Below are 57,671 nucleotides of genomic sequence, written 5' to 3' on the forward strand. Positions count from 1 at the left end.
CAACTTTGACAGTGACATTCCTGACGATGCCCAGTGCTACTACCGACTGTACACACGCCACACTATGAACAAGTTCCTGCATGCCCTGCAAGATATGATATGCAAACACGGTTCGATAGAAAACTTCGTGCGCAGCAATGCCTCTGACGGTTATTCTGCCGTGGAGGCCATCTGCAGATTCTTTGCATCAAGAGGAATCGAAGTCATAATACCCAAAGACACACGGTCGGCATGCAAGCGTGTATGTATGTTTCTGAGATGGATGGTGCGCGACGATTCACCCGTGGACCTCGGGCTATGGAGTGATTTCATAGACAAGCGCACACTTATAATGCCGATGGACACACACGTTGTACAACAGGCCTGTCGCCTCGGACTGCTCAACGGCAGGCAGGCAACGATGGCCTCGGCCCGCAGACTGACGGCCCGCATGGCGGAAGTGTTCCCCGACGACCCTCTGAAAGGCGACTTCGCACTGTTCGGATATGGTGTGAATAATGACTGAAAGATGTATTCAGTAGCTAAAATATTTTGATATTCACACGTTTTGCAATATCTTTGCATGCTCAAACATGAACACATTCATCAATATGAACGACTACATAGAGATAAAGGGAGCAAGGGTAAACAATCTGAAGAATATCGACATCAAGATTCCACGAGACAAATTTGTCGCGATAACCGGAGTCAGTGGCTCAGGAAAATCGTCATTGGCTTTCGACACACTGTATGCCGAAGGACAACGGCGTTATGTGGAAAGCCTGTCGGCATATGCACGCCAATTTCTCGGACGTAAGAACAAGCCGGAATGTGATTTCATAAAAGGTATTCCGCCTGCTATCGCCATAGAACAGAAAGTGATAAGCCGCAATCCACGGTCTACAGTAGGCACGACAACAGAGATTTACGAATATCTCAGACTATTGTTCGCACGCATAGGACGCACTTATTCGCCTATAAGCGGAGAAGAGGTGAAGAAACACAGCACAGAAGACGTTGTGGAATGTACACGCAAATACTCGGAAGGCACAAGGTTTGTCGTGATGACACCGATACGTCCCGTTGAAGGCCGGACATTGGAACAGCAACTGAAAATGTATATCCTGCAAGGCTATGCCAGACTGTTCTGTGACGGGGAGTTCGCGAGGATTGAAGATTTTCTGTCTGACGGGAAACACATTGGATGCAAAGCGGAAGAAATATATCTGGTAATAGACCGAATGTCAGTAGATTGGTCTAAAGATTCTGTATCACGGTTGATTGATTCTGCCGAGACGGCATTCTATGAGGGCAACGGTATATGCCGGCTGACGTTCTTGCCGTCAATGCTCAGCTATGATTTCTCTACACGATTCGAGTCCGACGGAATGACATTTGAGGAGCCCAACGACAATATGTTTTCATTCAACTCGCCCGCCGGTGCTTGTCCGGAATGTCAAGGATTCGGCAGAATAATAGGCATAGACGAGAAACTTGTGGTTCCGAACACTACGCTTAGCGTATACGACGGATGCGTTGTATGCTGGCATGGCGAGAAGATGGGACAATGGAAAGATGAGTTTTGCAGGCGTGCCGTGAAAGACGACTTCCCTATTTTCGAGCCATACTACAATCTGACACAGAAACAGAAAGACTGGTTATGGCACGGACTACCATGCGACAAGCACAAGGACATACAAGACAAAGTGTGCATAGACGCTTTCTTCCAGATGGTGAAAGACAATCAATACAAGATACAGTATCGTGTAATGATGGCACGCTATCGCGGCAAGACCGTATGCCCCGTATGTCACGGGACAAGGTTGAAGAAAGAAGCTGACTATGTCAAGGTAGGCGGACGAAGCATATCAAACCTTGTGGAAATGCCGGTGGCAAGACTAAAAGAATGGTTCGACAATCTGCAGCTTACCGAAAACGAAGTTTCCATAAGCCGGCGGCTGATCACAGAAATCAGAAACCGGCTGCAATTTCTTCTCGACGTCGGTCTCGGATATCTCACCCTTAACCGCATGTCAAACACGCTGAGCGGTGGGGAGAGCCAACGAATAAATCTTACAACATCGTTAGGAAGCAGCCTCGTCGGTTCGCTATACATACTTGATGAGCCAAGCATCGGCCTGCACAGCCGGGACACGGACCGTCTGATAAAGGTTTTGAAAGACTTGCAATCGCTCGGAAACACGGTCGTGATAGTGGAACATGACGAGGAGATAATGCGTGCGGCCGACTATCTGATAGATGTGGGCCCCGATGCAGGACGACATGGAGGAGAAATTGTCTTCGAAGGCAATGCCACAGATATAAACGACAAGACAACGGAGAAATTTCCCCATAGTCATACCGTAAAATACCTTACGGGAAAAGACACTCTCGATATTCCGGCCGGACGACGCAAATGGAACATGAGTATTATGGTAAAAGGAGCACGTATGAACAACCTTAAGGGGATAGACGTGCGGATACCGCTCAATGTCCTGACCGTTGTGACAGGTGTGAGCGGCTCGGGCAAGTCCAGTCTGATAAAAGGAATACTCTACCCTGCCGTCAAACGACTGCTCGGTGACGTATGTGACGCACCAGGAGAGCATATAGGCATAGAAGGAGACTTGAAGGCTGTCAAGCGCATAGAGTTTGTCGACCAGAATCCTATCGGGAAGAGTACACGCTCCAATCCGGCAACTTATGTAAAGGCATACGATGCCATACGCGATCTGTTCGCACAGCAACCCCTTGCACGGCAAATGGGATTTACATCGCAATATTTCTCGTTCAATGCCGACGGAGGCCGCTGTGAAGAATGTAAAGGGGCCGGAGTTATAACCGTTGAAATGCAGTTTATGGCAGATCTTGTCATGGAATGTGAATGCTGTCATGGCCGTCGATTCAAAAAAGACATACTCGAAGTGAAATTTGCGGAAAAAAACATTGACGATGTTCTCAACATGACGATAAGTGAGGCTGTACAGTTCTTCTCAAAAAACAATCAGAACACGATCGTAAAAAGACTCAAGACACTCGAAAGTGTCGGGCTGGGATACATCAAACTCGGTCAGAACTCATCATCGCTATCCGGTGGAGAGAACCAGCGAGTGAAACTGGCCTATTTCATAGGACAGGAAAAACAAGAACCTACAATGTTCATTTTCGACGAGCCTACAACAGGTTTGCATTTCCATGACATAAAGCGATTGCTTGCTACTTTCGATGCATTGATTGAACGAGGACATTCGATAGTTGTAATCGAGCACAATCTTGATGTCATAAAATGCGCGGACTATGTCATTGACATGGGACCGGACGGTGGAGATCGCGGCGGAAATCTTGTCACATCGGGTACCCCAGAAGAGATATGTACATGCAAGGAAAGCATTACCGGTAAATATTTAAAGACAAAACTTTCTTAAAAATTTTGTGAATTAAAATAATTATATTACCTTTGCATTCGCAAAACAAAAAAGAGGTCATTGAAAAGCCGACATGGCTCAGTTGGTAGAGCAATTCATTCGTAATGAATAGGTCCCCGGTTCGAGTCCGGGTGTCGGCTCTCTTTTTTATTATTTCGAAAGACATTCCATAAGCATTTCATTCTAATGCGGTAATAGCTCAGTTGGTAGAGCATTGGCTTCCCAAGCCGAGGGTCGCGGGTTCGAGTCCCGTTTACCGCTCTTAACAGCAAGTCCATATTGTCAAATACAACAATATGGAAAGAAAAATAACGAGATGTCTTGTATTCGTCAGTTTTATAAAATGTCGATATTCAATATTTATTTGACGGACAAATACAAGACACATGTTGTTGGGCGCAACTGAAGATATGTCCACACAAGTATAATAAGCCGAATCTTAACACAGCTCCACGGACAACCTCATATTATAGACACTATATTCTCTCCACCTGTTTCACTCCTTTGACTGTGCGCAACTTACGTATCAAGGCTTCCATACGTGAGGTGTCGTCTATCATCACTACAAGATTGCCACGGAAAAGCCCGTCGTTGCTGTCTATGCTTATACTGCGCAAAGTCAGTTTCTCATCCTTGCTGATAATACTCGTAAGATTGTTCACAATGCCGATGTCATCGTTTCCTATGATACGCAAAGTTATAGAATATTGCGACGTTCCCTTTCCGCTCCACTTTGCACGCACCACACGGTAACCGAAACGCTTACGCATCTCTGGGGCATTCGGGCAATCCGTGCGATGGATCTTTATACCGCCATTGATGGTCACAAAACCGAAAACGTCATCACCATAGATGGGATTACAGCAACGGGCCAACTGATAATCAATACCTTTGAGATTGCGGTCGATGACAAGCACATCATCATTACCACGTGAAACACCAGTATTAATATTCTGAAAGCAAAACTCTTCCGCACTTCTCGCCGGACCGTCCGCTCCGTGTCCCGACTCACGATTCTGCAAATCCACATAAGTATCTATCACTACATTCACATCAAGCGAACCGTCGACTATCTGCTTATAGAAATCGCTGACTTCCTTAAAACCCAACTTCTTGACAAGACGGGCCATGAGCGACTCGTCCTGTTCTATCTTCCGGTTCTTGAACTTACGCTCAAGCATTTCCTTGGCAAACAGGCCTTCCTTGACCTGAGTTTCCTTCAAGGCCAGACGAATCTTTGATTTGGCACGCGATGTCTTGACTATATTGAGCCAATCACGTTTGGGCTTTTGCGTGGTAGATGTCATCACTTCTATCTGATCACCGCTACGCAACGGTTCACGAAATGTGACCACCTTATTGTTGATACGTGCACCCGTGCATCCGTTACCAATCTTAGAATGGATATGATATGCAAAGTCAAGTACCGTAGCTCCTTTAGGGAACTTCAGCAAATCTCCTTTGGGAGTGAATACAAATACCTCGTCTTCATAAAGGTCCATCTTAAACTGGTCCATCACCTGCAAATCGTCACTGGTTTCCAATATATTACGTATGCTGGTGAGCCATTCGTCAAGGTTTGTCTCACCCTTCACACCCTTATACCGCCAATGAGCAGCCACACCGCGTTCGGCAATTTCGTCCATACGCTCTGTACGTATCTGTACTTCCACCCACTTTTTCTCCGGACCGAGCACCGTGATATGCAGACTCTCATAACCATTCGACTTTGGCACCGAAAGCCAGTCACGCAAACGTTTGGGATTGGGCTGATACATGTCGGTAATGATGGAATAGGCTTGCCAACATTGCATCTTCTCCTTCTCCAACGGAGAATCTATGATAATGCGGATTGCAAAAAGGTCATATATGCCCTCAAAGCCACACTTCTGCTTCTTCATCTTCTGCCATATGGAGTGTATGCTCTTGGTCCGGCCCTTCATATGGAATCGCAGACCGGCTTCTTGCAATTTATCTTTTATAGGCCCGATGAATCCATCAATATAAGCATCACGTGCCTGCTTGGTGGCATTGAGCTTGTCCTTTATCATGTAATAGGCATCATGCTCAAGATATTTCAAAGACAAGTCTTCCAGCTCGCTCTTCAGCTTATAAAGTCCCAGCTTATGGGCAAGAGGAGCATAAAGATACGCTGCTTCCTCAGATACTTTGCGCTTGGTTTCATAATTTTCACTGTCTCGAATCTGACGCATCAGATTGACACGATATGCTATCATGATAAGAATAACACGCATATCTTCAGCAAACGACAAAAGCAGATTACGGAAATTCTCACTCTCCACAACCGGATTCTTTGCATAAAGCTCAGATATACGTATCAGGCCATGCAGTATGCGGGCTACAGATTCACCAAACTCCGTGCGCACTTCATCGACAGTCATAAATCCTCCGTCAACACTCGGATGAAGCAATATAGCCAGAACGGCATCACGCTTCAGACCGATTTCCTCTACTACAATCAGAGCTGTCTGAAAACCAAAAAGTATCGGATTATGCCCGAAAGCATCACGATGCACCTGGCCTTTCTCCACCGACTCTTCCAAATGGCGGCACATACGGCTCTCATCATCAGGCAGGAGTGAAACTTCTATCTGCCTTTTTAATTTGGCATAAAGCAAATAAAGACTTTCCTTCTCTTCTACTGTAAACTCAAATCTTTCAGTCATAATCGTTTTTGTATGTCAATATAACTATGCAAAGATACAATTTTTCTACGATTTATTCGGTTTTTACAGAAAAAGTTATTATTTTTGTTGCATTATTTTTATAAATTACATAAATATGTTATCACAGGAAGACCTTAAACAGATTGCTCTCAAAGGAATAACAGAAGAGCAGATTAACACTCAGTTAGAACAATTCAAAACCGGTTTCCCATTTCTGAAACTGGAAGCTGCCGCAGCTATCGGCCACGGCATCATGGCTCCCGACGAAACAGAGCGTACAGAATACGTGAAGAAATGGAACGACTATAAGGCCCAAGGCAAACGCGTAGTAAAATTCGTACCCGCCTCAGGAGCTGCAAGCCGTATGTTCAAGGATATTTTCGCTTTCCTTGATGCTGACTATACTGTGCCTACTACCGACTTTGAAAAATACTATTTCAACAATCTGGAACATTTTGCATTCTATGATGCACTGAGCATTCAATGTCAAAAGAATGAGGGCAAAAGCATAAAAGAACTTATTGATGAAGGAAAATATAAAGCCGTTGCAGAAAATATGCTTGAAGAAAAAGGGCTTAACTACGGACAATTGCCCAAAGGCATGTTGCTATTCCACAATTACAATGAGGGGCCACGCACTCCCATGGAAGAACATCTTGTCGAAGGAGCACTGTACGCAGCAAGCAACGGTGAGGCACATGTACACTTCACAGTAAGCCATGAACACATGCCACTGTTTAAACAGAAAGTGGCTGATAAAACAGAAAACTATGCCAAAAAATACGGTATAAAGTATGATATAACATTTTCCGAACAGAAACCAAGTACCGACACCGTGGCTGTCAACACCGACAACACACCGTTCCGAACAGCCGATGGCAAGTTGCTTTTCCGTCCGGGAGGCCACGGGGCTCTGATTGAAAATCTCAACGAGATTGAGGCTGACGTTATATTTATAAAGAATATAGACAACGTTGTGCCGGACAGTATGAAAGCCGATACAGTTGAATATAAACAAGTGATAGCAGGAATACTGGTCACCCTGCAAGAAAAGGCATTCGAATATCTGCGACTGCTTGACACAGGCTCATACAGTCATGAGAAACTTGAAGAAATAATCAGATTTGTACAACACGACCTATGCTGTCGCAAGTCAGACATCAAACATCTGGAAGATGCCGAACTCGTAATCTATCTAAGAAATAAACTCAACCGCCCGATGCGTGTATGCGGAGTTGTTAAAAATGTAGGAGAACCAGGAGGCGGCCCATTCCTCACATACAATCAAGACGGCACAGTGAGCCTTCAGATTCTCGAAAGCAGTCAAATAGACAAAAGCAACAAGGAATATATGGAAATGTTTACCAAAGGTACACACTTCAACCCTGTAGATCTTGTATGTGCTGTGAAGGACTACAAAGGACAACCTTTCTCTCTTCCAGAATATGTAGACAAGTCAACAGGATTCATAAGTAGCAAAAGCAAGAACGGAAAAGAACTGAAAGCCCTCGAACTTCCGGGACTGTGGAACGGAGCCATGAGCAATTGGAACACAATATTTGTCGAGGTTCCGCTATCTACATTCAATCCTGTGAAGACTGTCAATGATCTTCTGCGTGAAGAACACCAATAAAAAAACAGAAGTTTATATCAAACCAAGTTAGTCAACAAAAAGAAAACGCACGGCATTTAAAGCCAAAAAACAGATTATACGTATTAATTTTGTTGACTTACTTATAATAAATAAAGTGTGTCATAAAGCAGAATACTCAAACACAAAGGATTGTTGAGATTCAAACTTTGTAACACACTTTATTGTTTATCTTCCAAAAAACGATCGAGAATATCCGCACCTCTCTGCGTACAGATTCCACGTAACGACACAAACACTATATTAGACATTATCTCTTCCATTGTATAATGCTGATATAACATCCTCGACATTATGAACTTACCCAATACATCAAACATACAGGCAACAATCTCATAGTTGACATCATCACGAAAAAATCCTTCTGCAACACCACGATGCAGGAAGTCGACAAACTGGGCGTGGGCATCTTCATTTTCTTGATCGAAATACTTCAGAATCTTAGGATATTTCTCCATATCCGAATAGAACATCGGATTGGTATGCCTGAACGACTCCACATGCTGCTTGTATGCATAAAGTATAACATCCATCACATTGCTGCTATTGATAGAAACTTCCTTTATCTGCTCATTTTTTATGTTATGAAACTTCTTAACCCCTTCAAAAAGCAGCCTTTCTTTATCATCATAAATTTCATACAACGTACGCTTCGATATGGATAACCTGTTTGCTATATCATCCATTTTTACTGCACGTATCCCTTTCTCTTGAAACATTTTCATCGATGTTTCAAGTATCTTGTCCTTCAGCGATTGTCTGTATGTTGAAATATTCTTTATTTCTTGCATATATAAACCATATTATAATGCAAAGTTACTAAATTTCTAAAAAAAAATATCATTTTAATTTTGTTTTTGCTAACTTTGCTTCCCGAAAACTGAAAAGTCGAAAGTGATGAAAATAAAATAATCAAGACGACACAATAATAACAAAACAATACAACTATGGTAAAAATATCAAAAGAGGCTGCACTCGAATACCACGAGAATAGCAGGCCTGGAAAGATTGAGGTGATACCAACCAAACCTTACCGCACACAAACAGACTTGAGCTTGGCTTATTCGCCCGGTGTGGCTTATCCCTGTCTTGAAATACAGCAGAATCCTGACGACGCATACAAATATACGGACAAGGGAAATCTCGTTGCTGTCATCAGCAACGGAACTGCAGTGCTCGGACTCGGAGACATAGGCGCGCTGAGCGGAAAACCAGTTATGGAAGGTAAGGGACTGCTGTTCAAGATATACGGCGGTATCGACGTTTTCGACATTGAAGTGGCAGAGAAAGATCCGGAAAAATTCTGTGAGGCAGTGGAAAAGATAGCTCCCACTTTCGGAGGTATCAATCTTGAAGATATCAAGGCACCGGAGTGCTTCTATATAGAGGAAAGACTGAAGAAGAGTCTGGACATCCCGGTGATGCATGACGACCAGCACGGTACAGCCATAATATCTGCGGCAGGACTCAAAAACGCTCTTGAAGTAAACGGCAAAGATATAAAGAAAGTAAAGATTGTGGTCAACGGCGCCGGTGCAGCTGCCATATCATGCACAAAACTGTATATGGCATTAGGTGCACAACGTGAGAATATCGTAATGCTTGACTCCAAAGGTGTCATAACCAGTGACCGCCCCAACCTGACGGAACAGAAGAAATTCTTTGCCACAGACAGACGTGACATCCACACTCTTGAAGAGGCGATAAAGGGTGCCGACGTCTTCGTAGGACTGTCGAAGGGCAACATCCTTTCGCAGGATATGATACGTTCCATGGCCGACCAGCCCATCGTCTTCGCTCTGGCCAACCCCGTGCCCGAGATTAGTTACGAGGAGGCTATGGCCAGCCGACCCGATGTGCTCATGGCCACCGGACGCTCTGACTATCCCAACCAGATAAACAACGTTATCGGCTTCCCCTACATCTTCCGAGGCGCTCTTGACGTACATGCCACAGCCATCAACGAAGAGATGAAAATGGCGGCCGTGCATGCCATTGCCGAACTGGCAAAACAGCCGGTGCCCGATGTTGTCAACGATATATATCAGGTGAACAACCTCACGTTCGGCCCACTCTATTTCATCCCGAAACCCGTCGACCCCCGTCTTATCACCGAAGTGTCGGCCGCAGTGGCCAAGGCTGCTATTGACAGCGGCGTGGCCCGCAAGACTATTACCGACTGGGCAGCCTACAAGAACCAGTTGCGCGAACTGCTCGGACAGGAGACCAAGCTCACACAGAAGCTCCACGACACGGCACGTTCGCATCCGCAGAGAGTCGTATTTGCCGAAGGCATACACCCTACCATGCTGAAGGCTGCCGTACAGGCCAAGGCCGAAGGCATCTGTCAGCCGATACTTCTCGGCAATGATGAGCGCATAGAGAAGCTAGCCAAAGAGCTCGACCTCAATCTCGACGGCATAGAGATTGTCAATCTGCGTCACGACAATCAGGCCGAACGCCGCGAGCGCTATGCCCGTGTGCTCGCCGAAAAGCGTCAGCGCCAGGGATACACCGTCGACGAAGCCAACGACAAGATGTTCGAGCGCAACTACTTCGGTATGATGATGGTTGAGACCGGCGAGGCCGACGCTTTCATAACCGGTCTGTATACAAAATATTCGAACACCATCAAGGTGGCCAAAGAGGTTATCGGCATACGTCCGGAATACAATCACTTTGGCACCATGCACATCGTAAACTCGAAGAAAGGTACATACTATATAGCCGACACGCTCATCAACAGACATCCCGACAAGGAAGTGTTGAAGGACGTAGCCAAACTGAGTGCCATGACTGTAAGATTCTTCAACGATGAGCCTTCCATCGCCATGCTCAGTTATAGCAACTTCGGAAGCGATGACTCCGGCAGCCCCGCTCAGGTGCATCAGGCTGTTGAGGAATTGCAGCAGCAGTACCCCGACCTTGCCATCGACGGCGAGATGCAGGTTAACTTTGCCCTCAACAGGGAGTTGCGCGACAAGAAATACCCATTCTCACGTCTCAACGGACGCGACGTCAACACGCTGGTATTCCCCAACCTGAGCAGCGCCAACGGTGCATACAAGCTGTTGCAGGCTCTCTCGCCCGAGACCGAAATTATCGGCCCGATACAGATGGGTCTCAACAAGCCTATCCACTTCACCGACTTCGAATGCTCCGTGCGCGATGTGATAAACATCACCGCCGTAGCAGTAATCGATGCTTACGTGGACAAGATAAAGAACAAGATTACTGAAGCTGAGTAAATGTAGCCGACGGATAATCCTATCGGGCCGGAAGAAAAACAGGAAACGTTTTCTTCCGGCCCGATTCTTTTCCAGACAAAGAATAAGGTCAAGTTGATAAACAGATATTAACAATTAATCGTATCTAACCGTAATCCCATTTTTCAGCTATACATTCTTAAAAAATAAACTTGCAAGCACCGTTTTGTCATCAATATAAAGTATCTTTGCACAAACTTAAGCAACGGCAATATATGAAAGAATTAGCAGTAACAGGTCTTGCAATGCTTTGTCTGGCGACACCGGCACCGGCAAAAAACAAGAAGATAAACCTGAGAATCATAGAAACAAGCGATGTACACGGATGTTTCTTCCCATACAACTTCATAGAGCGCAAGCCCATGAAAGGGACACTCGCACGCGTAAGCACATACGTCAACCGGCTAAGGAAGCATTACGGTGACAACCTGATCCTGCTGGACAACGGCGACATTCTTCAGGGCCAGCCCACATGCTACTACTACAACTATATCGCCACCGACACCAAAAACATAGCCGCAGAGGTGGTCAACTATATGAAATACGACGCCGGAGCTTTCGGCAACCACGACATAGAGACCGGCCATGCCGTATACGACAAATGGATAAAGGAAGTGGAATGCCCCATTGTCGGAGCCAACATCATAGACACCGTCAGCGGCAAACCATACACAACCCCATACACCATCATCCTACGCGAAGGCATAAAGATTGCCATCCTCGGCATGACGACACCCGCCATACCTAATTGGCTCAACGAATCCCTGTGGGCCGGACTGCGCTTTGACGGCATTAAGGAGTCTGCACGGTACTGGATGGAACACTTGAAGAAGACTGAACGACCGGATATAGTCATCGGACTGTTCCACAGCGGATGGGAAGGAGGCATCAGCACACAACTGTACACTGAAGACGAAACGCACGACGTGGCACGCGAAATACCAGGATTCGACATCGTCTTTTACGGTCACGACCACACCCGGCGCCGCTCCGTCGTGACAAACGACGAAGGCACCGAGGTTCTTTGCCTTGACCCTTCATGCAACGCCCTCATGGTTGGAGACGCCTCCATAGAGATAGAGACGGAAAACGGCCGCGTGGTCCGGAAGTCTGTCACAGGCCAGGTGCACGACATATGCGACGAAGCCGTAGACGAAGACTTCATGGAACACTTCAAGCCGCATACAGACCTCATCAACGACTATGTAAGCCGCCCTGTAGGAACACTCGGCGACACCATCTGCACACGGGACTGTTTCTTCGGCAGCGCTCCCTTCACCGACCTTGTCCACAATCTGCAGCTGGCCATCACCGGCGCCGACATATCGTTCAACGCCCCACTCTCTTTCAACATCAGTGTGCCGAAAGGCGAAATATATGTCAGTGACATGTTCAAGCTCTACAAGTACGAGAACAACATTTACGTGCTCAACATGACCGGCGAAGAGATCAGGAAGCATCTTGAGATGAGCTACGACCTATGGGTGAACACCATGAAGAGTCCGGACGACCATATAATGCTTCTTGACGATGACAACAGAAACGACATGCAGAAGTACGGGTTCAAGAACATGACATTCAACTTCGACAGCGCCGCAGGCATCGACTACGAGGTAGACGTGACACAGCCCAACGGCCGTAAAGTCCGCATATTGCGCATGAGCGACGGCCGGCCCTTCGACGAACACAGATGGTACAAGGTGGTGATGAACAGCTATCGCGGCAACGGTGGCGGAGAGCTGCTTACCCGTGGAGCCGGCATATCCAGGGATTCCATCGACGCACGCATCGTATACCGCAGTGACAAGGACCAGCGCTTCTACCTGATGAAAGAGATAGAACGCATGAAAAACGTATTGCCCAAGGCCAACGGAAACTGGCGTTTCGTGCCCGTCGAATGGGTCCGGCCGGCGATAGAGAGAGACAGGAAGCTGATTTTCGGAGACCTTTAGATTAAAAAACTGTCGTTCAGAGTTATCCTAAACAAAACAATATCAACAAAAGCCATGTATTCATTTTTTGTTTTCCACAAAGGCGATATAATGCTGGAAAGGCGTCCCGACGGCACGTATACCATACCATCCGGCGAAGATCCGCCTACTGAAATACAGCCGCATACAAACATCATCAACGTCACGGCCCCCGCATTCCCGAACACCAAGATACGTACATACGCCATTGACAGCCCCGTCGACACGGCACCACACTACGAGATGTGTCCACTGCGGTCGAGCTACTACAAGCTGCCATACAACATGTACGTCACTGCCGGAAAATGCCGCGAACTGCTCTACTGGGACGAGAGCACGCGCTTCTGCGGAGTCTGCGGCAACAGAATGAAGATGCACACGGAGATAAGCAAATGCTGCGAGAAATGTGGAAAGGAAGTATGGCCCCAACTGGCCACGGCCGTTATCGTCCTTGTAAGACGCGGCAGCGAGATGCTTCTCGTACACGCAAACAACTTCCGCGGCAACTTCTACGGTCTCGTCGCAGGATTCGTCGAGACGGGAGAGACACTCGAAGAGGCTGTGCAGCGCGAAGTGCTCGAAGAAACGGGCATACGCATCAAAAACATCAGATATTTCAGCAGCCAGCCATGGCCATATCCCTGCGGACTGATGGTGGGCTTCAACGCCGAATACGACAGTGGCGACATACGGCTGCAAAGCACCGAACTCAGCGCCGGAGCATGGTTCGGCAAAGACAATCTGCCCGAAATACCCGAAAAACTGTCAATAGCAAGACAACTGATAGACAACTTTCTACTGAATTTAGAATAATTGAGAATTTAGAATAATTGAGAATTTAGAATAATTGAGAATTTAGAATAATTGAGAATTTAGAATAATTGAGAATTTAGAATAATTGAGAATTTAGAATTTAGAATGGAGAATTATGATTTGCTTTGTTGTATGATTATAAACATGGACTATATAAGTGAAGAAATCAACTTATAAGATGCTTTTTGACCGTATAACAAAGCAAATCATAATTCTCCATTCTAAATTCTAAATTCTCAATTATTCTAAATTCTCAATTATTCTAATACTCGATCAACTCCATTGACATCTCCCCGTCAAACGTTATCTGCGTGTCAAGCAGATAACAGCTGTCACCGTCGGGAATACATATTGTCGAATTGAAATGGAAGCCACGTGCATCCACCTTGCCGAATTCCATATGACCCAGTACCGCCCTTCGCAGAAACGTCTCGGGTACAAGCCGTGAATACATCTGCTTGGTGAAGTCCCGGGAGTACAACTGCCGGGTGCCATGATACACGCTCACGTGTATTATATTGTCATAATACACATTCTCAACCTTCACTCCATCATTGTTGTACGATGTCCTGACAACCTTGTATGTGGTTGGATTTACGGCAATATAACAGTGATAGCGCTCACCGCCATACACAACTACCGTGTCCGTCTTCAACTTCTGAGGAGACACCGTCATCGGTTCCGGACTATCGTGCACGAATGCGATAGTGTCGTTGGGAGCGCTGCTCTTCACCAGTCTCACCACATCGCCGTTGGGATTCTTAAAAGAAAACAGATGGGCCGTGTGCTTGACTATCGGGTACTTCACCCGCGCTTCACCCATTACAAGAGTGTCGCCGATTATCACAAAACGGGCCGGCCGGCTTGTCCTGTCAGGATAGAAAATTGTATCACCCTCTATCTTGAAGACTATGCTCTCCGATATCTCGTCAGCCCATATGCCCTGCAACATAGCCTTGGCTTCTACATTTTCCATACGGTCGGCAGCAGCTTCGGACTTGCGCCCGCACCCCACCGTCAGCAACGATGCCGCCACCGCCGACAACAGCATGAATACCACGGCCATTTGCTTCTTATTATCCAACATTGCGACTATAATCTATCTTACTTATTGTCCATACTTTGCTACTTGCCTATGCAATGATATTCAAATCCGTTCTCGGCAAGCTCTTCCGCGTCGAATATGTTGCGGCCGTCTATCACCAGCGGGCGCCTCATGGCCTTCTTCACCACCGGCCAGGCAGGCAGGCGGAACTCCTTCCACTCCGTCACAAGCAGCAGCGCATCGGCATCGAGCAGAGCGTCGTACATGTCACGGCAATACGTCACCCTGTCGCCCACTCGTCTGCGACACTCGTCCATGGCCACCGGATCGTAGGCGCGCACAGTGCAACCCGCCGCGGTCAACAGGTCGATCATCACGAGCGCCGTGCTCTCGCGCATGTCGTCGGTCTCGGGCTTGAAAGCCAGTCCCCACAGCGCCACCGTCTTTCCGCGCAGACCGTCGCCGGCGCCGAATATCGCCTGCAACTTGTCAAACAGTATGCGTTTCTGCCGTTCGTTGACACGCTCCACAGCCTTGAGCACCTCCATGGAATATCCGTTGTCGTCCGACGTCTTTATCAGAGCCTTGACATCCTTCGGGAAGCACGACCCGCCATAGCCGCAACCGGCATACAGGAACTTGCGCCCTATACGCGTGTCGGCTCCTATACCGGCACGCACCATATTCACGTCGGCCCCCACACGCTCGCACAGATTGGCTATCTCGTTCATGAACGATATGCGCGTGGCCAGCATGGAGTTGGCCGCATACTTGGTCATCTCGGCTGAAGGGATATCCATGAATATCACGCGGAAGTTGTTGATAAGAAACGGCTTGTAGAGCTTGGTCAGAGCCTTGCGTGCGCGCTCGCTCTCCACACCCACCACCACTCTGTCGGGCGACATGAAGTCTTTTATGGCGTTGCCCTCTTTCAAGAATTCCGGATTGCTGGCCACATCGAATTCCACATCCACTCCGCGCCTGTCTATCTCTGCCTGAATCGCCGCGCGAACTTTCTGCGCCGTACCCACAGGCACCGTGCTCTTGGTCACCACCACCATATACCTGTTGATATTGGCCCCTATCGTCCGTGCCACCTCAAGCACATATTTCAAGTCGGCACTGCCGTCTTCATCCGGAGGCGTTCCGACAGCGGAGAAGACTATCTCCTGCTCGTCGAGCACTGACGCCAAATCGGTGGCGAAACGCAGACGCCCCGCCTTGACGTTCTTGACAACCATCTCGTCAAGACCCGGTTCATAAATTGGGATGTCGCCTTTTTGCAGACGCTCTATCTTCACCGCATCCACATCCACGCAAGTCACAATCGCACCCGTCTCCGCAAAACATGTTCCGGAAACTAGTCCGACATATCCGGTTCCTACTATTGCTATATTCATATCTACATTGGTTTTTCTTTCAAAATTCAAATACCATTATGCCGCTCCACGGTATGATCCATGGAAGACATATTCACTTTTTCAATTGCAAATATAATAAAATATTTTGAAAACCTCCCTGTTTTTCCTTAATTTTTAACACGCCGAAATCAGAAAAGCAGCCGTATAAAGCAGACATTCAAAATCAGTTATCATCAGATTGTCCGTTATCCGCAATTCATTTTGATTAAGTTGGTCAACAAAATTAAATTATATAATCGTCCGGATATAGGATGGATGCGCCTTGTATGGATGCGCCCCAACGGGGCAACAAGCACATAGCCCGGGGCAGAGCGAAGCGGCACCCCGGGAACAACACGATTGTACACACTCGCCCTGCAAGGGCAAAAGCATAAAAAAACACACAATACATAAACTGTAAATACCTGATAATTAATGCTTTTGCCCTTTCAGGGCGAGTGTGTACAATCGTGTTGTTCCCGGGGTGCCGCTTCGCTCTGCCCCGGGCTATGTGCTTGTTGCCCCTGCGGGGCGCATTCTTCCAGAGCAAGTTCATCCAGGGCGCGTTCATCCTATATCCGGACGATAATGTAGTTTGATTCTGTTGACTAACTTAATATATTTATTTGACTATGATTTCAGAAATGAGCGACAAGTTTGGGACACCCTACCCGTTGGGGCGCGCTCTGTAAGGGAACGTTTTGTCCGGAGGATAATGTAGTTTGATTCTATTGACTAACTTAATTCTGCCGACTAACTTAATTGATTACAATTTGAAACCTCAGTTCCGGAAGTGCCCCCTTGCATCACCCCGACGAATTCTCCAAAAAGCGGAAACAGTTCTCCGAAACGGTATTTTCGTTATGAAAAATGCGATTTGAATTCTCCGTTTTATCGATTTAACACATGTTAATGGGTGCATCGGGACTGCCAATTCTCCGATTTTTCAAGAAGCATGTTGTTTTTTCTGCCGACAGCGCCATACCTCCTTGCCTTCCGCAGCACAGTACAGAGGCACAGCGAAACACCCTGCCCCGCAATATTCACAGGTAATGCGACGTATGCCAGTCATGTGTCTGCCGCAACCTCACACGTAGATAATGTCAATATTATTGGTATAATCTAAAAGACGGAGAATTCGGAGAATTGAAAAACAAGGTATACACCACATACGATTCTCGTATAGTATATTCCAATCTGTTATATATAATAATATTATTATATATAACAGATTGGAATATAAAATATATGATTACAATATATAAGAAGCAGTTGTACAGCCTGTTTTCGGAGATTCTCTGTTTTCATTTCTCCGAAAACAGGCGATTTTGTATAATAAAAAAAACTGTCCACATCCGTCATACCCCACATTCTAAGCATCTTAGGAGCGCACACCGCTTTATTATGTAAATATATTACACAGTGTACCTAACGGAAGAATCGGAGAATTGGCAGTCCCGATGTACCCATTAACATGTGTTAAATCGATAAAACGGAGAATTCAAGCAGCCCTTTTCGTCCCCTAAACACCCTTCCGAGAATCCGTTGCCCATCTTTTTTTGCCCGTTTCCCCTCCACTGCCGGCAGGGCATGTCGTGCAGAAATGCAAAAACATCATCCGCCAATGCCATATAACACCCGAAAGCGGCACTTTCATATACCAAAAGTGGCACTTTCGCATCCCCAAAGTGCCACTTTCGCATTGCAAAACCGGCACTTTTAAATCCCAAGACAACCGATGAAACATGGCAACACGGACACACAGAGCAGACAAGATGACGGTAAAGTACAACTTCCCGGCATACCCGTCCCACATCCGAAAACTTCAGCGATCCAGCCCTAAAACTTACCTATAAGTTTGCAAATATCAGGAAAAATGAGTACCTTTGCACTCATGATTGAATTAAGTAGACACATCGAAATATTACTGCTGGACAACGACTGCGTCATCGTCCCGGACTTGGGAGGATTCATGGCGCACCATGTCGATGCACATTACGACGAGGAAGAGAACATCTTTCTGCCGCCCTTGCGCACTCTCGGCTTCAATCCACTGTTGAAACTCAACGACTCCCTGCTCGCACAATCATACATCGAAGCATACGACATAAGCTATCCCGAGGCGACAAGACGCATCGAGGAAGAAGTGAACGAACTGAAGCAGCACCTCCGCAACAAAGGAGTATACGAACTTGAAGACATCGGCACACTCCGTCTCAACGACGAGGGCAACTACATCTTCGAACCTTGCGAGGCCGGAATCCTCACCCCCACCCTATACGGGCTCAGCTCGTTCGAGATGAAGCGAACCGAAGCCGCCGAGCCGGAACGCGCACACAGATACCCGGCTTGCGGCACAGGTACCTCCGAATCCGAAGAGGCCGCCGCACCGACAAACACACATGCGTCTGCTTCCGGCTATGCAAAGCAGAAGGACAGAACCACCGTGACGGCTGCAGACGACGCCAACGCATCAGGAGAAGAGGAGGAAGAGCGCACGATAAAGATAAAAGTGGCATGGCTGCGCAACATCGCCGCCGTGGCCGCCGCCATAATCGTCTTTCTTGTACTGACACCGCCGATAGCCAACAGCGACAAGACACAGCTGAAAGCATCCGGCCTGCAAGAGCAGATGATAATGAACCTGATACAGGAAAATGCCGCACCCCGCCCTGCCATCGAAATAGAGCCGGCCAAGATAAAGAAAGCCATCGCCGAAAGGGACACCACGACACAAGCCGCACATGACGTAAAGCCAAAGCCCGAACATGCCCAACCGGTGCTGCCGGCCAAGAAAGACAGCATGTACTGCATCGTTATGGCAAGCCACATCACGCGGCACAATGCCAACGCCTACGTAAAGGAGCTGCACGACAAGGGGCTGGACGAAGCATACACATACGAGCACAACAAGATTGTACGTGTGGTGTACGGAAAGTATGAAAGCGAGAGCGAGGCGCACACCGCCCTAAGAGCAATACGCGGAAACAAATATTTCGAACAATCCTGGGTTTACAAGAAAAGATGAAGAGAGTAAAGTGCCCCAAGTGCGACAACTACATCACGTTTGACGAGACGAAATACCAGGCGGGCCAGTCGCTGGTGTTCGAGTGTCCGTATTGCAGCAAGCAATTCGGTATACGCATAGGAGCGTCCAAACTGCGGGCCACGCAAAAGGAAGAGAATCCCGACGAACATGCCAACGAGAACGGCTACGGCTCGATAGTGGTGATAGAAAACGTTTTCCACTACAAACAAGTGCTGCCGCTAAGCCTTGGAGACAACGTCATAGGGCGATACATGAAAGGTTCGGGGGTGAACACCCCCATAGAGACCAACGACCCGAGCATAGATATCAACCATTGTGTGCTTACGGTCCGACACGACAAACACGGGCGTCTGCAATACATACTGAGAGACGGCCCGAGCTATACCGGCACATTCGTCGACAACGAGATACTCGGTGACCGGGAACGCCGTGTGATAGAAGACGGATGCCTGTTCACCATCGGTGCCACAAGCATAATACTGCGCGCGGCGGAAAGCGAATGACACCGCTGACAGACAATGTTTCAAAAAAGAAGCAAAACAGGGCTAAATATCAAGAAAACGTAAGACAATTACAATATTTTCTTGTTTTCTGATACCATATACGATTATTTTTATAACTTTGTGGCTCAATTTTAAATAAATCATATGAAACCAACAGCCATCCTGCTTCTGCACTGCCCCGACCGGGAAGGAATAATATCGGAACTGACAAAATTCGTAACAGACAACCGTGGCAACATCGTCTATCTCGACCAGTACGTCGACCGGGTGGAAGGTGTATTCTTCATGCGCATGGAATGGGAACTGGACCGTTTCCTCATACCGAAGGACAAAATCGAGGAATACATCAACACACTGTATGCCAGCAGATACGACATGGAGTGCTGCCTGTACTTCAACGACGTAAAGCCGCGCATGGCCATCTTCGTAAGCAAGATGAGCCACTGCCTGTATGATATTCTGGCACGCTACAAGGCCGGCGAATGGGACGTCGACATACCCTGCATAGTGAGCAACCACGAAGATCTGCGCTACGTGGCCGAACAGTTCGACATACCGTACTATGTATGGTCCATCAAGAAAGACCACTCCAACAAACGGGAAGTGGAAGAGGCAGAAATGGAGCTGCTCAGGCGCGAGAATGTCAACTTTATCGTGCTGGCGCGTTACATGCAGATAATCAGCGACGACATGATACGCGAATATCCCAACCATATCATCAACATACACCACTCGTTCCTGCCGGCTTTCATCGGCGCCAAGCCCTACCACCAGGCATGGACACGGGGTGTGAAAATCATCGGCGCCACAAGCCATTACGTTACATCGGAACTCGACGCCGGACCTATCATCGAACAGGACGTAGTGCGCATCACACACAAGGACACGCCCGACAGCCTGGTGCGCAAGGGACGCGACCTCGAAAAGATTGTCCTGTCAAGAGCCGTCACCAAGCACATCGAACGGAAGATACTGACATACCGCAACAAAACGATAATATTCAGCTGAGAAAAAGACGCGCACCATACACATCCGCGACACACAACATACACATGAACGTTGCAATAATAAAATACAACGCAGGAAACATCTATTCGGTGGTAAACGCACTCAAGCGCCTTGGCACAGACCCTGTACTGACGGACGATGCCGCCACGCTGAGACAGGCCGACCGTGTGATATTCCCCGGACAGGGCGAGGCCGGAGGAGCAATGAAATATCTGCGCGACCACGCACTGGACAGTGTCATACGCAATCTGACACAGCCTGTATTGGGCATCTGCGTAGGCCAACAGCTCTTGTGCCGTCACTCGGATGAGGGCGACACCGATTGTCTGGGCATATTCGACGCCGTGGTGAAACGCTTCTGCCCCACCCGTCATGAGGACAAGGTGCCGGCCATGGGATGGAACTCGCTCCGCGACATGAAGAGCCCGCTCTTCCGCGGACTGAACGACAACGACTTCGTATATTTCGTACACAGCTACTACGTGCCGTTGTGCCGTCACACCGCCGCCACCACCGAACACATCGTGGAATACAGTGCCGCCATGCACCGCGACAACTTCTATGCCACACAGTTCCATCCAGAAAAGAGCGGAACCGTGGGCGAACGCATCATAAAGAACTTCCTGGAGCTATGATTGAACTGATACCCGCAATAGACTTATACAATGGCAGATGCGTGCGGCTGACAAAAGGCGACTACGACCTCCGCACCACTTACGATGCCGACCCTGCCGCCATCGCAGCAGAGTTCGAACGACTGGGCTACCGCAGGCTGCACATGGTAGACCTTAACGGTGCCGAGTCGAAACACATAGTCAATGCAGACGTGCTACGGGCCGTCGCCACGACGACAAACCTCACCGTAGACTTCGGCGGCGGCATCAAGACCGACGAGGATATTGAAACGGCCTTCAATTGCGGGGCCGCCATGGTGACAGTAGGCTCGGTGGCCGTGACACGCCCCGACCTGCTCCGTTCGTGGACAGCCCGCTACGGAGCCGACAGGATAATACTCGGAGCCGACGTGCGCAACGGCATGATAGCCATCAACGGATGGCGGGAGGACTCGCCGCTGAAACTGAAGGACTTCATAGCCTCGTGGATGGAACACGGCATAAGGAACATACTGTGTACCGATATATCGAGGGACGGAACACTCAAAGGTCCTGCAACAGACTTGTACCGTGAGGTGATGGAGACATTCCCCGACCTGCATCTTATAGCAAGCGGCGGCGTCTCGGACATTGACGACATCAAGGCTCTGAACGCTGCGGGAATACCGGCCGTGGTGTTCGGCAAGGCCATATATGAGGGCAAGATAAACATGAAAGAACTATGGGACTGGCAAAACGCATAATACCATGCCTTGACGTGAAAGACGGCGAGACCGTCAAGGGCACCAACTTCATTGACCTGCGGAGCGCAGGAGACCCCGTGGCGCTTGGCAAGGCATACAGTGAGGCCGGTGCCGACGAGCTGGTATTTCTGGACATCACGGCCAGTTATGAGCGACGGAAAACGTTCACGGACATGGTGACACGGGTGGCACAGGAGATCAACATACCGTTCACCGTAGGTGGAGGCATAGACGAACTGACCGATGTCGAACGGCTGCTTCAGGCGGGAGCCGATAAGGTAAGCATCAACAGTGCGGCATTCAGACATCCGGAACTGATAGACCGGGTGGCAGCACGGTTCGGCAGCCAGGTATGCGTATGCGCGCTCGACGCCCGCTTCGACGGCTCGGACTGGTTCTGCTACATCAAGGGAGGGCGAGAGCGCACGGAACACAGACTGCTCGACAGAGCCTTGGAAATGCAGGATCGCGGTGCCGGCGAGATTCTCTTTACAAGCATGAACAACGACGGCGTAAAGACAGGCTACGCCACTGAGGCACTAGCCATGCTTTCCGACAGACTGTCGATACCCGTCATCGCCAGCGGCGGAGCAGGGTGTATGGAGCATTTCCGCGATGCTTTTACCGAAGGACACGCTGACGCGGCACTGGCTGCCAGCGTATTCCACTTTGGAGAAATCGCCATAGGCGAACTGAAGAAGTATCTTAAAGAAGAAGGTATAAACGTCAGAATATGAACAAAAAGAACTGAACATATGACAATAGATTTTGAAAAGACGGGGGGGCTCGTCCCGGCAATCATACAAGACGCCACAACGAAAAACGTGCTCATGCTGGGCTACATGAACAAAGAGGCATACGAGAAGACGGTGGAAACGAAGACGGTAACCTTCTTCAGCAGAAGCCGCAACTGCCTGTGGACCAAGGGAGAGACATCGGGCAACCGCCTCAACGTGGTAAGCATGGCCGCAGACTGCGACAACGATACCCTGCTTGTCAAAGTGAACCCTGAAGGACCCACATGCCACAAGGGCACGGACACATGCTGGGGAGAGGCCAACACACCCGGCCCGCTGGCCTTCCTCACCGAGCTGCAAGACTTTATCGAAAAGAGACACATGGAGATGCCGGAAGGAAGTTACACGACATCGCTGTTCAAGGACGGTGTGAACCGCATGGCGCAAAAGGTGGGCGAAGAGGCTCTGGAGATGGTGATAGAGGCCGTGAACGGCACACCGGAACGGATGATATACGAGGGTGCCGACATGCTCTACCATCTTACGGTGCTGCTCACCCACAAGGGTATGAGGATAGAGGATCTGGTACGGGAGTTGCAGCAACGGCACACCCCAGGATGGAAAAAGCATTAAGACAAAAAAGAAACACCGACATGCTCATAGACTACAAAAACGTCAACATTTATCAGCAGGGAGAGAAACCTGTGCTCTCAGGCGTCAACTTCAGTGTTGACGAAGGGGAGTTCATATACATAATAGGACGGGTGGGCTCCGGAAAGAGCTCGCTGCTGAAATCACTGTATTTCGAACTTGACATAGACGAAGGCGACGAGGCCACTGTAATAGGTCACGACATACGCAGGCTCAAACGTAAGCACATACCGGCATTACGCAGGCAGATGGGCGTAATCTTCCAGGACTTCCAGCTGCTCAGCGACCGCAACGTGTACAAGAACCTGCACTTCGTACTGAAAGCCACGGGATGGAAGAACAAAAAGGATATAGACAAACGGATAGCAGAAGTTCTGACCGATGTGGACATGGCCGACAAGGCGCTTAAATTCCCGCATGAGCTTTCCGGTGGAGAACAGCAACGTATTGCCATAGCACGGGCGATACTGAACAATCCGAAAATAATCATTGCCGACGAGCCTACGGGAAACCTCGACCCTGAGACGGCCGAAAGCATTATAATGCTACTCAAACAGATTTCGCAGACCGGCACGGCCATCATCATGAGCACACACAACATGCTGCTGCTCGACAAATATCCCGGTGTGGTATACCTGTGCAAAGACGGCGGCATAGAAGACGTCACAAAGAGCTATAATGAGCTGATGCTCAAGGAATAGGCAAAGAACGGTTAAACATTTTTATTCTGACAATAAAAAAAACAAAAAGACAATACATACGATTATGAAAGTAATGAAATTCGGTGGCACCTCTGTCGGGACACCGGCACGCATGCAGAACGTTACAAAACTCGTAACATCATCGGGAGAACCTGTTTTCATTGTACTGTCGGCAATGTCCGGTACGACCAATTCACTTGTGGAGATTTCCGACTATCTTTACAAGAAGAATCCCGAAGGCGCAAATGATGTTATAAACAAACTGGAGAAAAAATACATAGAGCACATAAAGGAGCTGTACTCTACAGACGAATGGCGCATAAAGACACATGACTTCATAACCGAAATATTCAACTATCTGCGTTCGTTCACCAAAGAACTGTTCACAAGTTTCGAAGAGAAGAACATCGTGGCACAGGGAGAGATAATAAGCACAAACATGGTGGCCAACTACATGAGGGAACTGGGATATGACGTAACCCTGTTGCCGGCACTCGACTTCATGCGGACGGACAAGAATGCGGAACCGGATCTGGCATATATCAGAAAGAACCTCGGAAGGTTGCTTGAAGAGAACAGCGGGTCACAGGTGTATATCACGCAGGGATTCATCTGCCGGAACGCCTACGGTGAGACTGACAACCTGCAACGCGGAGGCAGTGACTATACGGCATCGCTCATAGGAGCGGCCATAGGTGCCGAGGAAATACAGATATGGACGGACATCGACGGCATGCACAACAACGACCCGCGCATCGTAGACAATACCACCCCGGTACACCAGCTGCATTTCGAAGAGGCAGCCGAATTGGCATACTTCGGTGCAAAGATTCTGCACCCTACATGTATACAGCCGGCCAAGTATGCCAACATACCGGTGCGCCTGCTCAACACGATGGACCCGGAAGCGGAAGGAACGACAATAAGCAACGACACGGAATGCGGAAAGATAAAGGCTGTAGCTGCCAAAAGCAACATCACAGCCATAAAAATCAAGAGCAGCCGTATGTTACTGGCCACAGGATTCCTGCGCAAGGTATTCGAGATATTCGAAAGCTATCAGACTCCCATTGACATGATATGCACATCGGAAGTAGGTGTGTCGATGAGCATCGACAACAACTCGCATCTCAATGAGATTGTGGACGAACTTAAAAAGTATGGCACGGTGACAGTGGATAAAGACATGTGCATCATCTGCGTGGTAGGCGATCTGGACTGGAGCAATGTAGGATTCGAGACACTGGCTACAGAAGCGATGAAGAATATACCCGTAAGAATGATTTCATACGGAGGCTCCAACTACAACATATCGTTTCTCATAAAAGAAGAGGACAAAAAACGCGCACTGCAAAGTCTGAGCGCCACTCTATTCAAACAATAAGGACACGCTATACGGGATACATGGGGCTGTATCAGAAATAGGAATCCACCGGCAGGCAGGAACTATTCCTGGTATGGTCTTCATACCTATACAAACAGACACATACACATAAATATAAATTAGTTTCTATGAGAAGGGCATTTCCAACAGACAAGTTTGAAGATAAAAAGACACCGTTCTACTATTACGACACTGACTTGCTCCGCAAGACGTTGCAAACAATATGCGAAGAAGCAGGCAGGCACGAAGGATTCGTCGTGCACTATGCATTGAAAGCCAACGCCAATCTGGCATTGCTGAATATCATAAGCAGTGCCGGACTCGGTGCCGACTGCGTGAGCGGCGAAGAAATAGAAGTGGCAAGCGAAACAGGCTTCCCTGTCGAAAAGATTGTCTTTGCAGGTGTGGGAAAGAGTGATGAGGAAATAAGAATCGGAATTAAATTCGGTATATTCTGTTTCAACGTAGAAAGTCCCGAGGAACTTGAAATAATCAACGAACTCGCAAAAGAAAAAGGAAAGGTGGCGAACGTAGCTTTCCGTATCAACCCGGATATAGGTGCCCATACTCATGCAAACATCACGACCGGACTGGCCGAAAACAAATTCGGAATATACATGAGCGACATGACAACGATGATACGGAAGGCAGCCGGACTAAGCAATGTCAAATGCATAGGGCTGCATTTCCATATCGGATCACAAATACTGGATATGGACGACTTCACGGCACTATGCAAAAGGATCAACGACTTGCAGACGGAATTGGACGCAAACGGCCTCAGCGTAGAGCACATCAACGTTGGCGGCGGTCTTGGGGTGGACTACGAGAATCCCGATGCCAACCCGATACCAGACTTCAAGTCGTATTTCGATGTATATGCCACGCATCTGCAACTGCGCCCGGGACAGAAAGTTCACTTTGAACTGGGACGCTCTGTAGTGGCACAATGCGGCTCTCTCATATCACGCACACTCTATATAAAGCACGGAAAGCAGAAGCAATTTGCCATAATAGATGCCGGCATGACAGACCTTATACGCCCTGCACTGTATCAGGCACACCACAAAATAGAGAACATATCGGTACCGGCCGATACTCCCGAAGAGACGTACGACGTGGTGGGGCCGATATGCGAGTCGAGCGATGTGTTCGCAAAACAGACAAAGCTCGCCTCCACCCGCCGGGGCCATCTGATAGCCATCCGCTCTGCTGGGGCATACGGGGAAATCATGGCATCGGGATACAACTGTCGTCCGCTGCCGAAAGGATATACAAGCGACGAAATTGGAGCATAACCGGAATATAAAAGAAACAAAAAAGGAATCTATATATGAATGTCGATATCATGACGATAACGATATGCGGAATACTTCTGCTGTTGGCGGCTATCACACCAATGTGCAATGGGCTGTTCAGAAGACCGCGCAGCCTTCATATGCAAGCCGGACCGGACGTGTCTGCCGCCCCAACCGCACACGCGACAGCTCTTCCGGCCATATCCATAGTAATGACTACTCACGACATGGCCTGCGAACTGGAACGCAATCTGCCGTTGCTGCTCGCCCAGGACTATAAACCGGGATTTGAAATCATCGTTGTGGATGAGTCGTCGACAGACCGTACAGACGATGTTCTCACAATGCTAAAGCACAAACACCCCAATCTGTACACTACATTCATACCAAAGTCAAGCCACTACCTAAGCAGACGCAAACTGGCACTGACAATAGGAATCAAAGCAGCCAACCATGAATGGGTGATACTGACTGATGCCGACTGCCGGCCGGAGAGCGAGAGATGGCTCACGACAATGGCCACACACTGTACCGACGAAAATGATATTGTGTTGGGATACACCAACTACGAACACAACTCCAAAAGATTCTATCGGTTCGAGCGTATACTCAACGCATGTTATCTGATGAGAAAGGCACAGAAATCGGTGGCCTACCGATACAACGGCAACAATATGGCAATGCGCAAAAGTGTATTCATGAACCGTAACGGATTTTTGAAAAACTTGAAATATCTGCGCGGCGAATACGACTTTATCGTAAACGAATATGCCGAAAAAGGCCGAACGGCAGTGGCTACACATCCGGATTCGTTCATAAGACAAGACTGTCCTTCAAGCAAGACATGGAACAACAGCCATCTGTTCTATATGGAAACCCGACGGCATCTTGACCGCAGCCTGTCATACCGCCTGCTGTTTGACGCCGATACGGCACTGCTGCACATCAACTACATCATCGATGTGGCATTGGCGACATGTGCACTGCTTATATGGAACAACATCGTTATCGCTGCCGTAGCAACATTATGCATAGCCATAACAGCCTTTATACGTGCATTCATAGCCGCACGGACCATGCGCATGTTCGGTGAACGCATCAGTCCGATAACAATACCACTGATGGAAATGCGAATGATGTGGCAGAACGCATGGTTTATGCTACGCCACAGAATATCAGACAAATATGACTTCATAAGAAGATAGAGAAATCATGAGAATACTGCATTTTCATCCTGACGGGAACAAAACCATAGCTGAATACGTGGCATTGCTATGCCGCGTAATGGGTGAATATGCCGAAGTGGCAGCCGCCAACGATATAAAGAGCCTGACAAGGCAAATCAAACAGAAGCGCCCGGACATAATACATCTGCACGGATGCTGGACAATGCAGAATGCGATTGCAGCAATGATTGCCAAACGCAAATTGATACGCACCGTAATCACACCGCACGGCCAACTTGAACCATGGATAATAAGGCAACACTATATTCGGAAGAAACTTCCAAGGATTCTTTTATACCAAAAGACAATCGTCAACCGTGCGTATTCGGTAATAGTAATGGGCAAGATGGAAGAGTTTCACTTGAAACAGCTTAAATGGAATCCGCGTATAGAAACGGCTTACAACTCGATAATCACCGATACCATAACCGAAGAAGATATGTGCCGGACTATATACGGCATATATGATAAGGTCATGAATACCGACATACTGAAACTGATGAACCGCGAAACGATAAATGCGACATCAGCCTTAATCAAAGCGGGCCTCACAGGCAACCATCTATGGCTCAACGACCATGAATATGGGTTGTTCCGCACACCCAACAACATTGAATGGGACAAGCTCACGGCATATGTCCATCAGGAGGGTATCAGTGATGTCGTAACCAAAGGCATAGATGTTCTCGAACTGCCACAACCGGATACGGCACCGACAGAAAAACCTTTCTATCATCCCAAAAACCTCATATCACCGGAACCGCTTTCCGCCTCTATTTCCATAAAAAAAGACAAGGGAAACAGTAAAGACAACAAAGAAACGGCCTGCGGCAATATCTTCAGCTATACCGACACTCTGTACTTCACAGAGATGATGAGAAACGTCCGTAAGCTGACATCGCGCAGACGCCTCACACTGAGCCATATTGTAGAGACGGCAGACACGCTGCGTACACGTGCGATTGACGAAGGCAAGGCTGGGGAAATATTGCGCGGGAAACGCCTGTACAAGTTTACAGGACGCATAATGCAACTACTCGCAGACATGACAGGACTGGAAGAGGGATTCATGCCCGTACCACCAATAAACGACAGACAAACAAACCGAATAAAGACAATAATCAACAAACATCTGGAAATATGACTGCCAACAATCACCATGACATAAACGGAGACATAAGATACATCAGTCTGCTGTCGCAATCATTCCCTACCATTGCCGATGCCAGCACAGAGATAATAAATCTCGAGGCCATACTCAACCTGCCTAAAGGAACCGAACACTTCCTCGCAGACATACACGGAGAGAGCGAGGCTTTCCAACACGTGCTGAAAAACGCTTCGGGAAACATCAAACGCAAGGTGAACGAATTGTTTGCCGGAAACATACGCGAGTCGGAAAAGCAGGAACTATGCACTCTGATATACTATCCGGAACAGAAACTTGAACTCGTAAAGGCCGTGGAGACGGATATAGACGACTGGTATAGAATAACGATACACCAGCTCGTAAGGATATGCCGGGACGTTAGCAGCAAGTACACCCGTTCAAAGGTAAGACGCTCGCTGCCGGCCGACTTCAGCTACATCATAGAGGAACTGTTGCACGAAAGCGCCGACGACACCGACAAGGCGGCCTATGTCAACGTGATTGTGGACACCATCATCACCACCGGTCGTGCCGACGATTTCATCATCGCGCTATCCACTGTCATACAGCATCTGGCCATAGACCAGCTGCATATACTCGGTGACATCTATGACAGAGGGCCCGGAGCGCATATCATAATGGACGCCATGCGCAATTACCACAACTGGGACATACAGTGGGGCAACCACGACATACTATGGATGGGAGCATGCGCCGGCAACAACGCCTGCATCTGCAACGTATTGCGGCTGTCACTGCGCTATGCAAACCTGGCCACACTCGAAGACGGATATGGCATAAACCTCGTACCGCTGGCCACATTTGCAATGGACGTCTACGGTGACGACCCTTGCGAAGAGTTCATTCCCAAACTTCTCAAGGACAACCGCATGGATGAAAAGACCATGCAACTCACCGCAAAGATGCACAAAGCCATCTGCATAATACAGTTCAAGGAAGAGGCACACATATTCAACCGCCGGCCGGAATGGGGCATGCAGGACCGTTGTATGCTCAACACCATCGACTACAATAGTGGTACATGCACAGTCGACGGCAAACAATATCCCATGCTCAGCAACCACTTCCCTACCGTTGACCCGACAGATCCCAACCGCCTAACGCCTGAGGAGCAGATGCTCATGGACAAACTGCACCATTCTTTTGCCGTCAGCGAGAAACTGCATAAACATATACGCACATTGTTAAGTCATGGATGCATGTATGCCGTATACAACAGCAATCTTCTCTATCATGCTTCAATACCACTCAACGACGATGGCACACTCAAGGAAGTGGAACTGAGCAAGGGACGTAAATACAGCGGACGTGAACTGATGCTGAATATGGGAATGATGATACGCTCGGCATTCGAAAACGATACCGACCCCGAAGACCGGAAATATGCCACCGACTACTTTCTGTATCTATGGTGCGGAAAGAACAGTCCGTTGTTCGACAAATCCAAGATGGCAACCTTTGAACGATATTTCCTCAAAGAAAAAGAGACGTATCATGAAGAGAAAGGCAACTACTTCAAACTGCGTGACGACGAGACGGTATGCGACCGGATACTCGACGCTTTCGGGGTAACAGGACCAAACCGGCACATCATCAACGGTCATGTGCCGGTACATGCCTCAAAAGGTGAGAATCCAATCAAAGCCAATGGAAAACTTATGGTCATAGACGGAGGGTTCAGCGAGGCATACCACAAGGAAACAGGTATCGCAGGATATACTCTCGTATACCACAGTCGGGGATTTCAGCTTGTACAGCACGAGCCGTTCACTTCGGCCGCCGATGCGATACAGCGGGGTACTGACATCAAGAGCACGACACAAATAGTAGAAATGTCGGCCCACCGCATGCTCGTGGCCGATACCGACAAAGGCACCGAGCTGCGAGCCCAGATTGCAGACCTGAAAAAACTCCTCTACGCCTACAGGCATGGAATTATAAAGGAGAAGAGATAATCGGTTTATATCATCAAAAAAGGGAAACAATCAGTCTGTAACGACGGATTGTTCCCTTTTTTATTTGTGGCATCTTTGTATAAAGACAAAGGCCGACCTTATCAGAAATCACTTAATCACCTTATACTTGGCAAACTTAAGAAGCAATTGTTTTGTTCCGGCATTACGAAAATTCACGGTGGCTTTCATATTCTCGCCAACACCTTCTATACGCAATACCTCACCCATACCGAAACGCTGATGCTCTATCATGCTGCCTTCACACAGTTCATGAGATGACACCATGGATGAAGAGCCGGAAGAATTGGTAAAAGACGCTGTCGGTTGTACAGTCTTGCCAAAGGATGATGCGGGTTTGAGACGCTCCACATGCGGCATCTTCAGGTCTGCCTTAAACTGCGTGGCAACAGGTTTGGAATTGACAAAACGGCTGCCGGATGATTCATAAGTTTTCCACCCTGCACTTCCGTGTGCCTGAAATGAGGCTTCCGGCGAACCGTTATCCATCCGGATCAGACTCGGATCGAAATCACGCAAAAAACGCGATGGCGTGTCGTACTCCATGCGTCCATATCGGAAACGGTTTTGGGCACATGTCAATATACAGTGTTTCTCGGCACGCGTGACAGCCACATAAAGCAAACGCCGTTCTTCCTCCAACTCACGCATGGAAGATGTACACATTGGCGACGGAAATATATTTTCCTCAAGCCCCACAATGAAAACCGTTGGAAACTCCAGACCCTTGGCACTGTGTACGGTCATCAGAGAAACTTTTGGCGAATCGACCTCGGTATCACTGTCAAGATCTGTCAGCAGCGAAACCTCTTGCAGGAAATCGGCAAGGGCCACATGCTCCTCCATACCTTCTTCACGGCGGCTCTCCACAAAGTCCTGCATGCCGCTGAGAAACTCTTCAAGATTCTCCTGGCGGGCGATATCCTCAGGATCTCTCCCTGAATAAATGTCGCAACTGACGCCACTATCGGATATAATGTCACGGCCAATGGTATAAGCATCATCAGTATTGGCACGTTCACCCCACCCCATCACAAGGTCACGGAACTTACCGAGCTTTCCTATCGTACCTTTATTGACATCAAGACCATAAGCGACAGGACTGCAGATGACTGTCCAAAGACTTACGCCATTAAGTGTTGCCGCAGCGACAATGCGTCCTAAAGTCGTATCACCGATACCTCGCGACGGATAGTTGATGATACGTCGGAGAGCCTCTTCGTCGTCAGGATTGACCACGACACGGAAGTAGGCAATCACATCCTTTATCTCCTTGCGCTGGTAGAAACTCATGCCTCCGTATATATGATACGGTATATTCATCTTACGCATACACTCTTCAAAACTGCGGCTCTGTGAGTTTGTACGGTATAAAATGGCAAAGTCACTGTATTCACACCGCTCCTCACGGCGTATACGCTTGATGTCATTGCATACTATGAGGGCTTCCTCCTTGTCGCTGTATGCCGGTTTCAAGACGAGCTTCTCTCCTTGTTCATTGCGACTGAATGTGTCTTTGGGTATCTGACGGGAATTGTGCTTGATCAGGCTGTTGGCCGCCTGTACAATAAACTGCGTCGAACGGTAGTTCTGCTCAAGCTTGAAAAGGCGTGCACCGTCATATGAAGACGTGAAATTAAGTATGTTGTCAATATTCGCCCCACGAAAACTGTATATGCTCTGGGCATCGTCACCCACGGCGCAAATATGCTGATGGTCACGGGTGAGCTGCGTGACGATGGCCTGCTGCGCATAGTTTGTATCTTGATACTCATCGACAAGCACATAGCCAAAACGTTCGGAATACTTGCGGCGTATATCCTCGTTGCGGTCGAATAACACAAACGTATTGACAAGAAGGTCGTCAAAATCCATTGCATTGGCCTGACGACATCTGTCGCAATACCGCAAATAGATATCTTTCACAGCGGGCATCTTCCGCGCAACATCATCGCTCACCGTCTGACGGCTCGAGGCATAAGCCTGAGGCAACATCAGACGGTTCTTTGCCATGCTTATCCTGTCGGCAACCGACGTATGTTTATACACTTTCTCGTCAAGCCCCATTTCCTTGATGATGGCTTTGACAAGAGAACGCGAATCACTCTGATCGTAGATGGTGAAGTTGGGACTGTAACCTATTGCCTGCGCCTCAGTCCTGAGTATTCGCGAGAAGACAGAATGAAAGGTACCCATATTCAGCCGGCGAGCCTGCTCTATGCCCACCAACGCACCTATGCGCTCCTTCATCTCCCGCGCTGCCTTGTTTGTGAAGGTAAGGGCAAGTATGTTCCAAGGCATAAATCCCTGCCCGAGAAGATATGCAATCTTGTATGTCAACACACGAGTCTTGCCGGAACCGGCTCCGGCTATAACCAAAGAAGCTCCGCCGCAATAGGTAACCGCCTCACGCTGACTGTCGTTCAGCTGTTCTAATATGTTGTCGGTCATTTCCAATTTTAATTTGTACTCAGCTTCTGTAACTCTTTAAAAAGACACCGGCCGAACGTGAAATCTTTCTCATGGCCTTGTCTCTTATCTGACGTACACGCTCACGCTTGAGCCCCATCTCATGTCCGATATCAGCCAAAGTCATCTTCTCACAACCTATGCCGAAAAAATATTTCAGTACTGTGCTCTCACGTTCATCAAGAATATCGAGCAGACGGTTCAGCTCATCACTAAGTCCGGAAGCATTAATACTGCTATCTGTCTCAGGTGAGTCGGGATTAGCTATGATACTGAGAAGATTTACATTCTCACGTCCACCCAACGGTGCATCGGCAGAAAGAGCTTTACCACTCCTTTTGTCAACAGTCGAGGCTTCCCCCTTAGGAATACGGTAAAGAGCACCCTGCTCTTCTATGGCACGCTCTATATATTTACGAACTATAGGCACTGCATACGATGCAAAACGACAACCTCGGCTTGCATCATATCGCTCGACCGCACGCATAAGTCCTATATTCCCCTCGCTTACAAGGTCTTCCATTGCAACACCATTGTTCTGATAGGCCCGCGCCACACTTACCACAAGTCGCAAATTGGCCTTTGTAAATCTGTCTACTGCATGTCTGTCACCAGCCTGCACACGACCGGCCAGTGTCCGCTCCTCGACTTCTGTGAGAAGTTGTTCCTTCTTTATCTCATCCATGTATTTGTCCAAGGAAGAATTATCTCTATCTGCCATATACTAAGAATTTGGTTCATTAATCATCGCTACATGCCGACATCCCGGCAAACATTTACAAAAATACAAAGAATATACGGAATAAACGAAAATACCATAAACAAAATAGAGAGACTTTCAAGTCTCTCTATTTTATGTGACTCCTGCAGGATTCAAACCTGCAACCTTCTGATCCGTAGTCAGATGCTCTATTCAGTTGAGCTAAGGAGCCCCGATTATATCCATTTCTGAATTGCGAGTGCAAAGGTAGTCATTTATTTCCATTCAACCAAATATTTTTTGATGAAAATAACAAATTATTGATTTTCTGTTTAATCATCACGGTTCTTTATGTATTTAAAATTCTACTTATATAGTATCAGTTATTCGTCGTCATCCCATATTGAGGATCCTCCATTTTGTATTGACAGTGATTCTACACCTTCAAAATATTCATTGCCAAGGTCACTGTCCGTTTTGACGCCTACTCCAGAGGCTGCAAGTAATGTTGAGTCGGGTTCAAATGTTATTATTTCAATTCGTGGTTTGATGTATTTCTTCATATCGTATTTTGTTTTTATATATTAACGTCAAGTGTGCAATCTTACTTAATACTTATTTTTTATAATGACTTTTCTTCCTCCCATGATGTACATCCCGGGCTTAGGTTTATGCGTAATACGCATTCCACCAACATTATATATCCCATGAGTGGCATAATCGTTATTTGCCGTTTTACCATATGCCGGGTGTTCTATTCCGGTAGTGGCCATGCCGAAAGAAAATCCTTTGGCCATGGATATTCCGTTTGGCACAGCAAGATAAGCTTTGTATGCACCCAACACGAACGCCGCGCCATCCGGAGCACCCCACCAAAATCCAAGCGCTTCACCAACCGGTTTGGCCAAACGAAAGAACATACATCCGTCACCTTCTGTTGTCATGTCGGTAACATCGCCTTTAAGAAGATTGCCACTATGAACATTTCCGGGTTTACTGGTTACAATATACTCATATATGCCGGCATCAAAGGCTGAGACAAGCAGACCGGAACAAGCCGGAACAATATCTCCGGAATTGTATTTGTTGACCACAAGTCTATTGCCTGTCACTCCCACCGTGCTGCAATCAATGTCTTCCGGAACGATGAAAGGAACATCGGTGAAATATGTTGCATAATATCTTCCGTCGGTATCATGTCCACCTGTCGTTATCTTCAAAGCTCCCATCTTTCGATAGAGAGTGACTTTTACATTGTTGGAAAAACTGTCGTAAACCCGGAACTCGGGGCCACCCGGGCGAAACCTTATGCAACGGTTTTTATAATAGCAATTACGAATGGCAACACTGTCGGGCCTTACGACGTTTATTTCCCATTTATAATTGTTATTTGCTGCGCTCTTTTGTGTCTCACCAAAATCTGTACCTGATTTATATCCGATATATCCTTGGGAATTTCTCAGTGTATAAGTGCCGGCGGACTGTCTTTCCAATACAATTTCCACATCATCGGATGTCATGCAAATATTGTTCTCGATATCTATTCCAACACCCTTACCTGCACCGCTTATTTCTCCCATAGCCATGCCGGCATCTTCGTTTACAATCAGATATATACCTCCGTCGACAATATCCGCATCGGACATGACACGCTTGTAATAAGCACAGCCCACAGGCACTTCCGGAGCGTTGTTTACTGTGAGAACATATGATGCTGTCATCGGCTCTACATCCGGCAATGTGAGTATAGCTTTGATTGTAGTAGTGCCAGCAGATACAGGGGTCACGTTACCGTTGTTGTCCACAACTGCTACGGATTCGTCGGAACTATCCCAGGTAACGGTTCCACCTATGTAAGTGTTTGTCAGAATCGGAGCAATAAAAGTTCTGCCCAGTATCGTGGTTGCCTTTAGTCTGTCAAAAGCAAATATCCTCTCGATAAAGTACACGGCAGTCACTGTATCGCTCTTTTCACCACTTTCTTCGTATATAGCAAAAGCCTTTATTGTTGCTGATTCATCAATGCAGATGGGATTGCCATCGTATAGACTGTAGTCTTCAACGGCAGAATCGGAACCTGCTATTGTATAATATATAATATTGTCATATTTTTCGGAAATTCTCACGTATTGCGTATCGGAGTATTTACCTGGAACAGGCAAAAATGTAGGAGTGAAAACTTTGGAATATGCAGCAGACTGCCACACAATGGTCATTTCATCTATATACACAGTTCCATTGCCTGAGCATATACCTATATATTGATAATCACCATCCACGATCAGAGTGTCCCTCTCTGCCGTTTTGCAACTGACTGTACCGATCTGCACCCCTTGCGTTTTCCCAGTCTGGTACAAATCTTCTGCCGACGAATATGCCGTGTTCTTACCGTAAATCTTAACACTCTTATTTCCTGTTGCCAATGACGATGTATTCCATTTTACAATTACTGACTTTACAATTCCTCCTGAAGCAGTGGATACTATTCCGGAATTGTCGCTCGCCCTAAGACCCATTGCCCCTTCTTTAGATTTCAACATATTGCCTGCATAGACAGCATTAGAAATAAGTTTCTTGTCTTTAAAACTGTAATATGAACCGGTATTTTCTATTCCTGTCATTTCAACTGTCAACACATCATCGGCTGTCTGCGAGAACAAGCGACATTGTGAAAATATCATTGTAATAAATACAATAACATAAAATTTTGAAGTTTCGATTTGATACATATTTTAAATTTAAGGTAAGACTTTGAAACAACAATAAGGCAATTGCAATCTTATCTTCAATGTCATCATCTGTAATAACAAACAACATTGGTAATTAAAACTGGCAAACCCACAAATTGTTTATTCAAAGGTAATATAAAATTGTTTTCCTTTCAAGAAAAATCAAACCTTCTTGTATATTATATAATTCTTATAACTATATTTAACAACAATAAAACCATTTTCACTCATTATAACCATTTTCGACATTTTAATAACAACATTCTATTATATAAAATAATAATCCTCAATTAAATTATAATACATATTTAAAAACTATTATTTCACAGTATTAAAGATATTATTAAACCATAATAAAGAAATCTATACAAAATTTGAAGCTGTAAAATTTATAGTGATAGAAAATCAAAAAGCCTTTTAATATTGCCATTTAAAAACCTATCAAAAACAATTATCTTTATATCAGATATTCAATTAAATTGCGTAACTTTGCACACTCAAAAAATAGATAATATTCAGATGGACAGTAGAGAAAACAATAAAGCTTTTTCGATGATCGCAGACATAGAGGGGGATTTTGGTGATTTGTCTAATACAGACATGCCCCAAACACTGCCCATACTTGCAGTGCGCAACCTTGTACTTTTTCCCGGTGTTGTGTCGCCAATACTAATTGGACGACAGTCAAGCATGACTTTGGTGAAAAAAGCCGAAAAGACAGGAACCTTTATCGGCATAATATGTCAACGTGACCCGGAGGTGGAAGAGCCAACGAGAAATGATTTATACGATTACGGTGTATACGCCCGTGTGGTAAAAATACTGACATTGCCAAACGGTAGCATGACAGCCATTGTCCAAGGGCTCGGGAGACTGCGTCTTTTGAGCGTCACCCGTCGCAAACCATATATTTCAGGACATGTAGAAATCGCCACAGAAACTTTACCTGAAAAAGACGATAGTGAATTCATTGCAGCCATAGACGACCTACGTACTACAACGGCCGAATACATTCGTGTAAACGACGATATACCGGAAGAAGCTACTTTTGCCATCAAGAATGTACACAACGACATGATGGCACTGAACTTCATCTGCTCCAACATGCCCTTTGCCATAAATGAGAAAATGGAACTGCTCTCCACTGACTCTGTCAAGGAACGCCTTTTCGGCACACTGCGCATAGTACACAGAGAGCTTTCACTGCAAAGCCTTAAACAGGACATACGCAACAAGACCCGCGACGATATTGACGAGCAACAACGCAATTACTTCCTGCAACAGCAAATAAAGAACATGCAGGCCGAAATCGGCAACGGTGATGGTTCACCCGAACGAAAAGAACTTCAAGAAAAGGCAAAAAACAAATTGTGGTCAGAAGAAACAGACAGAATATTCCACAAAGAATTAGACAAACTCGAACAACTCAATCCACAGAGTCCTGAATACAACGTACAGCTGACCTATCTGCAAACACTGGTATCGCTACCTTGGTGTGAATTTACCCACGATGACATAAACCTTGCCCGTGCCAGACGCATACTTGACGCTGACCATTACGGCATGGAAAAGGTCAAAGAGCGTATACTCGAATATCTGGCCATACTGAGTTTGCGTGGCGATCTGAAATCGCCTATAATATGTCTTTACGGTCCTCCGGGTGTTGGAAAGACAAGTTTGGGCCGCAGTATTGCAAAAGCCATGAACCGAAAATATGTGCGCATATCGCTCGGCGGTCTTCACGACGAGGCTGAAATACGCGGACACCGACGCACATACATCGGAGCCATGCCTGGCCGCATAATAAAGAACATACAGAAAGCCGGATCGTCAAATCCCGTATTCATACTTGACGAGATAGACAAAATAACGCAGAATACCATACACGGAGATCCGGCATCAGCATTACTCGAAGTATTGGACCCCGAGCAGAACTCGACATTCCACGACAACTATCTTGATGTCGACTACGACCTTTCAAAAGTACTTTTCATTGCCACAGCCAATGACCTCAACACTATTCCACGTCCACTGCTTGACCGGATGGAGATAATAGAAGTGAGCGGATATATCACTGAGGAAAAAACAGAGATAGCCCGCCGACATCTTATACCGAAAGAGAAAGACAATACAGGACTCGGAGATGAGAAACGACTTAGCTTCAGTCCACAAGCCATAGAGAAGATTATAGAACAATACACACGCGAAAGCGGAGTACGACAACTTGAGAAACAAATAAACAAGACACTTCGCAAGCTGGCATATATCAAGGCCAAAGACAAAACCCTACCCTACTCACGCATAACACCAAAAGAGATAGAAGGACTTTTAGGCAAACCTCCATTCTACCGCGACATATACCAAGGCAACGACTATGCTGGAGTAGTGACAGGATTAGCGTGGACAAGCGTGGGCGGTGAGATTCTCTTCATAGAAACAAGTTTGAGTAAAGGCAAAGGGGCCAAACTAACTCTGACAGGCAATTTGGGCGATGTGATGAAAGAGTCAGCCGTATTGGCTTTGGAATATGTAAAGGCACACACCGACAAACTCGGCATAGACTACCGCATATTCGACAACTGGAACATACATATACACGTGCCCGAGGGAGCCACTCCAAAGGACGGCCCGTCGGCAGGCATAACCATAGCCACGTCTATTGCCTCGGCACTCACACAACGCAAAGTACGCCGCAACACAGCCATGACCGGTGAGATAACCCTAAGAGGCAAGGTTTTGCCCGTAGGAGGAATTAAAGAAAAGATACTCGCAGCCAAACGGGCCGGTATCACAGACATTATGCTCTGCACGGAAAACCACAAGGACATCGAGGAAATACCCGAGGTATATCTCAACGGAGTGAACTTCCATTATGTAGATAGTGTGCAAGACGTATGGGACTTTGCATTGACGGAAGACTATGTGGACAATCCAATATCGTTTGAAATAAAAGAGGAAAACGAACAATGAAATTCGAACTTCAACATGCCGATCCCGCATCAGACGCACGCACAGGATTGATAACCACCGCACACGGTCAGATACGTACACCTATTTTCATGCCCGTGGGCACATGTGGCAGCGTGAAAGGTGTACATATAAAAGAACTGGAGGAACAGGTGAAAGCCCAGATCATACTTGGCAACACGTACCATCTGTATCTGCGCCCGGGACTTGACGTCTTGCGCCAGGCCGGTGGACTGCACCGTTTCAACGGCTGGCAACACCCTATACTAACAGACTCTGGCGGATTCCAGGTTTTCTCACTGACCGGTATACGCAAACTCAAGGAGGAAGGATGCGAGTTCCGTTCGCATATAGACGGCTCAAAACACATTTTCACTCCAGAGAACGTGATGGACACCGAACGTACCATAGGAGCAGACATCATAATGGCTTTCGACGAATGTCCCCCTGGAAACAGTGACTATGGTTACGCTCGCCGGAGCCTTGGATTGACCCAACGCTGGCTCGACCGCTGCATCAAAAGATTCAACGAGACCGAACCGCTATATGGATACGAACAGACACTTTTCCCCATAGTACAGGGATGCACTTTCAAGGACTTACGCCGTGAAGCCGCCATGTACGTGGCCGACAAAGGGGCCGACGGCAATGCCATCGGCGGACTTGCAGTAGGAGAACCCACAGAAGTGATGTACGAAATGATTGAGACGGTCAATGAGATTCTACCCAAGGACCGTCCACGATACCTCATGGGAGTAGGTACACCCCAGAATATCCTTGAGGCTATAGAACGCGGTGTGGATATGTTTGACTGTGTAATGCCTACACGAAACGGACGCAACGCTATGCTCTTCACATATGACGGCACAATGAACATGCGCAACAAGAAATGGGAAAACGATTTCTCACCCATAGACCCCAACGGATGCGAAACCGACCGCATATACACAAAAGCATACCTGCATCATCTATTCAAGGCGCAGGAACTGTTGGCCATGCAGATAGCCAGCATACACAACCTGTCGTTCTACCTTCGCCTCGTGACTGACGCCCGAACGCACATAGAACAGGGAGACTTCACCGCATGGAAACGCAGCATAACCGACAATCTGGGAAGAAGAATATGACATAAGAAAATATATCCGGGTATATAATCAAACTATCAAAATAAAAGGACATGAAATATGTTTTAACATAATATCCGCATATTGGGGATACAGTAATACAATATCAGAATCAAATCAAAGAAATGGAATACAGCGAGATAAGAAACAGACACAAGACATTGCATGCAATACGCGCCATACGTCGTAAGGTTGCCATGATGTCATTGTGGCTGAATATGGTTAACCCGCTACATTATGTAAAAAAGATAGACGGGTATATCATACGCAAGTTCATCGGAACATATATATATGCCATAATCTTGATTATATCCATCTCGATAGTTTTCGACGTGAATGAAAACCTGGCCAAATTTAGCACATATCATGCCCCTTTAAAAGCAATAGTACTTGACTATTACGCCAACTTCATCCCATACTTTGCCAACCTGTTCAGTCCATTGTTCGTATTCATCGCCGTTATATTCTTCACATCGAAACTCGCCGGCAACTCCGAAATAATAGCAATGTTGGCATGTGGAATGAGCTTCAAGCGACTGATGCGGCCATACATGATATCGGCCGCATTGATATCCGTGCTCAATTTCTTTCTTGGAGCATACATAATACCGCAAGGTACGGTGGTCAGACAAAACTTCGAGTCGCTTTACAAGAACAGCCGGAAAAACACTTCGGCCAGCAATGTGCAACTACAGGTAGGTCCCGGAACAATTGCATATATATCGCAGTATGACGACAAGACAAAAACAGGATACGGCTTTTCCTTAGATAAATTTGAGAACAAGAAACTTGTAAGCCACATGACGGCCAACGTCATCAAGTACGACACCATATCGGACAGCCGATACCATTGGAAAGCCATAAACTATAAGATACGCACTCTCAAAGGTATGCGCGAGCACATTACATCGGGTATGGAAACAGACACGACAGTGATGATGGAACCTATGGATCTCGTTTTCAGCAAGGGACAGCAGGAAACACTGACCAGCCCGGAACTAAAACGATATATATCCAAACAGAAAGACCGCGGTTCAAGCAACGTCGTACAATACGAAGTAGAGTATCACAAACGTATTGCATCGAGTTTTGCCTCATTCATCCTTACCATCATCGGAGCCAGCCTGAGCGCCCGCAAGCGCAAAGGAGGCATGGGGTTGTATCTCGGCATCGGCATGGCACTGAGTTTTTCATACATTCTGCTGCAAACAGTATGTGCGACATTTGCCATAAATGCCAGCACACCACCGATGCTTGCAGCATGGATACCCAATATATTATATTCATTCATAGCATATTATTGTTACAAAAAAGCACCGAATTAAATGAAATTTGAAGATACTTATCTTAGCGACAACATATTGGATGCTCTCTACGACATGCACTTTGACGAGTGTACGCCGATACAGGAGAAATGCATACCGGAGATTCTGAACGGGCACGACATCATAGGCGTTGCACAGACCGGAACAGGAAAGACCGCCGCCTATCTGCTACCAATATTAAGCATGCTCGATGACGGAGGATATCCGGAGGATGCCATCAATTGTATAGTAATGTCACCGACACGCGAACTCGCACAGCAAATAGACCAGGCGATGCAAGGATTCGGCTATTATCTCGACACGGTTAGTAGCGTGGCTGTATACGGCGGCAATGACGGCAACCGATATGACCAGGAGATGAAAAGCCTGAAGATGGGTGCGGGAGTCGTAATAGCCACACCGGGACGATTGTTGAGCCATATTCGCATGGGCAATGTAGACTTGAGCCGTGTCAGTTTCTTCGTTTTAGACGAGGCCGACAGAATGCTCGACATGGGATTTAGCGACGACATAATGCAGATAACTAAAGGACTGACCGGAGAGCATCAGACGATAATGTTCTCGGCAACTATGCCCGACAAAATACAACAATTGGCACATACATTGATGCACAACCCTGTGGAAGTTAAGATTGCCGTGAGCAAACCGGCGGAGAAGATACGTCAGTCGGCATATATATGCCACGACACACAGAAAGCAGGCATCATAAGACATCTATTCAGTACCAACCGGCTCAATCGTGTAATAATATTCTCCGGCAAGAAAGATAAGGTAAAAGAGATTGACCGTGAACTGCGAAAAATGGACATTAACAGTTGTTCGATGCACAGCGACCTGACCCAACAGGAACGCGACGAGGTGATGTTTGCTTTCAAGGCTGGACACAAAGACGTACTTGTAGCTACCGACATCGTATCCAGAGGTATCGACATCGACGACATTCTGATGGTAATAAACTATGATGTACCGCACGATGCCGAAGACTATGTGCACCGTATAGGCCGAACAGCGCGGGCCGACAGGGACGGAGTGGCAATGACCTTTGTCAACGGACGTGATATAAGCCGATTCCAGCAAATAGAGAAGTTTCTCGGAAAAGAAATCACCAAGAATCCGCTGCCCGAAGGATTGGGAGCCGGACCGGAGTATAAGGCAGCCGACAAGAAAAAACCATCACGCCGCCACGGCAACAACAATCGCAGAAAAGGCGGCAACAACAAGAACAAGGGCAACGATAATAACTGTACTGACAGCGATAAAAGTAGCGCCGAAAAGAGTAGTAACAGAAGAAGAAGCCACAATCGATGTCGCGGCAAAAAGAAAGAAACCGGCAACAAGCCGAATACAGAAAAAGCCCCGACAACAGAATAATCACAGCCTAAAGCAGGCTAAATATCCAATAAACACTCTAATTATAACACAGGACTCCTCATTGACCCAAAAACTTATGACATACCGATTTTGTACACGGCCATTGTACTGTTAAAGTGCTGTAGCATGCAACAGAAAAAATGACAACCTATTGGAGTTGAAGAATAACGCACATGTTAACTTAACTCCTTTCAGACTGTTTCGTACCGATTCGGAACTGCATTGGCGACATCCCTGTTACGCGACGGAAAAAGCGACACATATAGGAGTCGTCTTCAAAACGCAGGCGGTAAGCAATTTCCTTTATAGATATATCGGTATCTGTCAGTAGAGTCTTTATCTCCACCGTCAGTTGCTGGTCTATCAACGCTTTTGGCGAAATACCGTATATGCGCCTGCAAACCTTGTATAGATAATCCGGGGTTATGCTCAATGCGTCGGCATAGAATTTCACCTCTTTCTCATTAGGCGAATTTTTCATAAGCAGCGACCAGAATTTATTCATGACTGAACGGGCATTATTTTTGTATGCCATCTGTTCCAATATGTCGGTTTTGGAAAATTCAGCCTCAATACCTCCGAAGAGATTATAAACTTGATAACTTAGCATTGTTATCCGGTTTGCCGACGGAATATTGTCAAAAATCCATCTGACTTGGGAAATCCAGTTGGAAACAAGCAGATAATGTATTTCAATCAGTGGCAATATAGGAAAGTAGTGAAGATAATCCCACAGTGACGGATCGGGAATTTTGTAGTATGCCGTTTCAAGCATTATCACCGAAAGTGATACATAACTTACTTCAAAAGCGGCTGACACACCCTCGACAAAAACAAACATATCTGAGGTGATAACAAGAAGGTCATTGCGGCGCAATGGCTTTTTTTGCATATTCACGGATACAACCGCCATACCTGCGGTGCATAGGAAGAATATGCAACCGTCGGTTCTTATAGAGTGCCCAACGCAGTCTTTCCAGTCGGTTACGCCTGTCGTATTGCCAATATATAAAGCTTTCATAACGATACAAATTTAGTTCTTTTTTCTGATGTAAAAACAATATAGTATTGATTTGTACCACGATACCCCGAAAAATCACCATTCCCCATCGAATTTTTATATCTAACTTTGCAACATAAAATAACAGTAATCTCTAAATTATGGAAGAAAACAGAAATCTCGGAAGGGATAAACTTGACTTCGGCAACGGTAAAATAGGCAAACTGTTCCGGGCGTTGTTTTTCCCGACACTCGTGGCTATGATTTTCACATCCGCGCTGACAGTTATCGACGGTATATTTGTCGGTCACGGTGTCGGTGCCGACGGTCTGGCGGCTGTCAATATCGTGTCGCCGATATATATGGTGAGTACAGGCATCGGACTTATGTTCGGCATAGGGGCTTCGGTGATTGCCGGTATCAGAATGTCGGAGAATAAACTCAAGGCTGCCCGAATAATAATGACGCAGGCATTTGTAGTGGGGTCTATAATAATGGCTCTTGTATGTGCGGTGTGCCTGCTGTTCTCAAAAAAGATAGTCTATCTTCTCGGCGCAAGCCCGCTGCTTGAAGCCAATGCAATCAAATATATGCTGTGGATGCTCCCCGGCATATTGTTCCTGTGCGTGCAGTATGTGGGTATGATGCTTATACGACTTGACGGTTCACCAAAGTATGCGATGTGGATACAGGTTGTGGTGGCGGTGCTGAACATCGGACTTGACTGGTACTTTGTATTCCCCTTGCAGATGGGTACTATGGGGGCGGCTATGGCGACTTCAATATCATGTGTGGTAGGCGGGGCGATGGCTCTTATATATTTCCTCAAATTTCATAACAAGTTGTATTTTTATCGATTGAAACTATCTACAACGTCAATGTTGCTGACCTTGCGCAATACGGGGTATATGATGAAAATCGGTTTTGCAACATTATTGACGGAACTCGCCATGAGCGTCATGATGCTTACCGGAAATCACATGTTCCTGGCAATGCTTGGAGAAAGCGGAGTGGCGGCGTTTGCGGTGGTTTGCTACCTGTTCCCCGTGGTGTTCTCGATAGGCAATGCCGTCGCGCAGTCGGCTCAGCCAATCATAAGCTACAACTACGGCTTCCACCAGATTGACCGCGTGCGTCAGGCATTGAAGATGTCTTTGCAGACCGCTCTCATCTCCGGCTTCTTCATTACATTCTTCCTGATGTTCGGAGCCGACAAGATTGCCGGGCTGTTCCTTGACTCCGGTGACACGGCATATACTCTTGCCGCCAACGGACTTCCTTATTTCGCGGTGTGCGCGGCATTTTTCGCTGTAAACATAGCTTTCATAGGATATTATCAAAGCATTGAAAAGGCGGTTGCGTCAACTGTATATACTCTTCTTAGAGGTGTGATATTCCTCGTGCCGTGTTTCCTTGTTTTGCCTCGCATCATAGGCGTACCCGGCTTATGGCTTGCCATACCCTCGGCAGAAATGCTGACCTGCGGTGTGATCATTATTGCCTATCTTGTAAACAGGCACAGAAATGACAGGTTAAGGCTCACAAATTAAAATTCACAGTATGAAAAATATATTGATACTTGAAAACGACCGTTATTGCGCCAACAAGCTAATCCGGAAATTAAAGGAAATAAATCCTGATGCCCGGATATACGAACCTATAACGAGCGTAAAAAACGGGATAGTTTTTTTCACCGGACATACAGAACAGCGTCGTCTAAACGTGACAGGACGTCAGTAACACATACGCGTAATACCGGGCTCGGTTACTGAAAATGCAGGTTCGAATCCTGCCGCTGACGCAGTATAAATATTATTACTGCCCGATAAAAACTGACCGTAAGTATACGATATGTAAAAGTAATAGCAAAATATACACCATAAACAGTAATCCGATCTCAAATTACGGATTCCCGATTATTTTCTTTTGTCGTATTTATTCTTAATTTTCTGCACTTATTTTCTCTTGAAATAGAAATGCCGAAAGGCCCTTTCTGCTCTCCTAATCCACATTTTGAGCATGATTTTCATGCCTGAAAGGCCCTTCCACTCGCCGTAAGGGCCTTATTGCTCCGCCATAACGGCCGTTTGACCTTGCAACGGTGGCCTCGTTGCAAGGTCAAACGGCCGCTTTCGCAACCTCAAAGCGGCCTCTCTGCTTTTCTTACATGGGCCCGCGACAATCCATCACACGTAACATATTGATTATCAACGCATCCTATTTTAACCGAAAATTCGCGTATTTCGGCCCGTTATGCACAAACGGCGGTTTCGTGACGGCCGACGAAGTGTTTTGTCAAGAAGATTGATGACACAAAAGACTATACAGGTCGTTTTGACATAACTCCTATACTCGCATCACAAAAGAAATAAAGCGTAACGAACAATGTTTCTATCGTTTCGTTACGCTTTAGTATTATTTGCCATTATGAGGCAGTGTCAAAACATATCTCTGAAATATATAGCCGTATCTCTTCTAAGCATTACCACTGTCTTTAAGCAACGGCAGCGATATCTTATAGCGCACAGCCAAGAAGCGTATGATGCACGTTACAAAGAAACTTGCCGTGACAGTGATTTCAATCGGCATGCTCATTTCGCGCAACAGCCAATAGGTAAGACCGCCGAACACGCACGCTATGGCATAAATCTCCTTGCGGAATATCACCGGCTCGTTGTTGAGCAACACGTCGCGTATCACTCCTCCGGCCGCTCCCGTGATGCACCCCATTATTATAGCCACCCAAAACGGCTGTCCGCAAGCCAGACTCTTCTGTATTCCGGCAATGGTGAAAAGGGCCAAACCTAATGTATCGAATACGAGCCAGGCATTGCTGAGATACTCCATATACTTGGCAAACACTATGACTACCACCAGTGCAAAAGCGGTACATATCATATAGATGGGGTTAGTCATCCAAAACGGAGTGACGCCAAGCATCACATCACGTATTGTTCCTCCACCGATGGCAACGGCTATGCCACAGACATAACCGCCAAACCAATCGAAATGCTTTGCAGCGGCATGGCGTATGCCCGATATGGCAAACGCGAACGTCCCGAGAAGCTCGATAAACCGCAGTACGGGAACAGATGTTATGTTCTCTTCCATACCTTAATACTTATAGACCAAGCATATCTTTAATTCTACAATCTCACCGGTTCACCACATTGACTGGGTGACCGGCGGCAAATGCCCGCACATTATCCACAGCCACACTCATAAGGCGCACACGGGCCTCGCGGGTGGCCCAGGCTATGTGTGGCGTGACAAACGCATTGGGAGCCGACAGCAACGGATTGTCGGCTGCGGGCGGTTCATCGCACATCACATCGGCGCCATAGCCTCCCAGACGGCCGTCGGCAAGGGCATAGGCCACGGCCTTTTCGTCTATCAGGGGGCCGCGGGCCGTATTGACAAGCAGTGCGCCCGGTTTCATCCTTGCTATGGTGTCGCTATTGATGATAGCGCGTGTATCGGCGGTCAGCGGACAGTGAAGAGTGAGCACATCACTTGCTCCTAACAGTCCGTCGAATGTTGTCTTCTGTATTCCCGCAGGAAGCACTGACGATGCCTTGCTCGTAAAGGCAAACACATCCATGCCGAAGGCCATTGCCACACGGGCCACCTTCATGCCTATGCTGCCCAGGCCGTAGATGCCGATGGTCTTGCCCGACAGTTCGGTGAGCGGCGTGTTCCAGTAACAGAAATCCTCGCTGCGGCTCCATTGCCCCGTCCGGTTCTGTCCGGCATAATGCCCTATGCGGTTGGTCATGTTGAGAATATGTGCAAACGTCATCTGCACTACACTGTCTGTGCTATAGGCCGGCACATTGGTTACAACGATGTCCAGTGCACGGGCAGCAGCGATGTCTACCACGTTGTATCCTGTGGCCAACACACCGATATACTTCAACCGTGGCAGGCTGTTCATTATGGCAGCATCAAGCACCACCTTGTTGGTAAGAATGGCATCAGCCTCGACACAGCGTTCAATCACCTCGTCTGCCGAGGTGCGCGGATATACAGTCAGCTCACCCTCCTGATTAAGTCCGTGCCATGACAAATCGCCGGGATTCAGGCTGTATCCGTCCAATACGACAATATTCATTCTATCTGTCATTTATATACATTTACGTTTCTTATCGTTTCTCTCAACCGCGCCTTGTCATTTCTCAAACCGCGAGCCCCAACATTCCATCATACGCTGATGGAGTTTGTGCTCAGACGGATTGTCCTGACAATGCCACAGGCGTTCACCGGTCAAAGAATCCGGCATATACTGCTGAGGTGTAAAGTGCCCGGGATAGTCATGAGGATATTTATATCCGTCGCTGTATCCCAAATCTTTCATCAGTTTGGTAGGAGCATTTCTTATCGGCAGCGGAACCGGCTGATTGCCGGTTCGTCTGACAAGTTCAAGAGCAGTATCAATAGCAAGATACGCCGAATTGCTTTTAGGACTCGCAGCCAGATATACAGTGGCCTCAGCAAGGGGAATACGTCCTTCCGGCCATCCTATCTTAGCCACTGCATCAAAAGCGGCATTGGCCAGCAAAAGAGCATTGGGATTTGCCAAACCGATATCTTCTGAAGCACTTATCACCAACCGGCGGGCGATAAACTTAGGGTCTTCCCCACCCTCTATCATTCTGGCAAGCCAATAGACGGCAGCATCCGGATCGCTGCCTCGTATGCTCTTTATGAAAGCAGAGATTATATCGTAGTGCATTTCACCATCCTTATCATAAGCGAGCGGATTCTGCTGAAGCTGTCTGACAACAATGTCATCTGTAATGACTACTTCATCTTCAACAGGAAACGATTCTACCACAAGTTCAAGCATATTAAGCAACTTGCGGGCGTCGCCACCGCTATAACGCAACAGGGCACCGGTCTCCTGCAACTTCACATTACGCTCGCGAAAAATAATATCCTCTGACAACGCTCTGTCGAGCAATTCCGTCAGGTCATCCTTTTCAAGAGACTTCAAGACATAAATCTGACAACGCGACAACAACGGGCGTATGACCTCGAACGACGGGTTCTCTGTCGTGGCTCCTATCAGCGTCACCGTGCCTTTCTCCACAGCTCCAAGAAGTGAATCTTGCTGCGATTTACTGAAACGGTGTATCTCATCGATAAAGAGTATCGGTGAGGCTTCGTTGAAAAAACGGCTGCGACCTGCTTTGTCGATAACGTCTCTTACATCTTTTACACCACTTGTAACGGCACTGAGTGTATAAAAAGGAGTTTCCAGTTTATTGGCTATAATCTGAGCCAAAGTTGTCTTGCCGACACCTGGAGGCCCCCAAAGAATAAACGACGAAATATGTCCGGCCTCTATCATACGACGCAGGACAGCTCCTTCACCCACAAGATGCTTCTGCCCGATATAGTCATCAAGCGTGCGAGGGCGTAATCTTTCAGCTAATGGTTGTGACATAACTGACTGCAAAGGTAGTGCAAACCGTCAGAAGAACATTAATCCCTGTTGCTTTTTTGGAGAAATTAACATAAAAACTACATATAAAAAAAAGAAAACATATACATTTGCAAACAAAAAAACAAGAAACAACAAACATAAAAAAGAACGATGAAAGAAACAACATTAAAAAAAGCACTCACACTGAAAACCTTAACGAAAAACAACGTTTGGGACTTACAGGAAAACGATATCTTCCGAATGATGGATGGGGCAGATAAAGACTCTGACATCAAGGATTGCATACGGAGGTATGTAGATATGATCAGAAGTGCTTTTATGATAGAGGAACTAAAAGACGATTCAGCGATAATAAAAGGGAAATATGAAAAACAAGGGTATAAGATAGGCAACGTCAGAACTGATGATGGCACAAAAGTGGTATGGGCCGTCAAAAAACGCCCGATCGTAAGAGTAACCGACCTTACATACGAAAACATACACCACATATCCGCAGCAAAACTCATCGAAGTTTTGGAACGTAACTTCGGAGGAGGATGGGATTCTCTGTCACAAAGCATTCAGGACATAATCGAAAGCGGATTTGATATCTCTACCACCACGCTGCCCAAAGACCGCCTGCATAAGCCGGGGGGAATGTATGAGAAAAAAGTTGCAGACGGATATGAAGTGCTGGAAGTGGTCAAGGGAACTTGGGTTGAAGCCATCTTTGCAAAAGTCAAGCCGGAAACAGAAAAACCACGCCTGAAACTACAGACACGTGATGAGGACGAGATTCCTGAAGACACATACAACAAGCCCGAAGAAGACGACGAGCCTGATGAACCCACAGAGTTTGATGATGAGAATATTACGGAAGACAACTACCGTACAACATTTGAAATAAGCTCTGATTCTGACGAAGAAGCGGAAAACATATCAGACTTCGACGGTGACGAATAAAGCAAGTACGTCAATATCTCATAATCTCAAGGAGAGTGTGTCATTATTATAGAGAAGCTCACAAATTATGAACATCCCTAATGACACGCTCTCCTTTTTGTCTTGAATCAATTAAACCTAACTTTAAAACAACAAAACAATGAACATCCCATCAGCTTTTTGGTTAGTTCCGGTTGCCTCTGTGGCAGCTTTAGGAATGGCTTGGTTCTTTTTCCGTCAGATGATGCACGAAGAAGAAGGTACTCCACGCATGAAGGAAATAGCGGGCCACGTGCGACGCGGTGCCATGGCTTATCTAAAACAACAATACAAAGTCGTAGGCGCGGTTTTTGTTATTCTCGCTCTTGTATTCGCATTCATGGCTTATGTCCTGCATGTACAGAACCCATGGGTGCCGTTTGCATTTCTCACCGGCGGACTGTTTTCCGGTCTTGCCGGATTTTTCGGTATGAAGACAGCCACATACGCATCTGCACGTACGGCCAACGCTGCACGACAAGGTCTGAACAAAGGACTGAAAATAGCATTTCGCAGCGGAGCCGTCATGGGACTTGTGGTTGTAGGCCTTGGTCTGCTTGACATTGCCATTTGGTTCCTTGTACTGAGCTATTTCTATAATGGCGACAGCATGGCTCTCGTTACAATAACAACAACTATGCTCACATTCGGTATGGGTGCTTCAACACAAGCATTGTTCGCACGTGTAGGCGGCGGCATATATACCAAAGCTGCCGACGTTGGAGCCGACCTCGTAGGAAAAGTCGAGGCCAATATCCCTGAAGACGATCCGAGAAACCCCGCAACAATAGCCGACAACGTCGGTGACAATGTAGGCGATGTGGCGGGCATGGGTGCCGACCTGTACGAAAGCTATTGCGGAAGTATACTCAGTACCGCAGCTCTCGGAGCCACGGCATTCGCTCTCAACGGCGAAATGCAGCTTAAAGCGGTCATCGCCCCAATGATTATCGCATCTGTAGGCATATTCCTTTCACTGCTTGGTATATTCCTTGTACGAACAAAGGAAGGAGCCACAATGAAAGACCTGCTCCATTCTCTCGGACTCGGAACAAATGTTTCAGCCATACTGATAGCCATTGCCTCATTCATCATACTTTATATGCTTCAACTTGACAACTGGCTCGGCATGTCATTCTCTGTAGTAACCGGTCTGCTTGCAGGAGTAATAATAGGACAGGGCACCGAATACTACACAAGTCACACATACAAACCTACACAGAGTATTGCCGAATCGTCACAGACCGGGGCTGCAACTGTCATCATAAAAGGTATCGGTACCGGCATGATTTCAACAATGATTCCGGTAATAACCATATCTGTAGCCATAATTATGAGTTATCTCTGTGCCAATCATTTCGACCTGTCAATGAATGCCGAAAGCATATCAAAAGGTCTCTATGGCATTGGCATAGCAGCGGTAGGTATGCTCTCTACACTTGGAATTACATTGGCAACAGATGCCTATGGGCCCATCGCAGATAATGCCGGAGGTAATGCCGAAATGAGCGAACTCGGTGAAGAGGTGCGTCACCGTACTGACGCACTCGACGCATTGGGCAATACGACAGCCGCTACAGGAAAAGGATTTGCCATCGGAAGCGCGGCACTGACAGCTCTTGCACTGCTTGCATCATACGTAGAAGAGATAAAGATTGCCATGATACGTGCTGCAGACGAAGGAAAGATATTCGTAGACAATCTGGGCGAAACATTCAATCCTGCCACCGCCAACATGATAGACTATATGAACTTCTTCCAAGTAAACCTGATGAATCCAAAAGTACTTGTCGGAGCATTCATCGGCGGTATGTCAGCATTCCTTTTCTGCGGATTGACAATGGGAGCTGTAGGACGTGCAGCACAGACGATGGTTGAAGAAGTACGCCGCCAGTTCCGCGAAATAAAAGGAATACTCGAAGGCAAAGCCACTCCCGACTACGGGCGTTGCGTGGAGATAAGCACAAGGTCAGCCCAACGTGAAATGATATTCCCGAGTCTGCTTGCCATTATCATTCCCATCGCTGTAGGAATAATCCTTGGAGTAGCTGGAGTTATGGGACTGCTCGTCGGCGGACTTACAGCCGGGTTTACACTTGCCGTTTTCATGGCCAATGCCGGAGGTGCATGGGACAATGCCAAGAAGATGGTAGAGGAAGGAAACTTCGGAGGCAAAGGTTCCGACTGCCATAAAGCAACAATTGTCGGTGACACAGTAGGAGACCCGTTTAAAGACACCTCCGGTCCATCACTCAACATTTTGATTAAATTAATGTCGATGGTAAGCATTGTCATGGCCGGGCTTACCATTGCATTTATTTAACACGCATCCTATAGGTTAACATAAAAATCTTTGCACGCCCAAAACAATATCAGGAGGCTGTGTCTGACACAGCCTCCTGTTTGTAACTTGTTATGTCATCCGAAATACCTTTTATTCAAAAATACTTTTAAAGAACTTCTTCTCTGACCTTATATCTTGTATCATAAGTATTTGCGCTCATTGACTTTGGCAAATGCTTTCTCTTTTTCAAATAAGCCTGCTTGCGGATTTCATATTTCTCCAGACTGTTCTCTATATAATTATCAGCCATAAACAATAGATACTAATCTTTGGTAAACCTGTTGTATATCACACTTATCTTTATCGGCTGGCGACTGTTACGATACCCCCCGACAAGACGTGTACTACGTAACGACATTTCGTTTGATACATTAGTTACTGACGAAGATGACGATGATTCGTTATACGAAATTGTTATCGGCACCAACACTACCTTATTCCAGTTTTCTGTTGCCTTTCCATTTCTCTTGTTTTCATACATCATGGATATCAATGTGGATATGTTGTTAAACGTATATGTATTATACTTTCCACTATATGTGCCGACAAAAGATGTCTTGTTGTCAGGCAAGTTGTTCTCTTCAAAGAAACTGTAAAGACTATCTGCCGGAATCATCAGGATCTGCGTGGGAGCTATATACGGAGTTTTTACATCATCATCTGCATTGATTCGGTTGAACACTATCTTTGCTGAACTTACAGTATCACGCTCATGCCCAAACTTTATCTCATCTACAGGCAAAGTCACTTCTGTGAATATTCCAGCCGGAGTTTTCAAGTATGTACATGAACTGTCTGCTGCAAGCTGCTCTATTCTGTTACGGTCATTCTGTATGTTGGTTGTCTGCAACACCTCCTTAGTTCCAGACAGCAACAGCGAACCTGTATATACCGAGTCGTTGCTTTCATACTGATAATATGTAACAAGATCTGTCAGATATACCTCTGACATAACTCCTACTCCATCAGTGGATTTTATATAGAACCCAGGGCACACATTATGAATGAAATTATATGAATTCTTAAAGAAATCAGGATTCTCATAATATTTTCTCATAATATATGTACCATAGTTCTCATATTCATTCCCGTCAACATCATAATACTTGGTATTCATTGGTATTGAGACAGTCTCCATGTTTGTTTTATCAACAATCATACCGCGCAGACTGTCTTTCAGATTCAGGTCAACTGGAGTATATACCTTATTCACCTTCAAGGCTTTGTTGTCAGAGCGTAACATTCCTTCTGCCTCCGGATCAAAATTAGTATAATACAATTCATTCTCCTTTACAGGGGTCTTCATCTCATATGCGGTTAGTCTCATTGGGTTTAGCGAGTCACCCATGGAAGAATAAAAATAAATTTGAATCCTGCATGAGTCTGCTATGATTTCTCCGTTTGCATTGCGACTGAATATACTATCCTTTTTAGGCAATATCTGCATTTCGTCAAATGATTCCATCACAGCAAATTGTGTGGTATAGTTGCTTGTGACATATGTTCCAGTTTCCGGGTCTTTCATGTGCCCAAGATAACTATACTGACTACGGGACAATACGGAGTCTACAACGACAGATCTGGTCCTCACATTAAAAGTATCTGTTATAATCTGAAACTGATCTACATTGTTCGTAAGTGAATTACCTAAAGTATCCGTAGTGTCATCACATGAAATCAAGAGAATCGAGGTCAACACGATTCCTGACAGAAATTTCATTTTCATCATTGAAATGCTAAATCTTAAATGATATATATCCTTGTAGTTTATTCCTGATAAAGTTTTAATCCTCGCATATCTGATTATAGAATTTCTCATAGGAATCTACAAAATCCGTACCGGGATTCTTAAGTAACGGAATATTTTGCCGCATTGCATAATCGGCCAAGTCCGCACTTACATCATCTCCGACTTCTATTACCCCGTCGGAATTATCTATCGCAAGCTTTATCAATTCATCGAAATCAAAATTGTCACTGTACTTTCCTAACAAGTCAGCCTTTACATCGCGAAACTCAAGACTTCTCTTGAAATTATCCCCAATGCTTTTATTCAAACTCTTAGGAAAAAGAGATGTTACAACCTTTGTGTTTGCAAAGGAAGGCTCCTCATGATATGCTGTCTTAACATAAAGCGGAACAACAGAACTCATCCAACCTTGACAATGAATTATATCCGGAACCCAACGCAACTTCTTGACTGTCTCAAGTACACCACGGGCAAAGAAGATAGCACGCTCTCCATTATCTGAATATTCTTCACCTTTTTCATCAGAAGCCATCAGACGTTTGGTGAAATAGTCATCATTATCTATGAAATAGACTTGAATCCTTGACGACTGAATAGAAGCTACCTTAATTATCAACGGATGATCCGTATCGTCAATGATAAGATTCATTCCCGATAGCCTGATAACTTCATGCAACTGTCCGCGACGTTCATTTATATTTCCCCATTTCGGCATGAATGTACGTATCTCATATCCTTTTTCCTGCATGAATTGTGGAAGATTACGTCCCATCAGCGAAAGCGAGCTGTCAGGAACATACGGAGAGATTTCTTGGTTGATGAATAATATTTTCTTTGCCATGACATGATATTTAATTAGATGCAAAGTTACGATTTTTTTTTGGCATTTTATTAAAACAACAATCTATTTTAGATAAATAGGCATTTAATTTGGCATATTTTTACTATATTTTTTCCTTATTTGGTAAAAATGTTGTTATTTTGCACCCAATTTGAATTGAAACATTAAATTGTTTAATAAGACATGGAAGTTTTTCATAAGATTGTTGATATTCAGAACGAACTCGCTGAAGTCCGTAAGAATGGTAAAAAGATTGGCTTAGTGCCCACAATGGGCGCGTTGCACGATGGACATGCATCCTTAATAAAAACCAGTGTTGCAGAAAATGACGTTACGGTTGTTTCCGTTTTCGTAAATCCCACACAGTTCAACGACAAGAATGACTTGAAAAATTATCCGCGCAACCTCGAAGCCGACGGCCGCCTCATCAACAACTGCGGAGCTGATTATATATTTGCCCCCTCTGTGGACGAGATATATCCGGAACCTGACACCCGACACTTTGAATACCCTCCGGTATCCACCGTTATGGAAGGAGCACACCGCCCCGGACATTTCAACGGCGTATGCCAGATTGTAAGCCGTTTATTCTACATCACCACCCCTGATGTGGCTTATTTCGGTGAGAAAGACTGGCAACAGATAGCTGTTGTGAAAGCTATGGTCAAAGACTTGAACATAAACGTCAAGATCAGTGAATGCCCCATCATACGCGACAAAGACGGCTTAGCGCTCTCCAGCCGCAACTCATTGCTGTCTACCGATGAGCGGGCCATAGCTCCGACCATATACAAAACACTGGTAGCCAGCATAGATTTCGCCAAAAATCACACAGTACAAGAGACTCACGACTACGTTGTGGAAAACATCAACTCTGTCAACGGACTGAAAGTGGAATACTTTTCCATTGTCGACGGCCTCACATTGCAGGACGTCGCAACATGGGACACCACCCCATACGTCGTAGGATGTATAACGGTGTATTGTGGCAAAAAACCAATAAGACTTATTGATCACATAAAGTATAAAGAACAATGATGATTAATGTATTGAAGTCGAAATTACACTGCGTCACCGTAACCGAGGCCAACCTCAACTACATGGGTAGCATAACCATTGACGAAGACTTGATGGACGCAGCCGGAATGATAGCCGGAGAAAAAGTACAGATTGTAAACAATAACAACGGAGAACGGTTCGAAACCTATATCATCAAGGGAGAACGCGGCTCGGGCTGTATCTGCCTCAACGGAGCTGCAGCAAGAAAGGTACAGGTCGGAGACGTGTGCATTATCATATCATATGCCCTGATGGATTTTGAAGAAGCAAAAGGATTCAAACCGTCAGTAGT

The 57,671-nt window shown here is 46.5% G+C and carries 42 protein-coding genes, 3 tRNA genes and 1 pseudogene (2 of these 46 running past the window's edge); 31 read left to right on the forward strand and 15 right to left on the reverse strand.

Annotated features, from left to right (window positions below):
* The 4 genes from HPS55_RS00920 to HPS55_RS00935 all read left to right on the forward strand — a co-directional run.
* A protein-coding gene (locus tag HPS55_RS00920; RefSeq protein ID WP_172173686.1) for a TIGR02757 family protein crosses the window boundary here: on the forward strand, positions 1-505 show its 3' portion. The gene continues 233 nt to the left of window position 1, outside the view; only the last 505 of its 738 coding nucleotides appear in the window; the start codon falls outside the window, past its left edge; its stop codon occupies positions 503-505.
* Between the two features lie 85 nt (positions 506-590).
* On the forward strand, positions 591-3,404 hold the full coding sequence (gene uvrA / locus HPS55_RS00925) for an excinuclease ABC subunit UvrA (protein WP_172323521.1): 2,814 nt from the start codon (positions 591-593) through the stop codon (positions 3,402-3,404).
* 67 nt (positions 3,405-3,471) lie between these two features.
* A tRNA-Thr gene (locus tag HPS55_RS00930) sits at positions 3,472-3,544 on the forward strand.
* Positions 3,545-3,592: 48 nt separating this feature from the next.
* Positions 3,593-3,665, forward strand: a tRNA-Gly gene (locus tag HPS55_RS00935).
* A gap of 215 nt (positions 3,666-3,880) precedes the next feature.
* On the opposite strand, the gene HPS55_RS00940 is transcribed toward HPS55_RS00935, so the two are convergent.
* Positions 3,881-6,091 (reverse strand): RelA/SpoT family protein, encoded by a 2,211-nt coding sequence (locus tag HPS55_RS00940; RefSeq protein ID WP_172173692.1) that lies wholly within the window; start codon positions 6,089-6,091, stop codon positions 3,881-3,883.
* Between the two features lie 115 nt (positions 6,092-6,206).
* On the opposite strand from HPS55_RS00940, the gene HPS55_RS00945 reads away from it, so the two are divergent.
* Positions 6,207-7,724 carry a DUF4301 family protein gene (locus tag HPS55_RS00945; protein ID WP_172173695.1) on the forward strand — a complete coding sequence of 506 codons (1,518 nt, stop codon included), beginning with the start codon at positions 6,207-6,209 and terminating at the stop codon, positions 7,722-7,724.
* Between the two features lie 179 nt (positions 7,725-7,903).
* Here the strand turns inward: HPS55_RS00945 and HPS55_RS00950 are convergent, their stop codons facing one another.
* The gene (locus HPS55_RS00950; RefSeq protein ID WP_172173698.1) at positions 7,904-8,533 is read right to left on the reverse strand and encodes a TetR/AcrR family transcriptional regulator; all 630 of its coding nucleotides are present in this window, start codon (positions 8,531-8,533) and stop codon (positions 7,904-7,906) included.
* Positions 8,534-8,689: 156 nt separating this feature from the next.
* Here HPS55_RS00950 and HPS55_RS00955 point away from each other — a divergent pair, with 156 nt between their 5' ends.
* The 3 genes from HPS55_RS00955 (at position 8,690) to nudC (ending at position 13,791) form a co-directional block, all read left to right on the forward strand.
* On the forward strand, positions 8,690-10,990 hold the full coding sequence (locus HPS55_RS00955) for an NADP-dependent malic enzyme (protein ID WP_172173701.1): 2,301 nt from the start codon (positions 8,690-8,692) through the stop codon (positions 10,988-10,990).
* A 233-nt stretch (positions 10,991-11,223) separates the two neighbouring features.
* Positions 11,224-12,960 (forward strand): bifunctional metallophosphatase/5'-nucleotidase, encoded by a 1,737-nt coding sequence (locus tag HPS55_RS00960; protein WP_172173704.1) that lies wholly within the window; start codon positions 11,224-11,226, stop codon positions 12,958-12,960.
* Between the two features lie 54 nt (positions 12,961-13,014).
* Positions 13,015-13,791, forward strand: coding sequence for an NAD(+) diphosphatase (gene nudC, locus HPS55_RS00965; protein WP_172173707.1), 777 nt, complete (start codon positions 13,015-13,017; stop codon positions 13,789-13,791).
* Between the two features lie 262 nt (positions 13,792-14,053).
* On the opposite strand, the gene HPS55_RS00970 is transcribed toward nudC, so the two are convergent.
* Both HPS55_RS00970 and HPS55_RS00975 read right to left on the reverse strand, forming a co-directional pair.
* Positions 14,054-14,857, reverse strand: coding sequence for a DUF4738 domain-containing protein (locus HPS55_RS00970; protein WP_172174376.1), 804 nt, complete (start codon positions 14,855-14,857; stop codon positions 14,054-14,056).
* Between the two features lie 59 nt (positions 14,858-14,916).
* A complete protein-coding gene (locus tag HPS55_RS00975) occupies positions 14,917-16,236 on the reverse strand; it encodes a UDP-glucose dehydrogenase family protein (RefSeq protein WP_172173710.1) in 1,320 nt (439 codons plus the stop codon).
* Between the two features lie 1,894 nt (positions 16,237-18,130).
* Here HPS55_RS00975 and HPS55_RS00980 point away from each other — a divergent pair.
* The 13 genes from HPS55_RS00980 (at position 18,131) to HPS55_RS01040 (ending at position 31,276) form a co-directional block, all read left to right on the forward strand.
* Positions 18,131-19,264, forward strand: a complete 1,134-nt coding sequence (locus HPS55_RS00980) for an HU domain-containing protein (RefSeq protein WP_172173713.1) — start codon at positions 18,131-18,133, stop codon at positions 19,262-19,264.
* A complete protein-coding gene (locus HPS55_RS00985; RefSeq protein WP_172173716.1) occupies positions 19,261-19,788 on the forward strand; it encodes an FHA domain-containing protein in 528 nt (175 codons plus the stop codon). Before HPS55_RS00980 ends, HPS55_RS00985 begins: the two co-directional genes overlap by 4 nt.
* 144 nt (positions 19,789-19,932) lie before the next feature.
* The gene (gene purU / locus HPS55_RS00990; protein ID WP_172173719.1) at positions 19,933-20,796 is read left to right on the forward strand and encodes a formyltetrahydrofolate deformylase; all 864 of its coding nucleotides are present in this window, start codon (positions 19,933-19,935) and stop codon (positions 20,794-20,796) included.
* Positions 20,797-20,840: 44 nt separating this feature from the next.
* Positions 20,841-21,431, forward strand: a complete 591-nt coding sequence (hisH, locus tag HPS55_RS00995) for an imidazole glycerol phosphate synthase subunit HisH (protein WP_172173722.1) — start codon at positions 20,841-20,843, stop codon at positions 21,429-21,431.
* Positions 21,428-22,153, forward strand: coding sequence for a 1-(5-phosphoribosyl)-5-[(5-phosphoribosylamino)methylideneamino]imidazole-4-carboxamide isomerase (gene hisA, locus HPS55_RS01000; RefSeq protein WP_172173725.1), 726 nt, complete (start codon positions 21,428-21,430; stop codon positions 22,151-22,153). Before hisH ends, hisA begins: the two co-directional genes overlap by 4 nt.
* A complete protein-coding gene (gene hisF / locus HPS55_RS01005; protein ID WP_172173728.1) occupies positions 22,132-22,890 on the forward strand; it encodes an imidazole glycerol phosphate synthase subunit HisF in 759 nt (252 codons plus the stop codon). The genes hisA and hisF overlap by 22 nt, the downstream gene beginning before the upstream one ends.
* 18 nt (positions 22,891-22,908) lie before the next feature.
* The gene (gene hisIE / locus HPS55_RS01010) at positions 22,909-23,523 is read left to right on the forward strand and encodes a bifunctional phosphoribosyl-AMP cyclohydrolase/phosphoribosyl-ATP diphosphatase HisIE (RefSeq protein ID WP_172173731.1); all 615 of its coding nucleotides are present in this window, start codon (positions 22,909-22,911) and stop codon (positions 23,521-23,523) included.
* A 20-nt stretch (positions 23,524-23,543) separates the two neighbouring features.
* Entirely contained in the window at positions 23,544-24,242 is a 699-nt protein-coding gene (locus HPS55_RS01015; RefSeq protein WP_172174379.1) for a cell division ATP-binding protein FtsE, read from the forward strand.
* Positions 24,243-24,306: 64 nt separating this feature from the next.
* Complete coding sequence (locus HPS55_RS01020) at positions 24,307-25,626, forward strand: aspartate kinase (protein WP_172173734.1); 1,320 nt, start codon at positions 24,307-24,309, stop codon at positions 25,624-25,626.
* 128 nt (positions 25,627-25,754) lie between these two features.
* The gene (lysA, locus tag HPS55_RS01025; protein ID WP_172173737.1) at positions 25,755-26,924 is read left to right on the forward strand and encodes a diaminopimelate decarboxylase; all 1,170 of its coding nucleotides are present in this window, start codon (positions 25,755-25,757) and stop codon (positions 26,922-26,924) included.
* A 35-nt stretch (positions 26,925-26,959) separates the two neighbouring features.
* Positions 26,960-28,129 carry a glycosyltransferase gene (locus tag HPS55_RS01030; RefSeq protein WP_172173740.1) on the forward strand — a complete coding sequence of 390 codons (1,170 nt, stop codon included), beginning with the start codon at positions 26,960-26,962 and terminating at the stop codon, positions 28,127-28,129.
* Between the two features lie 7 nt (positions 28,130-28,136).
* On the forward strand, positions 28,137-29,294 hold the full coding sequence (locus HPS55_RS01035) for a glycosyltransferase (RefSeq protein ID WP_172173743.1): 1,158 nt from the start codon (positions 28,137-28,139) through the stop codon (positions 29,292-29,294).
* Entirely contained in the window at positions 29,291-31,276 is a 1,986-nt protein-coding gene (locus HPS55_RS01040) for a fructose-1,6-bisphosphatase (protein WP_172173746.1), read from the forward strand. Before HPS55_RS01035 ends, HPS55_RS01040 begins: the two co-directional genes overlap by 4 nt.
* Before the next feature lie 108 nt (positions 31,277-31,384).
* Here HPS55_RS01040 and HPS55_RS01045 read toward each other — a convergent pair whose 3' ends face one another.
* The 5 genes from HPS55_RS01045 to HPS55_RS01065 all read right to left on the reverse strand — a co-directional run bounded on the left by HPS55_RS01045 (position 31,385) and on the right by HPS55_RS01065 (position 37,144).
* Positions 31,385-33,745: an ATP-dependent helicase gene (locus tag HPS55_RS01045; protein WP_172173749.1), complete on the reverse strand. Its 2,361-nt coding sequence runs from the start codon at positions 33,743-33,745 to the stop codon at positions 31,385-31,387.
* 19 nt (positions 33,746-33,764) lie between these two features.
* Complete coding sequence (locus HPS55_RS01050) at positions 33,765-34,484, reverse strand: sigma-70 family RNA polymerase sigma factor (RefSeq protein ID WP_172174382.1); 720 nt, start codon at positions 34,482-34,484, stop codon at positions 33,765-33,767.
* Positions 34,485-34,621: 137 nt separating this feature from the next.
* Positions 34,622-34,695: transfer RNA gene (locus HPS55_RS01055), tRNA-Arg, on the reverse strand.
* A gap of 151 nt (positions 34,696-34,846) precedes the next feature.
* Entirely contained in the window at positions 34,847-35,026 is a 180-nt protein-coding gene (locus HPS55_RS01060) for a hypothetical protein (protein ID WP_172173752.1), read from the reverse strand.
* Positions 35,027-35,071: 45 nt separating this feature from the next.
* Positions 35,072-37,144 (reverse strand): chitobiase/beta-hexosaminidase C-terminal domain-containing protein, encoded by a 2,073-nt coding sequence (locus HPS55_RS01065; protein WP_172173755.1) that lies wholly within the window; start codon positions 37,142-37,144, stop codon positions 35,072-35,074.
* 600 nt (positions 37,145-37,744) lie between these two features.
* Between HPS55_RS01065 and lon the strand changes: the two genes are divergently transcribed.
* The 4 genes and pseudogenes from lon to HPS55_RS01085 form a co-directional block, all read left to right on the forward strand.
* Positions 37,745-40,162, forward strand: a complete 2,418-nt coding sequence (lon, locus tag HPS55_RS01070; protein ID WP_410543851.1) for an endopeptidase La — start codon at positions 37,745-37,747, stop codon at positions 40,160-40,162.
* A complete protein-coding gene (gene tgt, locus HPS55_RS01075) occupies positions 40,159-41,286 on the forward strand; it encodes a tRNA guanosine(34) transglycosylase Tgt (protein WP_172173761.1) in 1,128 nt (375 codons plus the stop codon). Before lon ends, tgt begins: the two co-directional genes overlap by 4 nt.
* Positions 41,287-41,480: 194 nt before the next feature.
* Positions 41,481-42,608, forward strand: coding sequence for an LptF/LptG family permease (locus tag HPS55_RS01080; RefSeq protein WP_253945773.1), 1,128 nt, complete (start codon positions 41,481-41,483; stop codon positions 42,606-42,608).
* Positions 42,609-43,976 (forward strand): annotated as a pseudogene (locus HPS55_RS01085) (DEAD/DEAH box helicase); the annotation flags it as partial. It lies immediately after the preceding gene.
* Between the two features lie 184 nt (positions 43,977-44,160).
* Here the strand turns inward: HPS55_RS01085 and HPS55_RS01090 are convergent.
* Positions 44,161-45,000 (reverse strand): AraC family transcriptional regulator, encoded by an 840-nt coding sequence (locus HPS55_RS01090; RefSeq protein ID WP_172173769.1) that lies wholly within the window; start codon positions 44,998-45,000, stop codon positions 44,161-44,163.
* 140 nt (positions 45,001-45,140) lie between these two features.
* On the opposite strand from HPS55_RS01090, the gene HPS55_RS01095 reads away from it, so the two are divergent.
* On the forward strand, positions 45,141-46,529 hold the full coding sequence (locus tag HPS55_RS01095; protein WP_172173772.1) for an MATE family efflux transporter: 1,389 nt from the start codon (positions 45,141-45,143) through the stop codon (positions 46,527-46,529).
* 10 nt (positions 46,530-46,539) lie between these two features.
* On the forward strand, positions 46,540-46,719 hold the full coding sequence (locus HPS55_RS01100) for a hypothetical protein (RefSeq protein ID WP_172173775.1): 180 nt from the start codon (positions 46,540-46,542) through the stop codon (positions 46,717-46,719).
* Positions 46,720-47,454: 735 nt separating this feature from the next.
* Here the strand turns inward: HPS55_RS01100 and HPS55_RS01105 are convergent.
* The 3 genes from HPS55_RS01105 to HPS55_RS01115 are packed head-to-tail and all read right to left on the reverse strand — an operon-like array spanning position 47,455 to position 50,425.
* Positions 47,455-48,090: a trimeric intracellular cation channel family protein gene (locus HPS55_RS01105; protein ID WP_172173778.1), complete on the reverse strand. Its 636-nt coding sequence runs from the start codon at positions 48,088-48,090 to the stop codon at positions 47,455-47,457.
* Positions 48,091-48,133: 43 nt separating this feature from the next.
* Entirely contained in the window at positions 48,134-49,090 is a 957-nt protein-coding gene (locus HPS55_RS01110) for a D-2-hydroxyacid dehydrogenase (protein ID WP_172173781.1), read from the reverse strand.
* Between the two features lie 57 nt (positions 49,091-49,147).
* Entirely contained in the window at positions 49,148-50,425 is a 1,278-nt protein-coding gene (locus HPS55_RS01115; protein WP_172173784.1) for a replication-associated recombination protein A, read from the reverse strand.
* Between the two features lie 150 nt (positions 50,426-50,575).
* On the opposite strand from HPS55_RS01115, the gene HPS55_RS01120 reads away from it, so the two are divergent.
* Both HPS55_RS01120 and HPS55_RS01125 read left to right on the forward strand, forming a co-directional pair.
* Positions 50,576-51,367, forward strand: coding sequence for a hypothetical protein (locus tag HPS55_RS01120; protein WP_172173787.1), 792 nt, complete (start codon positions 50,576-50,578; stop codon positions 51,365-51,367).
* A gap of 139 nt (positions 51,368-51,506) precedes the next feature.
* Entirely contained in the window at positions 51,507-53,708 is a 2,202-nt protein-coding gene (locus HPS55_RS01125; protein ID WP_172173790.1) for a sodium-translocating pyrophosphatase, read from the forward strand.
* Between the two features lie 283 nt (positions 53,709-53,991).
* Here the strand turns inward: HPS55_RS01125 and HPS55_RS01130 are convergent, their stop codons facing one another.
* Entirely contained in the window at positions 53,992-55,548 is a 1,557-nt protein-coding gene (locus HPS55_RS01130; protein WP_349665756.1) for a DUF4270 domain-containing protein, read from the reverse strand.
* Entirely contained in the window at positions 55,514-56,320 is an 807-nt protein-coding gene (locus HPS55_RS01135; protein WP_172173793.1) for a glycogen/starch synthase, read from the reverse strand. The genes HPS55_RS01130 and HPS55_RS01135 overlap by 35 nt, the downstream gene beginning before the upstream one ends.
* Positions 56,321-56,503: 183 nt before the next feature.
* On the opposite strand from HPS55_RS01135, the gene panC reads away from it, so the two are divergent.
* Together panC and panD are read left to right on the forward strand one after the other, a co-directional pair.
* Positions 56,504-57,358 (forward strand): pantoate--beta-alanine ligase, encoded by an 855-nt coding sequence (panC, locus tag HPS55_RS01140; RefSeq protein ID WP_172173796.1) that lies wholly within the window; start codon positions 56,504-56,506, stop codon positions 57,356-57,358.
* A protein-coding gene (gene panD / locus HPS55_RS01145; RefSeq protein ID WP_172173799.1) for an aspartate 1-decarboxylase crosses the window boundary here: on the forward strand, positions 57,355-57,671 show its 5' portion. 28 nt of this gene lie beyond the right edge of the window; only the first 317 of its 345 coding nucleotides appear in the window; it begins with the start codon at positions 57,355-57,357; the stop codon falls past the right edge of the window. Before panC ends, panD begins: the two co-directional genes overlap by 4 nt.

Source organism: Xylanibacter rodentium, from assembly GCF_013166575.1.
Lineage (GTDB): Bacteria > Bacteroidota > Bacteroidia > Bacteroidales > Bacteroidaceae > Prevotella > Prevotella rodentium.

Coding starts and splice junctions, on each gene's coding strand:
- uvrA (WP_172323521.1), top strand. CDS start 591: ATGAACGACTACATAGAGATAAAGGGAGCAAGGGTAAACAATCTGAAG.
- HPS55_RS00940 (WP_172173692.1), bottom strand. CDS start 6,091: ATGACTGAAAGATTTGAGTTTACAGTAGAAGAGAAGGAAAGTCTTTAT.
- HPS55_RS00945 (WP_172173695.1), top strand. CDS start 6,207: ATGTTATCACAGGAAGACCTTAAACAGATTGCTCTCAAAGGAATAACA.
- HPS55_RS00950 (WP_172173698.1), bottom strand. CDS start 8,533: ATGCAAGAAATAAAGAATATTTCAACATACAGACAATCGCTGAAGGAC.
- HPS55_RS00955 (WP_172173701.1), top strand. CDS start 8,690: ATGGTAAAAATATCAAAAGAGGCTGCACTCGAATACCACGAGAATAGC.
- HPS55_RS00960 (WP_172173704.1), top strand. CDS start 11,224: ATGAAAGAATTAGCAGTAACAGGTCTTGCAATGCTTTGTCTGGCGACA.
- nudC (WP_172173707.1), top strand. CDS start 13,015: ATGTATTCATTTTTTGTTTTCCACAAAGGCGATATAATGCTGGAAAGG.
- HPS55_RS00970 (WP_172174376.1), bottom strand. CDS start 14,857: ATGGCCGTGGTATTCATGCTGTTGTCGGCGGTGGCGGCATCGTTGCTG.
- HPS55_RS00975 (WP_172173710.1), bottom strand. CDS start 16,236: ATGAATATAGCAATAGTAGGAACCGGATATGTCGGACTAGTTTCCGGA.
- HPS55_RS00980 (WP_172173713.1), top strand. CDS start 18,131: ATGATTGAATTAAGTAGACACATCGAAATATTACTGCTGGACAACGAC.
- HPS55_RS00985 (WP_172173716.1), top strand. CDS start 19,261: ATGAAGAGAGTAAAGTGCCCCAAGTGCGACAACTACATCACGTTTGAC.
- purU (WP_172173719.1), top strand. CDS start 19,933: ATGAAACCAACAGCCATCCTGCTTCTGCACTGCCCCGACCGGGAAGGA.
- hisH (WP_172173722.1), top strand. CDS start 20,841: ATGAACGTTGCAATAATAAAATACAACGCAGGAAACATCTATTCGGTG.
- hisA (WP_172173725.1), top strand. CDS start 21,428: ATGATTGAACTGATACCCGCAATAGACTTATACAATGGCAGATGCGTG.
- hisF (WP_172173728.1), top strand. CDS start 22,132: ATGGGACTGGCAAAACGCATAATACCATGCCTTGACGTGAAAGACGGC.
- hisIE (WP_172173731.1), top strand. CDS start 22,909: ATGACAATAGATTTTGAAAAGACGGGGGGGCTCGTCCCGGCAATCATA.
- HPS55_RS01015 (WP_172174379.1), top strand. CDS start 23,544: ATGCTCATAGACTACAAAAACGTCAACATTTATCAGCAGGGAGAGAAA.
- HPS55_RS01020 (WP_172173734.1), top strand. CDS start 24,307: ATGAAAGTAATGAAATTCGGTGGCACCTCTGTCGGGACACCGGCACGC.
- lysA (WP_172173737.1), top strand. CDS start 25,755: ATGAGAAGGGCATTTCCAACAGACAAGTTTGAAGATAAAAAGACACCG.
- HPS55_RS01030 (WP_172173740.1), top strand. CDS start 26,960: ATGAATGTCGATATCATGACGATAACGATATGCGGAATACTTCTGCTG.
- HPS55_RS01035 (WP_172173743.1), top strand. CDS start 28,137: ATGAGAATACTGCATTTTCATCCTGACGGGAACAAAACCATAGCTGAA.
- HPS55_RS01040 (WP_172173746.1), top strand. CDS start 29,291: ATGACTGCCAACAATCACCATGACATAAACGGAGACATAAGATACATC.
- HPS55_RS01045 (WP_172173749.1), bottom strand. CDS start 33,745: ATGACCGACAACATATTAGAACAGCTGAACGACAGTCAGCGTGAGGCG.
- HPS55_RS01050 (WP_172174382.1), bottom strand. CDS start 34,484: ATGGCAGATAGAGATAATTCTTCCTTGGACAAATACATGGATGAGATA.
- HPS55_RS01060 (WP_172173752.1), bottom strand. CDS start 35,026: ATGAAGAAATACATCAAACCACGAATTGAAATAATAACATTTGAACCC.
- HPS55_RS01065 (WP_172173755.1), bottom strand. CDS start 37,144: ATGATATTTTCACAATGTCGCTTGTTCTCGCAGACAGCCGATGATGTG.
- lon (WP_410543851.1), top strand. CDS start 37,745: ATGATCGCAGACATAGAGGGGGATTTTGGTGATTTGTCTAATACAGAC.
- tgt (WP_172173761.1), top strand. CDS start 40,159: ATGAAATTCGAACTTCAACATGCCGATCCCGCATCAGACGCACGCACA.
- HPS55_RS01080 (WP_253945773.1), top strand. CDS start 41,481: ATGATGTCATTGTGGCTGAATATGGTTAACCCGCTACATTATGTAAAA.
- HPS55_RS01090 (WP_172173769.1), bottom strand. CDS start 45,000: ATGAAAGCTTTATATATTGGCAATACGACAGGCGTAACCGACTGGAAA.
- HPS55_RS01095 (WP_172173772.1), top strand. CDS start 45,141: ATGGAAGAAAACAGAAATCTCGGAAGGGATAAACTTGACTTCGGCAAC.
- HPS55_RS01100 (WP_172173775.1), top strand. CDS start 46,540: ATGAAAAATATATTGATACTTGAAAACGACCGTTATTGCGCCAACAAG.
- HPS55_RS01105 (WP_172173778.1), bottom strand. CDS start 48,090: ATGGAAGAGAACATAACATCTGTTCCCGTACTGCGGTTTATCGAGCTT.
- HPS55_RS01110 (WP_172173781.1), bottom strand. CDS start 49,090: ATGAATATTGTCGTATTGGACGGATACAGCCTGAATCCCGGCGATTTG.
- HPS55_RS01115 (WP_172173784.1), bottom strand. CDS start 50,425: ATGTCACAACCATTAGCTGAAAGATTACGCCCTCGCACGCTTGATGAC.
- HPS55_RS01120 (WP_172173787.1), top strand. CDS start 50,576: ATGAAAGAAACAACATTAAAAAAAGCACTCACACTGAAAACCTTAACG.
- HPS55_RS01125 (WP_172173790.1), top strand. CDS start 51,507: ATGAACATCCCATCAGCTTTTTGGTTAGTTCCGGTTGCCTCTGTGGCA.
- HPS55_RS01130 (WP_349665756.1), bottom strand. CDS start 55,548: ATGAGAAATTCTATAATCAGATATGCGAGGATTAAAACTTTATCAGGA.
- HPS55_RS01135 (WP_172173793.1), bottom strand. CDS start 56,320: ATGGCAAAGAAAATATTATTCATCAACCAAGAAATCTCTCCGTATGTT.
- panC (WP_172173796.1), top strand. CDS start 56,504: ATGGAAGTTTTTCATAAGATTGTTGATATTCAGAACGAACTCGCTGAA.